Raw genomic sequence first — 47,648 nt, 5'->3', positions numbered from 1 at the left:
GTGGCGTACAGTTGCTGGTTGGCACGCGGACTATATCAAAGCCGAAGAAGACATTCATGCTTTGATCCCAAAGCATCATCGCAAGGGCAACCGCCAAGCTCGCACCGAGACAGATAAACTCTTCGAACTTGCCCTCATGCGTTATTTAATAAGAGAAATACCGTCTGTTGCGTCAGCATATTCCGAATTATTTAATTCAAGTTTTAGAAAGTTATCAATATGTATAATTTATTTATATGAATAGGTATTGGTTCAGTAGATAGCGTTACAATAGGGTGCTTATTGCCTTTGCTATTCCATACTTGAATGCACTTATAATCGAAGTCAATATCTTTCACTCTTAATTGTACCGCTTCCATTACTCTTAAACCACCTCCGTACATCAGGTCTGCAATGAGGTAAAAATGCTTGTTTAAATGAGTCATAATCAGCTTTACTCATTCTGGTGTCATAACGACAGATAGTTTTTCTTGTTTTTTACTGTGGGCGGAATTTAAGTTCAACGACAGTTCTTGTTTATTATGTGTTTTTATAAAAATAATAATGAAATGAGTGCCGTGGCTTGTGTTCATGGTGCAACTCTTGTTAAATGCTCTAGGTAGTACTCGACCTCGTTGTCCCCCATTGAAGCGGGGTGACGCTTGTTATGAAAATGGATATAAGATGTAATCCATTTTAGGTACGTTTCTACGGCGCGTAATGAATGCTGACGTACCAACATATTATCAGCGATATAATTTAAAAGTGGGGAGCGTGTTTTCATGTCATCATCAATAAGGGTGACTATGTAAATATACAGTTCTGACTATTCTGCTCCCGTATTCAAGAAAATGAGCACCGAGCGCATTTTCTTTTTTCTGAATATCTTTATCACCAGTAAAATATTTATAGTTGGTAATGCATTACGTTATTTTAAAAAGTAGATTTATTAAATATATGAGCGTGACATCGGCAGAAAGATGCGCGACGCGTGAACTATAAAATTGTTATGCACTAAGAGATTATGGAATACAAAGAGGTTAAGGAAATTATTCAATATCATGCTCTCGAGGGGGTTGGTTACACTTCGAGATTTGGTAAATATCCAAATTAATTTCAGCGTTAGAGGCTGTATCAGCACATTTATCAGGATCAGATATCATTGAAAAAGAGCTTGCAGGGTGGATTTTTGCAACATCTGATCAAGCCTAGGGCAACTACAATGGCGCTGCTATCAAGAGAATTGAGCTGAAGACAGGTTTCACCGAGTCAGATCTGTTTCAAATTAACGAGTTGGTATATGCAATACTTGAGCAATAACAGCATAACAAGGCGCAGCAACGGACTGTCAAACCTGTCATTTTTTGTGCAGCTACGTAGCACAAAAACCGCCAGATTTTCCAGCCGCTGTGCGTGGCGTTAAACATCACGGCGCGTAATTCCTAGCCTTGGTATAAAAATAATTACAAAAAAATTGTGTTTACATGATCATGGAGTTTTAGACATGTTTTTACCCATTAACCTAAAGTATTTAACGATTATACTTTTTTCAGTATTGTTGTTTGGCTGCTCATTAGGCCAGATTGAAACCAACCAAAATGTTTATTCTGTACAAGATACCGCTTATGTAAATGGACACTTTTTTGATCCAAAGAATGGTTTTGAAAACAAGGTTATTGTTGTTAGAGATGGGACTGTTTTCACCAAAACAGAGACTTTACCTGACGACTTTCCAGGGGAAAAAATCGATCTGCAGGGAAAATGGGGGATCCCGGGCCTTATTGACATGCACACCCATTCGTTTGGAAACTTTATACCTTATTCTAAGAACGATGCACCGGGCACACAGGCTGTTTCAGAAAGAGTATTGAAAGCAGGAGTCACTGGCTTTGTTGACTTATTCGGTGATGAACAAAGTCTTATTAATGTTAGAACTAAGCAACGAAATGGAGAATTTCTGGGGGCAGATATATATGCTAGCCTGACTTGTTTTACAGCACCTAAAGGCCATTGTTCCGAATATGGTATTGCTACAAGAACGGTGACATCTGTTGCGGATGCAGTAAGAGAGATGACCGAGTTAGCGACCCAGGACCCTGATGTGATAAAAATTGTTTATCAACCTTCTGACGATCAACCTTCGATTTCAAAAGAAGTATTTGCGCAATTAGTTAAAACATCTAAGCAGTTTGGTATCAAATCTATTGTTCACATTAAAACCTGGCAAGATATTAGAGATGCGATAGAAGTTGGTGCTTCAGCTGTCACCCATGTACCACGCGGTGAAATTCCAAAGGACATACCAGCCCTTATGGCGAAAGCCGGAATTGTGATGATACCCACATTAACCATTCATACAGATTTCGTTAATTATTTATTTGACCCAACGGTGTTAGATGCCCCTTTAATCAAGGAACTTGTTCCAGATGCTTTAATATCAGCCTATCGCCACGCAGATCTAATTGCTAAATATAAGAGTAAGCAGGCTAAATTTAGAGAGCGAAATTCTGTCACTTTTTCTTCAGTCAACGCAATGATTAATGCTGGTGTTAGGGTTCTTGTAGGCACGGACTCGGGGAATTGGAACACTATTCAAGGTTATTCTGTTCATAGAGAGATGAAACTTCTAGTTGATGCGGGTATGACATCTCACCAAGCGATTGCTTCAGCAACATCTTACTCTGCCAACTTTATGGGTATTAAAAGTGGTATCAATGAAGGCGATAAGGCCAATTTTGTTATCTTAAATGCCTCACCGAGCGAGGATATTATGAATACACAGAGTATTTCTCTTGTGGTCAAAAATGGAAACATCGTGGTACAAAATAGTTTTAACGATGACAAGTCGTAGTTTTTGCAGAGACCACTGGTAAGTTAATATTCTCGTGTGCATAGAAATGTGCCGTTTAACAAAGTAATTAAGCCGGATTCGTAACAATTGGCTCGGTTCCGCTTCGTTCCACATTTAGCCAACTGTTACTCACCGCTTATTGCAGCTACATGGACTCCCCCGTTTGTCAACGAATTCATCTTTGATAAATTAGATATGAGACTGCACCTCTACATTCGGCCTATTGATTGAGTGTTAAACTCGGACCTAGATGAGTATTCGCTAGGAAGTGTGCCTTATTCGTTAGACGAGCTTTTTAAGCTCACCCGCAATAACCAGGCTATGGCTTCCTCGGTCTGACCTAATTGTCATCGACGCCTTCGCAGGACTCGGGTAAAACAGATAAATCTTTCACACTAAATAAATGTGTTATTTCATAATGGTTGCTTAGTAAAATGGCGTATAGTCATTTAACTAAGCAATGACCTTGTAATCTTCTTGTTTAACCATCAGCGTCCAAATAAGTCTGGCGTTTCGCGCTGCTAACGCGACAGCGGCTTTTAGATATCCACGGCGAGCGATGAGCTCACGTATCCAACAACTGACTTTGTCTTCTTTTTCTCTTAAGTTTGCCATAACAGCTCTTGCCCCATGAACGAGACACATTCGAAGGTATTTATCACCACGCTTAGTAATTCTCCCGAGTCGAATTTTACCACCTGTGGTGAATTGGCGAGGTACCAGCCCTAACCACGCGCAGAACTGGCGGCTATTTCTGAACAATCGAGGGTCAGGCACATTGGCTGTAACAGCAGTCGCAACTTGCTCACCAACACCAGGAATGGTCATTAAGCGCTTGGCGACAGAATCTTCTCTGACTTGTTTTGATAAAGCTCGGTCATAACCGAGTATTTGTTCATTTGCTTGTTTAATACGCTGCCATAGATTACTCGTCATTTCTCGAGCAAGGTGGGGTAGTTTATTATTAGCGTCTTCTAAAATATCACCAATGACGTCATGTAAACTGTAGCGACCTTTGGGGATGATGATACCAAACTCGCTCAGCAAGCCTCGAAGTTGATTTATCATCGAGGTTCGTTCTTTAACTAAGCCCTGTCGAACTCTATGGAGCGTCATAACAGCTTGTTGTTCTGCGGTTTTTACAGGAACATGCCAGATATTAGATCGCATAGCGGCTTCACAAATGGCTTCGGCATCGTTATTATCATTTTTGCCGCCAGTACGAAATGGTTCAATAAACTTAGCGGCGATGATTGCCACTTGGTGACCGAGGGATTTAAACTCCCGTGCCCAGAAATGTGCACCGGAGCAAGCTTCCATAGCAATTAGGCAGGGATTGATTTGTGCCACACAGTTCATAAGTTTTTTACGTGACAGTGTCTTTCTGAAAACAACCTTCCCATGATCATTCATTCCAACAAGAGAGAATGAATTTTTTGCTAAATCGATACCAAGTGTTTTAATGTTATTCATGATGGACTGCTCCTGATTTTAGTTTCGCACCTTAAATCTGGCACATTTGCCAATAAAGGGGGAGTCCATCTCATTCGTTAAGTTTCTCAGGAGATAAACCATGGAGTATATTTTATTTATTCATAATAACGCGGATACTCCCACAGTCCCGAGCAATGGGAGTATTTCATTACTATCGCACCCAAAGTGGTATGTTCAATGGTGGAAGCGAAATTAGCACTAGACTCCAAATTGGAAGTAAGGATGTCATTGATACTACCTCATCTGTAGGTGGCTACATGAAATTTGAATCAGATGACATTAATAAGGTTTATAAATTATTAGAGCTGCATCATAAGCAAATGCCGCGCTTACTTCAAACCGTGCTCGTAAGTGCTCGACCCAAGCTCTGCGTCTAATTGTTTTTACGCCTTTTTTGAGGTGGTTTCCTCAAGCATCGAGTGTTTTAAACGGAGGGTCGCAAACATATCTTTTAGCTTGCGGTTTTCAAATTCAAGCTCTTTTAAATCTTTACATCAGAGGACCATATTTAGAACGCCACTTATAAAATGTACTTTGACCACCCCATGTTTACGACATATTTCCAGTACATGCACTTTGATTGCATTAACATCAATTTCCAACTTTCACCAAGTCTTAAACTAATAAATCAGAGTTAATGCTAGCATTAGCTTATAAACAACACGGCCCCCAGATGCGTTTATGCTTCAAGTCTATAAACGCAATATTGGTTAGCTAAAATATGCGAGCTATTTTAGCAGAGAATTAATGTAACCTAATTTGGTTGCTGAGAATAGTTTTAATAAAACAACAATAAGTGTATACTTCCATTGTTTTTTATTTTTTGAATTAAGTTCCTTTTAATGGTTATGTGTAGTTTGAAATTACAACTCTGCTTAAAGGACTGGTTTTAGCTGATTTTAAATACTTAAAACAGCCTTAAATTTTATTTTAATCTGGATTTCAAAAGCCTTTATCGGTAATTGTTAGCATGAATATAAGAATTTTATTAATTTTATCTACCGTAATTTTCGTAATTACAGGTTGTTCTAGCTCAAGAGCTACAGCACCCCTTAGCCCGGAAATTCCTGAGGCGTCATATACAGGAAAGGGAACAAATGCCGGGCCTATGTTGGTTGGCTCTCTTGGTGCTATGGGAATTGGTGTAGGTATAGCAATAGATATAGGTATAGCTAAAGACTTTCATCAACAAATTGAAATACATAAAGCCAAATATATTAAAAATATTTCTTTTCTACTAAACGGATATTTTCCAAACGCTGAAAGTTTTAGCTTGTCACAGCTTGATTTCACGGCTGCACAAAGAGATGAAAATTTGGTAAACACAAGCTTGGTTATTAAAGTGGAAGATAATAGTGACATTGACTTTGTTTCTATTGAACTAGAAACAATCAAGTTCGATGATTTAAAAACGTCAGATGCTTTCTGGCAAAGCCTCGAAAAAAAACTTAAAACAGGACTGTAATATGAAAACAATTCTCTTTATTGGGTTACTCATTGGAGCTATTTCTTTTGGTACTAAAGCGAGTACATGGGCCAATGCATCTGGAAAAATCAGTAATATTCAAGTATGGCCAATGGCAGTGACCCGTATGGAGTCTGGGTTACTTTAGGGAGTGGCTCCGCAACGCCAAGCGGTTGTGGTCTGACTTATTATTTACAACATAACGCTTCAAACAAAGATATCGTTTATAGCGGCTTACTTACATCAAAGGTGTCTGGCGGTACAGTTACTATACAAACAGATAAAAGTAAGAATGCTACGGGTTTGTGTCGAATTCATAAAGTTCTTTTTTAGAGTAATATATAGGTGGATACGATATAGAAAGTAATTTGTCACTATTTAGGACTGGCACAAACTTATTGCTTAAATCGTGCTATTTTACTTCTGTTTAAATATCCAGCTTGAGATTGAGTTGAATAGAAATGATAAAAGCACGGTGTGTACGCCGTGCTTTTTTATATGGAGAGGATAAGTACACAGGTAAAAACTTTGACCACAGACGGACATGGCTAGTAGAGCGAATGAAGCTGTTAAGCGGTGTATTTGCGATTGAAATAGCCGCATATGCCATTATGAGTAACCGCTATAACTTGGTTGTTAAAGTGAATAGGTTGAAAGCACTGGATTGGCGAGATAACGAGGTGATACAAGGGTAGGTCAATCATTGATAGACACCTAAACGGTGATGCTCTTAGTAAAAAGAAAAGTGCCTGTCCTATTTGTTATCTTGTGGTGTAGATAATGAAAAGCTTTCTTCTGAGCGTAAAGCCGCAGGTGTATTGAATATGATGGGAAGTAAAAGTAAGTTTGAGTGTGTTAAGTGCCAATATACGGAATTTGAGGTGGGTGAGTTTCGAGGTAAAAGAGGGTTGTTTTCTTCAATTTTCCAATTCAATAATAAACGCTTTTATCATATTAGTTGCAGGTCTTGTGGCTACAGCGAGTTCTACAAACGTGACTTAAGCAGCAGAGAAAAGGCCATAGACCTATTCACAGGATATCACGCCAAAACTAAGCAAATTAAAAAGTGCGGACAAAAATCAGTTGGCTTTGTTCGCTCCTCACTAGTTTAGTCAACTAATTTTAGCCGTTTATTTGCGGCGTTGGGATTTCAGGAAAAATGGCTAAATCCATAAAATTTTTCACAAAAAACGACAAGTATTATCAGCTCTCAAATTTTGCAGGATTCGGTTTTGATCTAGACGGTCATTACTGGAAAACGATGGAGCATTACTTTCAAGCAATGAAGTTTGTCGGCACTGAGCAGTTTAACAAAATACGAGATTGCGGTTCACCTAAACAAGCAAAAGATTTAGGGCAAACGAGAGCGATACCAATTCGCTCGGACTGGGACACAGTTAAAGAAGAAGTTATGCTGGTAGGCTTACGAAAAAAGTTTCAGAATAAAGAGTTAAGAGATTTATTAATTGGCACTGGAAAGAAAGAGCTAATAGAAGATTCGCCTTATGATAAATACTGGGGCATTGGTGGTAATGGTAAAGGAAAAAATAGGTTAGGGTTTCTCTTGATGAAACTTAGGGATGAATTGAACACCTAACAAATGGCCTGGATGCAAAACGTATGGCTTGCGCTGCTTCGTCGCTAATTTTAGCATGCTATATTGCGCCAATTAAGTGAAGCGATATGCTTTAAGATGAATAGAGTAATCAAGACTGTTACACCTCTGCCTTTTATCGGCTTTGTTATTGATTTTCTAATAGGTGAAGGGCGAAGTGACTTACAATATCCATGTTTAATGTAGGGTTTATAATCGCATATATTTATATGGGGTGTTACATAGTTCGCAGGTCATTGCCGATAAATTATGACTTACCAAAGAAGCAAGTTAAAACTGCGCTAGCTGGAGTAATAGTTTGTCTATCATTAGGTCCAATATCTTACTTTTTCTACCTGAAAGAACCATTTGAAATAGTGGATACTGGTAGGTACGTATATCACGCATGGACTTTCGGGCTGTTTTTATTACTTCATGCAATATTTATGAGCTTTTTAGTTTTGTATGTGGTGTACAAGACAGTAGTTAGAAAATGAAAGACAAATACCTAAAAATGAAACGCTAGAATCATAAATATCTTGGTTTAGGGTTTTCTTCGGGAGTGTATCTGGTGAATTTACCTTAGGAGCTTTAAAAGAAAACGAGGTTTGGGAAAAAGGTACTTCAATGTTAAGCGCATAACTTTGGGAAAAATCAGAGGGCTATTATAGTGTTCGTAACTTTATTATACTGCGCAAAGCATAACAAAAAGCTGTGCGCTTACACATATTGATACGCTTGTTTTTGTGTATGTCGCTGCGCTCCAACTATATACAAAAATGCTCTCCGCAGTATCAATAGGTGAGCTAGGTGTTTAATGTAGGTGCTATGAATACGATAATTCAACATATTGAAACATATTGGACAAAAAAATCCCGTGGACACCCTAGAGCAACGCTAAGAAACGCAGTGCCAGAAGTCTTTCCAATAGAAAATGTACCAGAAACTCAAGGTGTATTATTAATCAAGGTTAAGCACTCTGAATATAGTAACTTTAATAACCCCTCTGTCTCAGGTTTTCGAACCATAAATGAAAATCAGCAACGACAATTGGGATTTGAGTTTGAAGAGTTAGGTGGTGAATTGTTAGTGTCAATGTGGAGTCGTAGTGGACATTTGAAAAGAGTTGGTATCTTAAAGGCAAATTCATGGCTTAAGATAATTGCAAATGAACGGACTCCAATAGAATATACGTGGGCTTACTATAAGCATGTGTATAACATTTATTTTGGTAATGCATGCAATATCGGTAATGTACTTACCTCTCAGCAACCGATTACAGTATTAAACTTGGAAAATAACCTATGGTAGTCAGGTTCACATTCAACAAGCAAAATCACTTGGAGCAATCTTCCGTTGCTTAGCAACTTCAAATCGCTCGCGGCTTAGAGCGTTAGCTGTATTTGTCAGGACGATTTATGACATTTAATAATTCAGGATTTTGGGATGGGTTTTTAAGGTCGACCCTATATTTTTCGCTCATTTTTCTATCTCAATATTTGTTCACTATCGGTGATCAGGCAATGGACGGATGTGGTTATATGGGCTTCCCTAGGACATTTTTTTGGAACTGTTATTGGAGTGGTAGCTCTTTAAGCTATGGTAGTTTAATTTTCGATATTATTGTGTGGCTAGTAGTATCTTGTTTCGTTGGCATAATGTGGAAGAGACAACGAAAAAAGGTAAGTAAGAATAACAGCTAACACAGATGAACCGTCTCTCGTCAAGAACATCTATGGGGTCGCGTCTTGCAATGTGTATAATGTGAGTTTAAGTAGGTGGAGTATGGCAATGTGCAGGCTTTGCACAATTCAAAGCATGCCCCCACGAATTTAAAAGGACAAAAAACAGTAGGCTTTTGCTCCTTCGTCGCTAGTTTTAGCCAACTATATTATTGCCTCTTAACGAGGCGTTACAAGGAGAAAGCTTGCGCACATTCTATATCGCATTAATGTTTTTTAGTTATTTCAGTGAGGCGCAAGAACCAGCTCCACTTGCTTCATGCCTGTCTTATGAAGTAAGTAGAATTGATAAAGACATGGGTAAGTTCATATTACAGAACGTGTTTGCTCCGCAACTATTTGAGAACTTGGATAAGCGTTTTCCTGATCAAGATATTGATTGGTCCGCTTGGACTTTGAGTGTAGACGAATATAAAAGTGAAGATGACAAAGAAAAAACGAAACTTAAAGGTTGCTTTGATATCACCAAAATTCAAGATAACAACGAGTTGATTTCTTCAATCATGAGAGTTTCCATGACTCGATTTCAAGCAGCTATGAAGTTTTATTCAAAGCCAAGCGCTGAGCGAATTCCGAAAAATAAAATAGAATCAATGCTTGATGGTTATGAAGACTTGCTTAAGAACCCAAAAGTTAAACAAGCAATGAAAGGCGCGTTGGAACATAACAATCAAGTTCAAGCGACGCCAAGCAAAGGCCCGGCTGGTTAGGGGGCTCTGTGCTATCGAGATTATTGTTGAATCAGCTTATTAAGATAACCGTGGCTATCCCTTTTATTGTTATTGCTTTTTATCATCTGTATTTCTTTATTAAACCAAGTGTTACTGTCATAAATGAATCAGAGAACGTTATAACAGAGGCCATTGTTCGTTTGCCTGAGAGTCGTTTGAATTTTGGCTCTATTGGACACAAACAAGAAAACACCATTTACCATTCACTCTCTCAAAATGATGGTAGTTATAATTATTCATTTAAAATTGACGGTAATACAATAACTGGAACTTGTGGTTATTTAACAAACAGTGAATTCAATAAACGGTTTGTGATCATCGTTAGTAAAAGCAATTTGGTAGGCTGTAGCCAATAAATACATCACAAATTAATTAAAAAATGGACGTAAAACTGCAGGCTTGCGCTTATTCTAGCCGACTATGTTTTAGCCGTTTATTTTCAGCATTAATCAGATAATTTGACTCAGCCTTTAAACCTTTTAGCCAATTTTTTCGTCTAAAGAATGATTTTAGTGATTTTAGTGATTTTAGTGATTTTAGTGATTTTAGTGATTTTAAAAGGAAAGTAATGAGCCGATTAATAACTCAAACTATATCATCGTTATTGGCTATTTCATTAATGACAGTTTTGACCTCATGCAAAAGTCATGATGCAATTGATTTTGAATCCAATACGAAAGATGAAATCATTGAATTTATTGATGGAAATGCTGGGCAGGTTGTTTCAATTTCGGTTGTAGACTCAGAAAATACTTATCAATATCATGTTGGGACGTTAAGCAATGGAGACACGCCTAACAACCAAACAATATATGAAATTGGCTCGTTAACCAAAACTTATACAGGTTTAGCTGTTGCTAAGGCTATTCACGACGGGAAAGTTGAGCTTGATAAAGATATCCGCCATTACCTTAAAAATAACGAATATAAAAACTTAGAACTGTCCAACCAGTATATAACTTTACGACACCTTTTGACGCATACCAGTGGGCTGCCTAGCAATTTTGCTGCCAGTCGCGAAGATATTGAGCAAGGCAGATATTTTGAAAAAATATCAAAATATTCTAGAGGTGACTACTTTGATGACCTTAAAAAAGTAAAACTGAACTCTACACCAGGCGAGGACTATCTATATTCAAGCGTCGGTACTAATTTAGCTGGATATATTCTGGAATCTGTTTACCAAAAGCCTTTTGAATTACTGGTTTCTGAAATAATCACGAGTAAGTCTGGAGAGCGAGGCACAAAATTCAGACGCACAGACTCCGAGGTAAGCGAAGTTACAGTCGGATCAGATGGAAATGGCAATCAAATGCCCTTGGCTAGTCCATATTGGCTTGCTGGTGGGGGATTAACTTCAAACCTTGAGTCTGTCACGCGGTATATGCAACATCAATTTTCTTCAGAGCCTGAGGTGGCAATTTCTCATCAACTATTAGATGAGAGCTGGACGGGTCATGGCAAGGCATTTTATTGGTATACAGCTAAAGATGATTCAAATGAACTAATGCTCTATCAAAGTGGCGGCTCAATGGGCACATCTAGTTGGCTAGCCATTTACCCAAAGAAAAAAATTGGTATTTTCGTTGTGACAAATGTGGCAGGGAAAAATACTCAACCAAAGTTAGAATCGATTTCAAATAAGGTTTTTGATTATTTAATTGAATATAAAAAAGCTTTAAAGTCGGATCCGTAACGGTTGGCTCGATCCTGCTCTACTACGTGGGTTAGCTAACAATTAGTCACCCCTTCAAGTAACCACAAAAAGCATATTTGGCGGTTACTTGAAAGCACTTTTAGCTTTAAATTATCTGAATTGGTTTACGCTTCTAGCTTTTCGGTTCTAGGTGAAAACTCAAAAACGTCTGAATAGCAATTTAGCTCTTGTAAGCCTATAGAGTTTAGCTGGTCAATCGTGCCATAAACCATTTGTGTTGAGCCACACAAATAAGCATGTGTATCCTTAAGATCAGAATAATCTTGTTGTATCACTTCGTAGAGAAAGCCTGTTCTTCCTGTCCAACCCGACTGAGCCGACTCTAAAATCGTATTGAAATTTAGGTTTTTATGCGCAGTCGCCCAATCATGAAATTGCTCCAAAAGAAAAAAGTCATCGCTATGACGATTGGACCAGTAAATATTGATATTGGCTTCAGGGTTTCGATGCAAAAGCTCTTCAGTAATACATTTTATCTTGGATATACCAGAGCCTGCAGCGACAAATAAATGAGGCTGGTCAATATTGGTCTGTAAAAACGCATTTCCCATTGCGAGCATGATAGCAACTGGCTGATTATTTGCTTTGGCAGCAAACAAGCAGTCAACAACTTTACCTGAAAAATCACTGGTAACTTGGATGATTAGACACACTTTATTCGCTTTATCAGCATCTAAACGGCTGGAAATTGTGTATGAAAGCCACAATGGTTTGCCATCATGATTCACATCAAGTTTGAGCTTCAAATATTGCCCTGACTTATAGTCCAATACGCTTCCTTCAGGTGCTAAGAGCTCAATTTGAAAGGTATGTTTATTCAGTGACTCTATCTTGGTTACAAAAACGTCATGATGTGCAACAGGGGGCGTTTTAGCTTCATTTTTCATTTTCTAAACCTACATTTAATCGTATGGATTATTTAATTGGCGCTAGTTTAGATGAGTTTATAGATGAGAGATAATGATATATTATAAACAATCTATTAATTTTGCTCATAATTAAAAATGTTAGAACGTATCCACCTTCGTATCATTCATGCTGTCCATCAGCAAGGATCTCTTACTGCCGCAGCAAAAGAGCTCTGTGTAACACAATCGGCTTTAAGTCATACCATGCGTAAACTGGAAGACAATCTAGGGACTGCAGTCTGGGTACGTGACGGAAGAAGTTTAAGGCTAACACAAGCAGGCCATTATCTGCTTAATATCGCAAACCGTGCGCTTCCACTATTGAGCGGTGCTGAAGAAAGATTAAAACAAATCGCCATGGGCGAGCGCGGCACATTGCGGATCGGTATGGAATGTCACCCTTGCTATCAATGGCTATTAAAGGTGGTGTCGCCTTTTTTAGAAACCTGGCCGGGTGTTGACGTAGATGTTAAACAAAAATTTCAATTCGGTGGAGTAGGTGCTCTGTTAGATTACGAAATAGATCTGCTGGTAACACCTGATCCCTATTTTAAAAGTGGTCTGGTCTTTGAGCCAGTATTTGATTATGAGCAAGTGCTCGTTGTTCCAAAAGATCATGAATTAACAGCGCAAAAATTTGCTAAGGCTGAAGATCTTAGAAACCAAGTATTATTTACCTACCCAGTATCAAAAGATCGCCTTGATATTTACACGCAGTTCCTCAATCCAGATCAAGTGATCCCTAAACAACATAAAACCGTTGAAACCACCGACATCATGTTGCAAATGGTTGCATGTGGTCGAGGTGTTGCGGCATTACCACGCTGGCTGGCAGAGGAGTACAGCGTAAAATTACCATTATCAGCTGTGCGTTTAGGTAAAAATGGCATCGCGAAACAAATTTATTTAGGTACGCGCGAAGGGGATAGTAATATTGATTACCTCGGAGCTTTTATCAAAATGGCGCACAGTTACAAGCATCCGGTGGCTATAGACTCGGAGTAAATCAACAGCCATTAGCTCTTCCTAATGGCTATAACTACCTGTTATTACATTCTTGTTGCGAGCCATGTCGCGGTGAAATGACAAGTGTGATGTTGGCCTCAAAAATTGATTTCTCTATTCTTTTATCGAACTCTGATATCCATTTGCACAAACAATTAAAAGTCACGAAAAGATAAAAGCCCCCGGTTTGCCTGCATTAGAGAAATGAAAAATGGCCTAAACGCGGCGCTCGTTGTACTGCATATTCTACTGTGGGCGCAAAGCGCAGTCCTTCACGTATTTAAACAATTTTTCAGTGATAACACGCTGTTTCGAACTATTGCAAGCATACTTAAAAAGCCAACGGCTTTGCTCATAAAACAGCATCACTAAACATGGAATTAATTACCACCCCAGCTTATCACTCACTGTGATTAACAATTCCAGTACGTTTGTGTATTCTCTCCGTTAACATAATACTATGAGCAAAACTCATAGGTTCATAAAATTAAATCAATATTAATCATGGATTATTCATCATAGAATCGCTTCATTACTTTTGAGGCCAGATTTAATTTTTTAGCTAGGGACACCACAATATTATGAGCAGCGATTTCACCTATTCCATTAAGACCATTCGATTTGATGAGCACTATTCACCTTCGAACGATACGCGCCTTACTACAAACTTTGCTAATTTGGCTCGCGGTGAAGTACGTCAAGAAAACCTGCGTAAAGCAATTAACATGATCAATAACTGTTTTAATAGTCTGGCAAATTGGGATAACCCAAACAAAGACCGTTATTCAGTTGAAATTGATATTGTGCATGTGGACATTGATGTTGAGGGCAATGGCGAAACGTTTCCTACTATCGAAGTATTAAAAACATACATAGTTGACCACCATACGAACAGACGTATTGAAGGTATTGTGGGTAACAATTTCTCATCGTATGTACGCGACTACGATTTTAGCGTGCTACTACGTAAACACAATGAAGGGAAAGATCAGTTTTCTGTGCCAGATAACTATGGTGAATTGCACGGTAAAATGTTTCAAGATTTCATTAATTCAAGTGCTTACAAAGAAAACTTTAGTAAGCCGCCTGTCATTTGCTTAAGTGTATCTGACAATAAAACCTATCATCGTACAAGTAATACACATCCGATTTTGGGTGTTGAATATACGCCGAATGAATCATCACTGACTGAGCAGTATTTCAAAACAATGGGTATGGAAGTTCGTTACTTTATGCCTGAAAACAGTGTTGCTCCGTATGCATTCTTTTTCTTCGGTGATCTGTTAAACGATTACAGCACATTGGAGCTGATCAGTACGCTGAGCACCATGGAAACTTTCCAGAAGATTTATCGCCCAGAGATTTATAACGCTAACTCTACCGCTGGTGAAACTTATAAGCCAAGCCTGAAGAACTTAGACTGCTCTTTAACGCAAGTGGTTTATGACCGAGAAGAGCGCGCTCGCCTTGCGATTGAACAAGGCAAGTGGTGCGAAGATAATTTTATTCAGCGACACCAGTCAACACTGGAAAAGTGGGCCGCTAACTTTGTTCAGCCGTCATTCTGATTTTAAGGTATAGATGCATTAATTATGAAAAAACTATTCCCAACCTCTACCGCCGGAAGTTTGCCAAAACCGTCTTGGCTAGCACAACCTGAACAGCTTTGGTCACCTTGGAAATTAGAAGGCGAAGAACTGATAGCCGGTAAAAAAGACGCACTGAGAGTCACGTTACAAGAACAAGACAGTGCAGGTATTGAAATTGTGAGTGACGGCGAGCAAACCCGCCAGCATTTTGTCACTACGTTTATCGAAAACTTAAGCGGTGTTGATTTTGAAAATAAGAAAACGGTTAGAATTCGCGACCGCTATGACGCCAGTGTACCGGGGGTTATTGGCCCAGTAAGCCGCCAAAAACCGGTGTTTGTTGACGATGCAAAATTTTTACGCTCGCAAACACAGCAGCCAATCAAATGGGCGCTGCCTGGGCCGATGACTATGGTAGATACGCTATATGATGATTACTATCAAGATCGTAAAACCCTTGCTTTCGAATTTGCTAAAGCATTGAATGAAGAAGCAAAAGAGCTAGAAGCAGCTGGCGTTAATATCATTCAATTTGATGAACCTGCGTTCAATGTGTTCCTTGATGAAGTGAACGAGTGGGGTATAGAAGCTCTTGAAATCGCAACCCAAGGGCTTAAGTGCGAAACCGCTGTACACATTTGCTATGGCTACGGCATTAAAGCAAATACCGACTGGAAGAAAACATTGGGCAATGAGTGGCGTCACTATGAAAAAACCTTTCCAGCAATCCAGCGCTCTAACATCGACATTATTTCTTTAGAATGTCATAACGGTCGAGTGCCTCTAGAAGTACTGGAATTACTTAAAGGCAAGAAGGTGATGGTCGGTGCTATTGATGTAGCTACCAATGACATTGAAACGCCAGAGGAAGTCGCCGACACTATTCGCGAAGCACTTAAATATGTCGATGCCGACAAGCTCTACCCAAGTACAAACTGCGGTATGGCACCGTTATCACGAGAAGTAGCGAGAGGCAAATTGCAGGCTTTAGCAGCTGGGGCTGAAATAGTAAGAAAAGAGCTCTCTGCATAATTTCTTCGTTTGTTTTTCACATAACCAACAAATGGGTTTTCCGTTTGTTGGTTTTATTTATTTCATTTAAACGTTGTTGATTCACACTATGATAGAGTTTTTAAGCAATAATACTTCAACACTTGTCGCACTGATTGCAACTGGCGCATTTGCGGGCATTTTGGCTGGTTTGTTGGGGGTAGGCGGCGGTATTGTGATAGTGCCGGTGCTATTTTTTGTTTTTCAGAGCTTTGGCGTATCGCCTGAGTCGGCCATGGTCATCGCAACAGCGACCTCGTTAGCGACAATTATTCCAACCTCCATCAGCTCAATTCGCTCGCACAATCAAAAAGGTAATGTAGATTTTGACCTTTTAAAGCGCTGGGCTGTGTTTATATTTATTGGCGTTTTGGCAGGAAGTTGGCTGGTAACTCGCATCAACGGCACTTGGTTGACTGGGCTATTTGGTGTGATCGCTACTTTATCAGCCCTGAATATGATGTTTCGAACAGGCAAGTCAGCTTTATTTCAATCACTACCCGGTAAAGCCGGACAAGCAACAATGAGTACCTCAATCGGGTTTTTCAGCTCAATGGTGGGCATTGGAGGCGGTACTATTTCTGTTCCATTACTCACGCTTTATAACTACCCGGCTCACAAAGCTGTGGGTACAGCCGCTGCCATTGGGTTAATTATCTCTTTGCCAGGAGCCGCGACTATGCTCATTTTAGGTCAGTCACCTGCTGATGCTCCTGTCGGCACGTTCGGACTTGTGAACCTAGTTGCGTTCCTATGTATTGTGCCTTTAACCGTGTTATTTGCGCCAGTTGGCGCATCACTCGCAGCTAAATTAGACGCAACAAAGCTCAAGAAAGTATTTTCTATCGTATTGCTTATTACAGGCATGCGTATGCTAATACAATTATTTTTGTAGGGCGAATATACACAAACATTTTTGCGAGAGGTCAGCGGCTGTAAAGTCGCTGACCTATTTTTTAAGCCCCAAAATAGTCACCCAGCTTTTAAACAACAAAACCTTCAGTAATCACTGGAGCTGCTTAATTCCTCGTCAGTGAGACACCTGACTTAAAGCGGCCGGTAAGATCGTGATCTTTTATAGTAATCTCCTGATCCATAAGCACTGCTTTCAGTTTAGGCATCATTTGTGCAACTTCTTTTCAAATGAAGACATCGATTCAGTTCTAACTGAACACTTATATTAAATGTAACCTTATGAATTTAATTGGTAAATGTTCTTTCGATTGTGCTGTAAATACCACCAAACCTTGGAGTGCTACTTTATGAAATTATCTCTTTTTGCAATGTCCACGCTTTTTGCTTCGCAAATTGCAACAGCGGACAATTTAGTTACAAACGGCTCTTTCGAACAGGATGTCGTCAAATCAAAATGGAAATTGCTGAGTACAGTAACCGGGTGGCAACGTGAAGGGGCAAGGTTTGAAATTCAAACGTCACGCCTTGGTATCATTACCGCTCAAGATGGCAATCAATATATTGAGCTCGATTCGACTGCCAATCACAGTGTATTTCAAACTCTCGCTACAGAGGCTGGAAAAACATATGAAGTCTCATTCTCCTACTCACCGCGAGTTTCTGGGAACAATCAGACAAACAAAGTTGATGTTAAGTGGAATGGCACGACGGTTTTAAATTTAAACGCAGCGCAAAGAGGTTGGCAGTCTTTTACCTTGTCTTTAGAGGCGAATTCAAGTACTTCAGAGCTCCGTTTCACAGGAGCGGGCACTAACGATAGTTTAGGGGGCTTTATTGACGACGTTGTCGTAACAGAAAAACAGGCGTGCCACACGGGTATTTTTGGGATCAATAACTATGGCTCATTTGAGACGGGTTATGTCTATAAGTTCAATTTAGAGACAAAGACTTTTAGTGTCGTGGCAGGGGCTCAAAATACCGCGTCAAACATTGCTAGTCACAATGATAAGCTTTATTTTATGGAGCAGCTTGATTCTGGCAGCAAGGCTTCAAAACTTTGGTCAATAGATTTAGAAACCGGTGCTCAAGTTGCTGAGGCAGATGCGAAATCTTGGCCAATTTATCGTTCTGCGGTAACCGCGAGCGGGCAATCTTTACGCGCCACCAGTAAAACGTATATGTATGATTACAATCTACAAACTGGTGAAAAAACAGTGTTAGGCAAGATGCGTTATTCAGGTGATTCTTTCTCACACGGTGACATTGCTTATTCTGCTGATAACAACACACTTTATGTGCTAACTGGTAAATCCTTATATACAATCGATGAGAGTTCAATGGCGTTAACCTTGATTGGTCACCATGGTATTAACTGGGCGTCTGGTTTAGCAATTTCCGATGATGGTACATTGTATGTCTCAGGAAGAGTCTCAGGTGAAAACGCGAAAATTTATACCGTCGACCCGCAAACCGCAGTGTCTACCTATGTTATGGATGCACCAGAGCATATTAATGATTTAACTTTCGTAGATAACTACTGTAAGTAGACGATTTAGGATTTGTTTGGCCACGTCTATTAAATTGGGTTTGATTTTGTTTTCAAACCCATATAATTTTTTTCACACAAAGCTACTCTAGCGATTTTTAGCTGCTCTTCAGCAGCTAATTTTGATTCTTGTTAGTAGCAATCGCTTTTTAATACAGGTGCTTTAATTCAGTTGGCACTTTAGCTGTGATATTTGCAATACGCTCTGCTTTTGCGTCTATACCAACAAATGTGGTTGTGTCATTTCCTGGCACACATAAGGTGGTAGTAATAGGCCCAGTAGTTTGGTTTGCTTCGGTAAAGTTAACACGAGCAATGCTGGGTAACGTTGTGTTAAGCACGGCTAAATTGATACATCCCGCCATCATAGGGAATTTTACGCCATCTTGACTTGTACTAGCAGGGACTCGCGCAATCTCAAACCCTGCATTGTTAGCATTTTTAGTTGTTTGTAAGCTAGCTCTACCATAATTACTAATTTGAAGTGAAGAGCGGCCATATACGTTAAGCGTAGAGGTTGGCTTGTCATTATTTATATAGTAGAAGTGAACATTACTAGATGGAATTAAAACAGTAGAGCTGGTTTCTTTTGGATTGACATACATCCAATTAGAGATCTGCTGAATGGAGCCGTTAATCGAGGCTCTGCCCCAGTGAATATTCGATAGAGTCACAGCTCCATTCATATTTTCAATGGTACAAGAGTCTTGATGATATACAATAATGCATCGGCCACCATTAGTCTGGTATTGGTAGTCCAATAGAATGTCAAAAGAAAATGGATTCTGTCCCGCAATAGGCATAGGTACTGAATGCGTAGTGCCATCAGTCGTTGCTGCTAATTTAAACGTTATATCTTGCTTTGCATTTGCATTAATACTAAATACAGCGCTTGCTAAAGTTAAACTAATTAGGGCCTTTCTTATTTTCATCTTTTTATCCTTAAAGTATTTGAAACTTTAATAATTGAGCTAGAGAGGGAACAAAAAACAGTTGTGCACGGTTGCTCTCTCAAGTGTGTGGAAGAGCAAGAAACACATCCAGGTTCTCTTTTTTGGAAACAAGATATTATGTTTTACACATGTTTATTTCAAGTTAAAGTTTTGTGTTGTGGCTGAGTTGAAATAGTGGATAGACCTGTTGAATCATTGACTATCTAGTTGGCCTAGTCATTTTCTTATTCAATTTACTATTTCTGGAAATTCTCTAGCATAACTCTGCAAACGCGGAATTAGATTCAAAGGCGCCTACTTTCCTTAGCATCAGACGTGTTTAAGTAGAACTGTGTTAGAAATACAGCTGGATGTCATGTGTTAGTACCAAAGAGCAGGTTAGCAATTATTGGCACAGAAGGGCCTCTGAACTTTGTCAAGGTCAATACGAAGTGCTTGAAGAGAAACAGGGCTGCCTGGCAAAAATATTGGACTGTATTGTTGTGCGTCTGTTGGTGTCGAAATATCAAAACAGAAAATGCACCTATTAAAGGTGCTTGTCTTGACGGAGCTGACCAACCTTTTCAAGCGATGATACTGAGTTGAGCTTTTTCACAAGGCTTCAAGGTATTACAGTAAGATTGTGACCAATAGCTGTTCTGATTTAGTTACAGGGTGCAGGTAATAAATAATTAAACTTTTCTGGCAGCATATTTTAGCATAAAAAGCCAGCATTGCTGGCTTATAATGACTTCAAAGATAAATGGGAGTAGCTAAATACTTCCCCCTATCAAAGTATGGAACTCAATTGAAACCCACATAAACTCAATATAACTAATAACTAAGCCACTTATAAAAGTCAGCAACATTAATACAATTGATTTGCTTACTTTTTTATAGACATAGAAACTCATAACAATTGGTAGGGTGAATGTTAATAGTACTAAACTATTGTACCAACCTTGTTTCTGCTCTAATGCTAATACAAAGATAAGATCTAGAGTACATAAAAACAACAGATAAATTGATGCAATAATTACAAGTTTAATCAAATGTTTCAATAACTCACCATGCATTTTAATTGTTACCTTTATCTAGTATTTTTTGCAATAGTTCAAGCTGGTCATACCTTTTTATCACATCCGTAACAAAGTCTTGGCAATTATTTGTAAGAAAATTGTAACCATCATCAGCGTAATTTACCCTTACATCATTCACTGCGGCCCGAATTAAGTTTTCGTCGTAACTCTTGGATCCGCACTGATATTTACTTTTGTTTTTAGCGTCATCGAAGAAGCCACCTTTGGTATATCCCCAGTTTTCTCCACTTCCATCTTCAGAGAAGATATGCTCGTGAAATATACCTAAATCTAGGCCTGTTGCTCCACTGGTTTGAAAGTTTCCTGCAAATGAAAGAGGCCTTTTACATATTTGAGCAAGGCCAAATAGGTCTATTCTTGAGATTGGATTCCCTCCAACATAAGCATAAGTATTTATACCACCAGCTAAACCAATAGGATCAGATTGTGTATAGCGGCCAGTCTCTGGGTTGTAATAACGATTTATGTTGTAATACAAGCCACTCTCAGAGTCATAATATTGCCCAGGAAAGCCAAGGTGATAGCCGCCAATTTTGTCTTTCAATACAGTACGGCTAAATGCATAATTTTCTGCTCGCCATACGACATTTTTACTTTGGTCCGTGATTACTTCAGCACGACCTATGTGATCGTTGTAAACACTAAATAACTTGTTGTTATAAATATAACCTGCTACTCGACCGCTTACATAAATGTATTGCTTTTCGTTGCCTTCGGAGAGAAGTTTGGCAGATTCATTATAGATAAAGTGAGTACTTCTTCCCATTGCCTTTTTAGATACTCGTAAACCTAGTCCATTATACTTGTATTGTATATTGTCGTTAATTTTAACCAAACGGTTAAAAGAGTCATAAGTAAAGTTTCGATGACCATCGTTCTTAATGTTGCCATTAGCATCGTAGGTAATGCTATGGCTTCCTTCAGTACCTGATAGGCTTGTTAAACGGTTACTGTTTTTATCGTAACCTAGAGTTATATTTTTATGTCCATCTTGTGTAACAAATGGAAGAGTCACGCTTACTTCGCCATGGAGAACAAAAAAACCAGAGCGCTTCAGCCCTTTGGAGATCTCTGTTTTTCGGTTACCAACCAAATCGTAAGTATAGCTACTGCCACTTTGTGTAACTGGGTGACGAGAGGAAGTTAATCTGCCAGCTTTATCATAAGTATACTGGCGGGAGGCGTCTGAGTTAACGGTATTGATTGCTTCCTTAATATTGAATGCTCTATCGTACTTATAATCAAGATTTTGAATTCCGCCAGCGCGAATAGTTGAGATGTTCCCGGACTTACTTCTAGCAAAGTACTGCGGTATTCCATTAGAAAAATGTAATGCAGAAATAGCACCAGTAGAGTGGTGATCAACCTTATTGATCAAACTCTTAGTCACACCATTTATTTTAACATTCACTTTTTCTATGGTTTTGTCAGAGGCGTAAGTATAGCTTACCTGGTTTCCACCCGGGTAAGTTATAGTAGATAGTTGGCCTGAACTATTATACGTAGAAGAGGTAGTATAATTGACACCATCAATTAAATTAGTTTGGGTTGTTACATTACCAGCTCCATTTCGTAGCAATGTTATATTCCCTGATGGGCTTGATATTTTTTTTAATGTACCATTGTGGTATTCGAAGCTATGTTTCACGCCACCTGAAGTTATGTTACTTAAATCACCATGGGAGTTGTAGCCATATTCGATATATGTACCATCAGCACGTGTTAAATTATATACTCGTCCGCTGGTACTAACTGACATAGGGGTTTGCCCTGTGTCTGGGCTAATTAGCTTTTCAAGAGTATTGTTGTTGCTATACTGAAATGTTGTTCTATTGTTTTTGGGATCTTTTATTTCGGTTAGTTTACTTTTTGTGTATTCAATATCAATGATGCCGCCGTCAGAGATATTCTCTCGCCTTACTCTATCTAACTCATCGTATTGATATGAATTCGTGTAGCCTTCGCCATCAGTAGTGCTAAGCACGTTACCTAAGTTATCGTAGGTGTATTGCGCAACCAGTTGCCCACCAGCTGACTCTGTTAGCTTCCTGCCTAACTCATCGTAGGTTGCGCCACTCTCAGTTTGAATTTGAGTCGGTTTGTTCAGAGGGTATGAGCTTAACTTGATCAAATTTCCCATTTTGTCATAGTCATACTGTGAACTCGTTTGGCTTGTGAGGTTGTCGACTCGTACAAGCCTGAATGCTCTGTCATATACGTAATCTAATACTAGGCCGCTAGAATGGGTTTCTTTTTCGAGCTTTTGCTTGATGTTGTATTCATATGTAATTGTACTGCTTTTACCTCCATCATTGGTAGTCAGAGACTTAACCTCACCACGAGGATGATAGGTAAAAGATTTAATTAAACCAGAAGGGTAGGTAATTTTACCCACACGACCTAATGCGTCATATTTTTCGAATTTTGTTGTGAGGCCTTTCTCAACTAGCTTAGTAAGGTTTCCTTGGCTGTTAAAGTGTTGAGAATTAGGAGAGTGCGGTAAATCACTGCTTTTCATAACGATTGAAGCAGGCTCTTTGTTATTGTGATATGTATAAGTTGTCGTAATCGATCTGAGGATATCACCATTTAGGTTGAGATGAGCTCTGTAAACTATATCGCCAAGGTCATTATAATTTAATTCAAGTTTAAAGTCTGGACCTGTTTCGGTTAATACCTGGTTTTTGTCGTTCCATGTATACCTAAATACTGACTCTTCAGCCGACCCTTTTGCAACGGTTTTGGTTATTACGTTGCCATCTTCGTCATAGTCAAAATCTGTAATGTGGCCCTCTTCATTAGTAATGGTGTCAATATATCCCTCACTCGTATATGTTTTATGTAGAGACATGCCATTACAGTTTTCTGACGGTAAGCTACGCTTCTCGATTTCAAGGCCTGTTTCATATAAATAATCGACTTGATGGCCTAATGGGTTAGTTACTTTGATGCCTTCCATATGGTAGTCAAAAGTATATTTATCTATATCACCATAGTGTCGGCTTGAAGTTGCTTTCCCATCCTTATATTCAAACCAAGAATACTGTTCGCCGTTGTAATGTACACCGTTTAGTTGATCGAAAGAGTACTGTTTATATGACTTGCTAGATTTATCGTATGTATACTCAGTAATATTGTTATCTGGATAAATTACTTTTTTTAGTGAGAAGGAGCCAACATCTGTATTGTCGAATAAATACTGATACTTATACTCTTGGCCAAGCTCATCAACAAACTTAGTAACTCGACCATTCGCTTTATATACCGTAATTGATGAACCGTTGGAATGAGTGATTTTCAATTGACCGGGTAACCAACTTTGGCTGTTAGGTGTCCAAGTGTATGAATGAGTAATACCACCTTTAAATGTTATTTTAACCAATTGGCCCAGGGAGTTATATTGTTCTGTTTCGCCAGAAGGGGAAGTATATACAATACGCCCATCCAAAAATTTCTGTAGCTTAGAACCGGCCAATCTAACTTGATTAGTTTTGGTGAAATTATACCCATCAGAGCTTTCGAACATGACTGTCGTTCCATCGTCAGCTTGACGCTCAATGATATGTTTCTTTATATGTTTGTTGTAGTAAATTTCTAAGCTTTTGTTTAGGTTCGAGCTCCAGTTTCTTCCAAAAGGTTTTTGATACCGTACATGCGAAAGTTTATCACTCTGATAGGTACGAATAATAGAGAGAGGGTGTTTTCCGCGACCAACAAAATCTGTAAACTTTTCGACTTTTTCACCATCTTGGTAACGTATTGGATTACCGATTTCTCCTTTACAAGTAACTTTTTCGAAAACGGCTCGACCGTGCGTTCCCTCAGAATCACCTGAGTCTGGGTCATAAAAAAACTGATTTCTTTGTAATCGGGCTATTTGCTCAAGCATTGCTTCCTGATTCCGTTTGTACCTTTTGTAGTTGTCGTCCAAACGATAATCAGGTATGGGATCGGCATTAATCTCTAAACAAGTTGATCTCAGGGGATCACAATGAGGTGTTTCTGGCCTTTGGTCTTGTTCCGGTATTGGATCTGGATCTGGGTCTGGTACGGGCTCACAGCCTGGCTGATCTGGGCCCGTGCATTCATCATTAGCAGCTGCCGCATTTAAACCCCAACCCCATTCAGTGGAGTGCAGCTCCACTCCAGCTTCATCATCAATAAAACTGTCTGTGGTGATATTTACATTTGAGATATAGAGCGTAACCATCAAGGCCACTTTGGTCTTCTTATACTTCATGACTTTTCCTTTAAGTCTTATCTTTGTAAAAACTGATTATCTATTTGAGCCCAAGCTGACATTATCTTTGGGCATTCTAGAACAACAGCGCCTTTGGGATTGCGCATTGCTCGTGGGACAAGAATTTTTCTTTTTACTAATTCATCAATAGCTTTATCTAGATCAATTTCAGATAGCTTTAAATGTGAGGCGAGCTTGGGTGGATAAACAATAGGGTGCAACCAAAGGTGCTCAATCAGCAGAACGCAGTTCTTGGCATCTGGAGACAGTGTAAATTGAGTGGTTAAGGACTTGTGTGTCTCCAAAATAACCTGAGTGCTTAATTGTGCAACTTGTTTGCCAAAATACTGAGCTTGGTCCCAATATGTGCTGTCGATATACTCTTTGCTTGTCAGTGTATACGCGTCCAATGCCGCAATATAATCTTCTTTATTCGCGTTCAATCGATACAAAAAGCTTATATATGCAGAAGGATCATTTATTAACATTGCACAAACCATAGCTCTGGCTGTGCGGCCATTTGCGTCTGAAAATGGGTGAATTTTGATCAGTTGTGTGTAAAAACAAATAGCTTGTTGAATACTAATCACGGGGAATTCTGCAATATCAATTTGCATTTGGGTTAGCAGGGATTGTAACTTGTCAGCTGAAGGGGGCTTAAATTCAAGCTCTTGGCTTGGGGTGGCTATTTTTACGCCTGAAGTTCTTATAGATGTTTTGCGGTTTAAAAAAATTGAGTTTACTTGAGATAAAGTACTAATATTTATCCCGGAGCTGTTAAATATTTCAACAGCTTTCATAAACCTCAAATTTAATTCCGTTTGTACTTGGCTTCCTGGGTGAATAAAGCCTACACCGCAGTTAGTCAACGCTAATTGTTTTCGAGTAATATTACGTGTTTCTCTCAGACTAGAGCCACCTGCAAGATAGCGGGAAATTAAATTAATGATTATTGAATTTACTATTTTATTATTCATACAATTTCATTTTTGTTGCATATTCTAACATAAATGACGTTTTATATAAGTCTGTTTTAAAGATTGTTTTTTCATCACCCACAAGGGGAGTACTTTTAATTTATTCGGGTTGTATTATTTTTTTGTGTTTAAAAACAAGTGTTTAGTGTATTTTTGTGCATTTGGTAAAACTTAAATTCGATGAGTAATATCGTATTCTAAATCACCTAATTTATTAATTTATTCATTTGTCTGCAATAGTTTGAGTGTTATTGTTCGGCTGTTTGGTGAGATGGACGTCGCTAAGTGTATTAATTTGTCTACAGGTTCTGTTTGCGGCTATGAAGTTGAAGAAACCGTGAATATATTCGTATGCTTTACTAAGTTTGTGGCGCATGAGAAGCGTAGTTAATTTGCTTGTTTATGTTTAGAATGAATATTCGCCGTTGGAGTTTAACTAGAGGTAGAAATTTGTATTGGTGCTACTTTATAAATGAATGAAAGCCCAACTAGTTGGGCTTTAAGTGCTCTTAAATATTATTGGCAAGCACTAATAAACTGCCATACTTGCCAGCGGCCTGAGTACTGAGCAGGATGTTGGTTGTTTGAATACCACTTGGCTTCATATAAGCGATTGTCTATGTGTACTTGATCGCCTTTGCGATAGACATCTTCGGCGCGCCAATTTGCAATGCCTCTGCATACGCCGTCGCCGGGGTTAGAGTTACCTAACCATTGATTGCCAATACCATAGTTCATAGCGCTGAGAATATCGCCATTGTCCTGAGCGTACTCCCACGCAAATATGCCGCCTAGATTGCTGTTTAACACATACTGAGCTTTTTTAATCACGCTGCTTGGGTGGTCAAACCCGACAAATGCGGCGTCATTTTCTCTCCAAGCGTAGTGGCAGTCGCAGTCTGCATCGTAACGGATAGTAAATCCATTGATCCCTTGACCATTTGGGCCGATAACTTCATCAACAATACGTCGATATGTGCCAACACCTTCTTCATCCCACGGTTGCACAGCTTTCGGAAATAGCCCTGCCGCTTGCCCACCAATAGGCGTACCAGAAGCACTTAGGCTAACACCATCAAAACCTCGGGCATATTTAGCGACACCCACAACCAGTTTGCTGGCGGGGACGCTCTTGTTAAGTAGGTTTTGCACACCTTGCATAACGCCATGGGATGCTGCCATGTTTGCGCTGTGTGCATCTAATGAAGTGTGGTGTCCAATATTGTTTCTTGACCAGCCACCAAAAAAGTCGTATGTCATCAAAAAGATATAATCAAGATAAGGTGCTGCGCGTTCATAATCAATATTTCTAACGTTATTAGCGTGTGTCCCAATCGCACTTGTAATTGAGTACTTTCTGCCAAGCTCTGCTTCTAGTACATCAAATGCAGCTCTTAAATCGTGCATCAGATCGGCATAGTGACCGCCTTCTTCTGGTGTGTTTGGCCACTCCCAATCAATATCAATGCCGTCAAAAGCGCGGTGCGTACGTAAGTAATTAACAACTGATTGAACAAATACTTGTCTTGCTTGTGGATCTTTAGCCATGGGGGGAAATGTGTCCGAGCCGCCCCAGCCACCGACCGAAGGAAGGATTTTTAGGTGTGGGTATTTTTGCTTTAGTTGCAAAAATTTAGGCGCAAACTGCTTGTCTATTGTGGTGTCGTCCTCGGCGAGGACATAATCGGGTTTATTGGCGCACACTGTGGCGTCATTGGGGAGCTCTCCTGGTCCACACGCCCGCAAAAAGGCGTATAAAATATGGGTTAAATTATCGCCTGGCACATCATCGATTGAATTGGGGTCGGACCAATTGGCAATGTAAGTGCCAACTACCTTATTGCTGGTTTGTTTAAACTGTTGGTGGGTGCCAGTAAACTCTTGATACTGTTCTTGCGCCCAAGAGGAATGGGTTGCAGACATCAACATAAGGCCAAACAAGCCCATGCTATTCAATTTATATACTTTCATAAGTATCCCTTTACATGTTTTGTCTTGGCAGGTGGCACTACCATAAACGCCATCTACCGAATAGTTACGGATCAATAACGCTGACATTAACTGCTCCTAGATCAGCTTTTTGAGGATATTTTATACAATTCGGTTTGCCAAGTTGGACTATGGTCGAATAATTTATTCAAAAAGGGGACGTAGGGGAGTTGGCTGCGATTAAAATTTTATTTTGAGGTAGCAAACTCGCCTCGCGTTTTTTGTATGGATAATTTCGATTTGATTGTAAGCATGTCATACCTTTAATGGGCAAACATGCCCACTTTAGAGCGTGTTCGCTAACAACTAGGCATCGAATGTCGACATAAAATTCGTTTACACCTCAAATGTTTAAGGGTATTAAATGGCTGAGGACATTTCCTAGACATAGCCCAGTGTAACCTTGCTGTATCTCATTATAGAAGGGGTTAACAATGCAGCTTGTTTCAGACAACATGTCCCATAAAAAAGACATTTTATTGAGTGTAATAGTACCTGTTTATAACGAAGAAGAGGTGCTGCCAATTTTTCATCATCGTCTGAACCAGGTATTGAGTGCGATACCTAACGAACGGTTTGAAATTATCTATGTCAATGACGGAAGTTCTGATGATAGTTGGAGTGTCATGCTGTCTCTCACGTCATTTTGCGCAGATGTCGAATGTCTTAATTTAAGCCGCAATTTTGGCAAAGAGGCGGCCATGACGGCTGGTATCGATCATTGCAAAGGCCAAACAGTTACCTTGCTTGATGCTGATCTTCAAGATCCACCGGAGCTCATTCCAAAGATGCTTGCTAAATGGCAACAAGGCTTTGACGTGGTAAATATGAAACGGACTGAGAGAGAAGGAGAAAGCAGGTTTAAAAAATACTCCGCTGATATTTATTATAAGTTGCTTGACCATTTAGCGGATGTACCAGTGCAAAGAAATGTGGGAGATTTTCGTTTAATTAGTCGCCGAGTGATAGAGAAAATTAAACAGCTCTCTGAAAAGAACAGATACATGAAGGGGATATTGTCGTGGCCAGGTTATAAACAAACTACGATTGAATTCTCGCGGCCTCGCAGAGAAGCAGGTACAACCAAGTGGTCATTTACTCAGCTTGTGGGGCTTGCGCTATCTGGGATCACTGCATTTAGTGTAAAGCCTTTGCGGCTATCAGTCTGGGCTGGCGTTTTAATTTCTGCGTCTGCATTTGTCTATGCGTTTTGGGTTTTCATTAAAACCGTATGGTTGGGAGAGGCCGTGCAAGGCTACCCATCATTGATGCTTGTTCAATTATTTTTAGGTGGTGTACAGCTCATCGCTATTGGCGTATGCGGTGAATATATCGGGCGTATTTTCACCGAAGTCAAAGGGCGGCCCAGTTATATTGTGATGGATGTTGAGAGCAAAGTTCAAGTCGTAAAGGGGCAGCAAAAGCATGCTTAAACCAAGTACCAAACACCTTGTCCATTCGGCAACAATCGTCAAAGTCATAAGTCTAGTATTGCTCTCACTATTTTTATTGCGGTTAGCTTCGCTAGGTATGTACCCTCTGTTTGATACCACAGAGGCGAGGTATGGTGAAATTGCGCGGATCATGTTGGAGACACGAAACTGGGTTACGCCGCAATTCGATTACAATGTGCCCTTTTGGGGTAAACCCCCGTTTCATACTTGGCTTAGCGCTGCTAGTTTTTCACTGTTTGGCGTTAGTGAGTTTTTTGCTCGGTTACCGCATTTGCTGGTGGGCATGTTAACAGCACTTGTGGTTTTTCGTTTTGTGGCTCTATTGGTTGATACACAAAAAGCGGTTGTATCGGTCTTTGTTTTGGCATCTACATTAGGCTTTATTTTGGCTATTGGCATGGTGATGACCGACAGCTCTTTGCTACTGGCCTACACATTGGCCATGACAAGTTTTTGGTTGAATTACCAAGGTTATCGTTCAAAACTACATGGTCACCTGTTTTTTACTGCATTGGCCTTAGGTATGTTAGTGAAAGGGCCGGTTGCTGTTGCGCTTGTGGTTATCGCTTTAATAATGTGGAGTGTGTGGGAAAAGCAATTTGTGAAAGCATTTTGTTCACTACCTTGGAAAACGGGTTTTCCCTTATTTTGGTTGCTCGTCGTTCCTTGGTATGCATGGGCGGAAATAAGAACCCCAGGGTTTCTTGAGTACTTTATTATAGGTGAGCATATTCAGCGTTTTTTAGTATCTGGATGGGCGGGAGACTTGTATGGTAGCGCGCACGATAGACCACGAGGCAGCATATGGATTTACTGGATACTGTGTGCATTTCCTTGGTCGTTTTTTGTCATAAAATCACTTTTGTCTAAAATGACAAAAAGCAGCTTCTCATCTGAACATGAGTCGCAGATTAAGCCTTATTTAGTCGCATGGATATTTGCGCCACTGGTGCTGTTTACTTTTGCAGGAAATATTCTTCCAATCTATGTTATGCCGGGGTTTGGAGCCATGGCTGTATTTGTGACCATCACAAATCAACTCTCCAAACGCTTGGTCTTAGCAGGGTGTTTAACACTCTGTATATTGAGTATAACAACTGTATTGTTGATATCTGGAAAAGTAACTTTGCCAACACAGCAAAAGTTGCTAGTTGCAAACGCCACATCAATTCAAGAGGGAGAGTTATATTATTGGTACAAGCGGCCGTTTAGCGCACAATTTTACTCTCAAGGAAAAGCTAAGTTACTAAAAAATATTGAACTACTAGAGTCGAAGCTGGATGAACAAGCACCTTTCTTTTTGGTAATAAATACAGCCCAGCTTAACGGCGTAGCCAATATATTGAAAAATAACTGTAAGGTTGTTGAAGTCGTTAACAAACATATACTGTATCAATGTAATTAGGAGCCCGATGTGCAAGTACTCTTGGTAGAAGATTCCAAAAATATTGCAGAAGTGATTTTTGACTACTTTGAAGGCTCTGAGGTTGCATTAGATCATGCCGCAACAGGTATCTTGGGCTTGGAGTTAGCAAAGTCCAATCATTATGACTGCATTGTAATAGATTTAATGTTACCAGGTATGAATGGTTTAGATATTTGCAAATCACTCAGAGAATTAGGTATTAACACACCGGTTATCATGTTGACTGCAAGAGATACTGATGAGGATATGTTACAAGGGTTTCACCATGGTGCTGATGACTACCTCGTGAAACCTTTCAATATAGAATTGCTCGAAGCGAGAATTCTTAGCCTAACGCGCAGATATTCAGGAACAGGCTTTAAAACAGAGTTAGTACAAGGCTCGTTAAAACTGAATATTTCAACCCATCAAGTATGGCGAGACGGAGATGAAATTAAACTTTCTCCTATCAGCTTTAAAATCTTAAAACTATTAGTTGAACGCAGCCCTAATGTTGTCACCAGAGAAGAAATGGAGTTTCAGCTTTGGGGGGAGGACTTGCCAGAACAAGATGTGTTGCGAAAGCATATATACCAACTTCGTAAAAAAATAGACAATCCCTATAACAAAGATCTGATCGAAACTATCCCTAAAATAGGCTACAAGCTCAACAAATGAAACTCGATAATTCAACTTCTGGCATTTTGATCCGTACTTACTTGTTTGGCGCAATCCTACTTGTCATTTTTTATGCGGTGATCTTTTATTTTGGTACGTCTTTGACAGAAGATAATAATAGTATGAAGCGGCTCGCTATCGTTGGCGAACACTACATTATTAAGTACAAAGATGCGGAGCCTAAGTCAATTAAAATAAATCCTCTGTTAACTGTATATACGGATTATTCAGTTTTACCTGAGTCACTTCAAAAAAACATAACCAAGGATTGGTTTGGTAGTTCGACGTTTCATATTGAGCACTTGGATGTAGAGTTCAATGTGCTGGGCAAATTAATTCGCCATGGTGAAGGTCAGCGTGTTATGTATGCGGTTGAGGATATTGACGCAATAGAGTTAGAAGACGAAGAAGTCATTATTCTGACCGCAACTGTATTTGGCGGCGGTGTGGTATTGCTAATTTTGGCTTCGGCCTATGTTATTAACAGTGCGCGGCGAATTAGCAAACCTGTCACCGAACTTGCCAAAAAACTTAAAGATGATGAAGATTTTGAACCGATCAAAGTAGATGGCAAGCTGTCAGATGAAATGCTACAAATGGAGGAGGCGATGAATACATATCGCGCTAAGGTTGCACACGCATTTGATAGAGAAAAGTCATTCACCCGTTATGCCAGCCATGAACTTCGTACGCCAATGATGGTAATAAAAGGCAGTGCTAGCATACTGAATAAATCAACCGATGAAAAAGTACTTAAACAGGTTGGCTTGCTTCGTGAATCGATAGAAGAAATGGAGTCTTTAGTCCAAACCTTTCTGTTTCTAGCTCGTGATCAAGTAGAGTCTGATATGGTTTTGATAGACAACAAATTACTAGAAGGGATGAGTGATAAGTTCAATTCGCTGAAAGACAGCAATAATGTTGATCTTAATATTACGCTACTGGAACCATTTGAGCTAAATGCATGTCATCAATTGTTTTCTGCTGCACTTGGAAACTTAATTAAAAATGCGCTCAATTGTACCGTAGGTGGAACAGTGAATATCTTTGTTTCGAAAAGAGAAATTAAAGTGATTGATAATGGGGTTGGGTTGAGCTCAAAGCCTAGAAATGACGAGGGCTTTGGTGTTGGCTTAAAAATAGTGAATGACATCTGTAATAAATATCAATGGCAATTCTCCTTGACCAATAATGTCAACAAAGGGTGTACTGCGAGCGTTAAGTTTCGAGAAGCAAACAGCTGCTAAAAAGTTTAGGACATTTTATAGACGTCACCAATGATACTGTAACTTTCAGCAAATAGAGGTCAAATATTCTAGTAGGTTAGAAAGTGCAGTTTATTCGTTTTTGTTTAGTAGGTGGGGTCGTTTTTATCATAGACTTCGCTTTATTTAATTGGCTAGTTCAATATATTCAGAACCCTTATTTCGCTAGGTGGGTAAGCTTTTGTGTTGCAATTTATTGCAATTGGATAGGCAACACTTACTTTACGTTCATTGCTAAAAATCAAGCCGCCACGGATAGGCTTCATAAATTTTGCCAGTTTTTAATAATGAGCCATAGTACAGGTCTATTTAACCTAGCAGTATACTCTGCCGCTGTTTATTTTGGGTTATCGCTTAAACTTAGCTTTACTTTTGGTGTGACGGCATCACTACTTTTAAACTTTGTCTTTTCTAAGAGAATCATAGCGGGCCGGAAATTATAAAGTTAAAGTTGCAATGACATGTTAAAATCCAATTTATTTTAAGTAGGTTTAGCTGTTACATAATCTGGCAATTAAGGTCAGTAGGGTGTTTTTATCTACTTTGATATGTGGTGATATTGTGCTGAAAAAGGAAATAGTACAATGGCGGAATTTAAGTAATTTAAAAGCTGAGTCTTTTTAACAAGGCTCAGCTACAGAGGTAATAGACCTCTAGTTATTTGTGCAGACTAGATCGCTTAAATAATTGTAACAGCTCTTAATACACAGTATTGATTGTCTAGTTTAGGCACAGTCGCATCGGCATATACACGAATTTGGCGGTTATTAATAAATGCTAATTCAGCTAAACGAATTAAGTTTTGGTCGCTATCTCTTACCGCTACATGCTTGTTGTGGCAACCACCTGAAGTCCATACAAGTTCACCAGAAAAAGTTAATTGCGTCATTGATCTCCATGCTGGGAAAATACTTTCTTCCTTTGAATAACTACTGATTGACTCAATTAGTGAACCTTTTGCAGTGTATGTGTTATTGGCTGTCGCATTAGCAAATGTAGATGCGGTAGCAAGCAAAGCAACAAGTGAAAGAGCGCTTAGTTTTTTCATTGGGGTTATCCTTTATAAAAATGAATATGTTTATTATATTTAATATAATAAATGTGCCTTGATGTTTGGTTAGGTGGATTGTAGTTTAATATTTTGTTTGGTGTAACCACCTTTAATTATTGTTTTTATTTGTTGGATTTATTTTGTGTTTAATGAATTTGTTATTTAAATTCCACTTTCTTGTGTTTTTCAAATGTATGGTTATTTTAAATCTGGTCTTTACGTAAGTTGAAGGGATAATTACTTTAGCAAAGGGTATGCCCGATCTAATTGAGCCACAGCGGTTTGAAGCAAGCCTATGTAAATTTTAAAACACCGTTATATCCGGTTAAAAAGAAAGTGCTATTGAAAGGTTTAAGCATAGTTTCACTAATGGCTCCTGTACCATTTAACCATAAAAAGAAGGATGAACTTTACGCTTGGGTGTGATCAAAAAAGGAGCAGTTCAATTCGCTTTTTAAAAAATAAGAATTGGATAGCCCCTTTTCTGTGGCTGCTATTACTGGTGTAGCAATATTGCTGCAGGCACGCTTGTGGTTGGGTAAGTTGTTTTACGATTCAGAGTATCTGAGTCTTTGCCAAACCAGTGCGTGTTTAAGTCGACGATGCCGCTTGCCCCGGCTCGCGCAACAGCATTGAGTTCTACACCGACCTTGAAAATCCCAATTGGAATTCCCAATTTGAAAGTGGCACTGTCGTCAAGTGCGTCAGCTATCCGATAGCGGATCCGAATGGTTTGCAGGCACTTTTTCTCGCTAGCATCGAGATCTTTATCGGCGGCTATCGCAGCGCTCGAACGGTCAACAAGTTGGCTGCGCGCATATTTGCAAAGTTTCGGCTCGATATTGCTATCCCAGGTAATTGGCGCGCTTGAGCCTTCACCGACTGCAAAAGTGCTTTCTAACAAGAGTACAGGAGCCGGTAACTTGCTTTGTGTGATCCATTGCCCCGCTGTAATTGCGGTCATTAAATCGGTTGTCGATACATGTAGCAGATCAGCAAGTGTATTAAGCAGCTTGTCGCTACCGGGCTCATTGGCGATGATTTTTTCTAGGTTTGCTACTGTAATGGAATAGCCATAAGTCAACCCAGTGCCTTTTTCCAATGTGACTTCTTCAGCTTTTAACACTGGCTGCCAAGTAAATTGTGCCGATTGATAACCTAAAGTATTAACCAAGACCTTATCTTTGGTTGTTTCAGCCTTTTTACCGGAGACTTTTTTCACCGGATCTAAACCTGCTAGAGAGATTTTTAGCGCTGCCTCGCCTGTGATGGCAGCTTGAGAATAGGTGATACTGCTATCTTGAGTAAAAATGCGCTCACAGATCTGCTCTTCGTTATCTGTTGGTGCGATTTCAAATTGTTGTAAGCGGTAGCTGGTCCATTTTTTCTCGCCATTGACACTAACCCCCGCAGTAGTGGCAAGTGACAGCGCTGGCGTGGCTTTGCCGGCGAGTGCCATTTTGGCACCAGCACCAGCACTAGCAGCATGGCCCCACAGGTTGACGAAACTTAGGCGATTGCGTCTGAGCGCGTAGTCAGGTGCTGGTGGAGGAGACTTATCGGATTTGTTCTGGAAATAAGCGACGACTTTTTGGTGGTGAATAACCTCTGTGAGCAACTCATTGAGCTTTGATGGGTCCAAAGAAAGGGCTTGTTTTACCCAAGTAATGGCATTTTCCCAATCGTTCAAGCTGGCAAAGCCACTAAGCCCTTTGCTGGGCAACAATAAGTTGAAGCCTTGCTGTTCGAAATATTGCAACGCAGTCATTTTCATTTCGCGCTTTTCAGTTTTATTAAATCGGCGCACAATCCAATTCTTTTCCTGCTGGGTTGCGATTTGCTGAGCCAAGTCATCTAATGTGGTGATTATCTCTTGTTTGTCGCCACGGTCATTAATGGCTTGAATGTGCAGGAGCCATGCACTGGCATCGGACAAACTCAGTAGCAGTTGTTCAAACGGAATATTGCCGCCAGTTATGGCCTTTTGAATGGTTTGCCAGAAGCTCAAATCTTTAAACAATGGACCTATGGTTTTGCTCTCACGGTCAAAGAATTGTTTGATCCTAGATTTACTGCCTGTTTTGCTGCCATAGTCGACCAAATCAAAGAAAATCTCCTCAAGAGACGGATCTCTCACGCTGTTATACCAAGAGGGGTAGGGGTCTCTTAGCATCATTAATTCGCCGTGATACTTGGCATTTGCTTCAGCCCCAATATTGGCTGATGCTTCAAGGCCTATCTGTTCTAAGGCCATGGTGCCATAAGTACCAAATTGCTGTTGTGCCTGTTGCTTTTGAGTCTCTTTTTCTTCTTTACTGGTCATCATGTTACTCGATTGACCCGAAGTGTCGATTGAAGTGGACGCTTTGAGACCAATAGAAGCACCGATACCTAACTCCATTTCCCATAGCTCGCCTTTTGCGGTCATCAAACAGATGGGGTGGACATCGCGCACGCAGGGTTGGCGAGTGAGAGCGACCAGCACCTCGCTGGCACCCGATGCTTTTACACTAACTTTGGCATCCGCTGTGGCAAATCCGGGTAGCACTGCTTTTCCAATATCTACCCCGAAATCAATACCCACACCGACACCTTTGGCGCCGTAGCCATGAGAAGCCTGACCTACAAAGTCCAGTCCGGTAACGACGAAGGTGTCCAGCATTTGTTGCTGGGTTATCTGAGTCGGCTTTTCGATATTGTTTGCTTTGCCGTATCGGATCAAAAGTTGTTCGCCTAGCAACTGCCCCGACGAGGCGCCTTTGGCGATTTGCCTAACGGCAGAGATGGGACTTGCGGATGAGTTGTCACTCGGACTTGCCCTGCCTTGAAGAGGGTTGTTCGACATCGGTTCGCTCCTTTATTGGTTGGCTCTATAGTCACAGAGCATGAGCTTACACACTTGCCTAACTGCATACACAGGGAGAACTCTGAGGATTGAAGGGAAAAAACGCAAGCTAGTGTGAGTCGAATATTGCAGGGGAGGTTCATGCCCGCTTTACGCGCAATTCAAATCCACAGCAAGTTATAGGGATACTAAGAAAAGGCAATTAAATTGCTTCGGTAACAGTTTAAACCACCAGTCGTGATGAGTTGTCAGTGGTTGCACTACTATCGAATTGTACATAGTACATATATTAGAAACACCTACTTAACTTAAACGTAATTTACTTACCTTTCTGATACCTTTTATGCCGTGTTTAAGAATAATTAAATCCATAACAAAAACCATAGAAGGAAACGTAAAATGCACAAGGCAATTAATAAGGCGGCTGATCATAATGTAAGTGATGAGCATGAAACGATTTATGCCCTTATCAAGCGGCAATCACAACAGGCCCCAAACAGTATCGCAATCATCGATGGGACTGAAGAAATTTCCTATGTACAGCTTATGTCTGCGGCTTGGACAATCGCAGCTGCCATTGAAGCCCAGAGCATTCCGCAGGCCTCTCTCATTGCCGTGTGTATGTCGAGAAAGTGGCAATTAATTGCTGCGATGATTGGCATACACAAGGCGGGTTGTGCATACATCCCGCTTGATCCAAGTTATCCAAAAAGCCGTGTAGAGTATATGTTGTCTCACTCCAAAGCACAGGCTGCCATTGTCGATAACAGTGACACCGCTGCACTTTGTACACACGTGAAAACCTGCATTAGTCTGGATTCGCTCGATCTATCCCAGCAAAGTGTTGAACCTAATTATTGTCCAAAATACGATGATTTGGCCTACGTTATTTACACCTCGGGTTCTACAGGAAACCCAAAGGGAGTTGCGATTGAACATCAAAACCTTGTGGCTATGAGCCACGCGTTAAGTAACTTGTTTGGGCCGCAGGAATTAGCAGGAGTATTGGCTGCGGCATCAGTGTGTTTTGATACATCTGTGATGGAGACTCTGGGTACTTTGTCTTTGGGTGGCACCGTTATTCTTGCACAAAATGCACTCGCACTGACATCACTCCCTCGTGCAAATAAAGTCAAAGCCTGCGTTATGGTCCCCTCATCCATGCAGGCAATACTCAATAGTGGGCCGCTACCAGAAAATATCGAATGTGTGGTATTTGGAGGAGAAGCGCTCAAATCCGCGCTGGTTGACAAAGTGCACAGTCTCAGTCCAAGGCCACGGGTTGTCAATGCGTACGGTCCCACTGAAGACACCATATTTTCAACGTTAAAAGACATAGCCGTGGGCGCAAAAACAATCCCAATTGGTCGACCCGTTGGAAGCTCTGTTGCTTACATCTTAGATGATACGCTTCAGCCCGTCAGTAAGGGGATGGCAGGGGAGTTGTGTCTTGGTGGTAATAAGTTGGCACGAGGGTATTTGAATGATGATGAGCAAACACGAACTCGCTTTGTTGAAGTACAAGTCGACGAACACCTGCCTAAACAAAGACTCTACAAAACAGGTGATTTATGCCGCTGGAACGATGACGGTGACATTGAGTTTTTAGGGAGAATAGATCAACAGGTAAAGATCCGTGGGTTCAGAATTGAGCTTGGTGAAATAGAATCCAAGATTGAGTCACTCCCATTTATTCGCGCTGCGGCTGTGAGTGCTGTAGAGAGTGATTCAGGGCAAAAATCACTTGTCGCATATTTAGTAGAGCAACAAGATGCGCCTAGCCACGAGAATTTAAAGTCGTTGCTTTTAGAGCAATTACCAAGTTACATGGTGCCACAACTTTATATGTCTTTGGACGCACTGCCACTGTTACCCAATGACAAATTAGATCGCAGTAAGCTGCCCGATTTGGCTCAAGTGAGGCATGCTAGTCAAACTCACCAGTTAGCTCAAAGTTCACCTGCAAATCATGGGCAATTTTCCAAGACGGTTTCACTTATTCAACAGGCGGTTGCGGCATTACTGGGTGTGGCTGATCTAACCTTGATCAATCAGGATCACAGCTTTGATAGTTTAGGGGTTGATTCGTTAAGTTTGATGGAGCTTGCAAGCAGAATAAACAGCGCGCTTGGTTCATCTTTAACCCCTGCCATCATTTTAACTTTTCCAACACCCGCATTACTTGCAAATCATTTGTTGGCAGGTTGTTCACAAGCGCAGTTGACTGTAAATGAGGCTACACCCGATGTTGAAACATTGAGCCAGTTTCAAACCTTATTGCAATCCAGCCATCCGACATTTGGCTGTGCGAGTGTACAGGCCTGGAGTATTGACGATAAAAGCGTGTTAGTTGAGGCAATATTGAGCATGGTCAACCGTTTACGCCGTAACCCTTATGGTAAAGTGTTGCACACAGGCAGCGCGTCTAGAGGTCTTATTGGTGACAGTTACAATGACGAGCAGCGAGAGTCCATAATTTGGTCGACTAACTTGTATTTTGGGTTTAATCGCGACCCGCAGGTTATCGCACAAGCTTCTGATGCACTGCAAACTTATGGCACCGGGATGGGGATATCGGCAGCTGCCACAGGCATGACAGGTCAGCATGTCGAGTTCGAAAAAGAGTTTGCCAAACTCGTAGGCAAAGACAGTGCCTGCCTTTTTCCAACAGGGTATACAGCGAATCTGGGGGCAATTTCAGGGATCCTCGGAGCAAATGACGTAGTTGTGATAGATCAACTTTGTCATGCCTCTATTGTTGACGGTGCTAGGTTGAGTGGCGCAACTATCCGCACGTTTAAGCACAATGACAAAGACGACCTTGCAAGCGTTTTAGAACAGGAACAATCTCCATATCGCACCACCTTAGTCGTATTAGAAAGTGTATACAGTATGGGAGAGGGCATTGCACCTGTTGCAGAAATAGTAAAAACGGCAAAGCAACATGGTGCACTTGTTCTGGTCGATGAAGCTCACTCATTTGGTTTCTACGGCGAACGAGGTGCTGGCGTTTGTGCACAGCAGGGGGTTAGCGATCAGGTCGATTTTATTATGACCACTTTAAGCAAGGCGATGGGGAGTATTGGGGGAGTTATCGCAGCCAGTGAAAAGCACGTAAACCTGCTTAAGTCAGCGTCGAGAGCTTATATCTTTCAAGCATCAATTAGTCCCGCGGATATTGCCGCTGCGCTTGCGTCTCTGCGTATTTTACAAAGTGACGATGCGATGAGAGCGCAGCTTTGGGATCGTACTCGTTATATGCGTAATAAATTCAAGCAAGCAGGCTTTGATCTTGGCACTGGTGATGGGCCAATAGTGACGCCTCACTTTGGAGACAAAGACAAGTTATATGCCATTGTTCAAAGTTTGTATCAACGAGGTGTGCAAACCTTGGCGGTTACCTATCCCATTGTTGAAAAAGGGCGTGGGCGTTTGCGGTTTATTTGTTCGGCATCTCATACCTATGAAGATATTGATTATACAGTTAACGCACTCATCGAAGCAGAACAGGAAGTCAATGCGCATTTTTCTGCGCTTGCAAAAAGTAGCAGCAATACAGCACTAGAGGAGCTTGTAACAGCAGCACCTAATTTAAAACGCTGGCTAGATGGATTTGTTTATTATCTTAAGGCTTACCTAAGAAGCACTGAAAACCAGCTGCCTGAGTTGACTGTTACTATATGCCTTAACTCAAATGACCCCACTGCTACCTTGGTGATAAAAAATAAGGAAGTGCATATTTTGTACAATCAAAAGAGCGATTTAGCATATTGTGAGTTGCATATCACAAGCCTAGAGGCACTACAGGCGCTAGTCACTGGTGATGTACAGGGGTTGCTTGAAGCTGTGTGCCAAAGTGGCTGCACTTTGAAAGGGCAGACCGAAGCGTTTGTATGGTTTATGGCAAGGTTTATTGAGCAAAGTAGCCATCGCGTAACTACACATCAAAATAGCGAAGTAGCAGAGCTTGTTTAGTTAATTACCGATGTGATAAATGGGTCAAGTGGTGCTCGATAATACTACCGTCAATTTAAAAGGACTATTGCGCAACTATCTTGGCCCATGTTTACACGCTGTAGGTCGTATCAGCCCAGTCAACGACATAGACTAATTAATGTTGTTGATTAGATTTATCGCGTGCCGTTAAGGCGGTATCTCAACATAAACTATGTTAATTAAAGATAGTCGCTCCCATTCAAAAAATAGTTTAAAAGTTGGGCAAAGTAATGCATTAAAAATTATTTATTATTGCGGTGGTAAATTGGCATTTTGCGCTTTTTCGTGGCAAATTGTTAGCCAACATTTATTGCGTTGATTACATCGGCGCGGGTTATAAAAGAAGAGGTCGTAGTGAAAGTTAGTTTGATATTGTCGTTAATTTTGATTTTATGCTCATGCGCTAGTTCAAGCGATAAGCAACAGCAAGCGATTGGAGATGGCTATGTTATTTTGTCTTTTGATATTAATGAGCAGGGCCAAACTGAAAATATTGAGGTCGTAGAATCTAGCCACGAGGGATTTTTTGACAATGAAGCAATAAACTCCCTAAAAAAGTGGAAGTACAGGCCTAAATTGGTAAATGGCGTACCAACTAAAAAAGAAAATCAAAAAGTTCAGCTCGAATTTAAAATAAAAAAAGATTAAAAGTTTAGATTCAGAAGTTTATTCAGGCCGGAGGGAAGCCAGAGTATCGCACCTACCGGCTTTGGCTTGTCTAATTTAACCTATGAAACACAAGGGCCGCACCATAAATATGAAGGCAGTTTTTGCTGGTTTTAAGTGAACATCAAAAAATAGGAGGTGATAATTAACCTCTATTAAATAGCTCTGGTTTAGTCACCGTAACTAAATAGCACGTCAAAAATCGGGGTTAAAGTTATTGCTTCACAACACATTTAACAATGAGTAAGTATTGTGAAGCAAGTCATCTGCTCTTAAGCTATTTGCTTGATTAATTTATTATTCACTTTCTTTGCTTTTTGTGTCACTGGAATCAGTCAATTTTTCGTGGTTTCTGTCTTTTTTGACATTTTTTGACACCAGTGAAGAGTTGTATTTGTTTTGTATTGTGCTTTTATTTTTCATGGGCGCAGGATCATTTGATTGCTCAGTTGAATACCAATGCTCAAGAACACTGTACGCGTCCCAAGAATCAAGATCTTCTTTCATTTGAAAATCAAACTGATTACTACCTATTAACGCACCGTCAGTTGGTAAGGTGTTTGAAAGCCGATTAAAGTGAACATTGGTAAAGTACTCCCAAATATGATCAGGGATGTCTTTTTGTGTAAACCTAATTTCTGGCTTAGGTACCGTTTTCTTCTTAGAGAGGATTAGTTTAACTAAATCACTGTCCAGTTTGTATGAGTAGTTGTAGTGTATATCTTCTCTATTGGTCTCATCATGGGTTGGTTTTGAAACGAGTACACCAGATTCATCAAAGTCTATTGTGAAAGCTGCTTTTTCAGACTTAAGTTCATTATTAACAGTATTGAGCCAATCAATTTGAGAATCTTTAAGGTTATTTTGTAATTCGGTATTGCTGTTTTTGAGTTGCTCGACTTCCGCCATTAATTTCGAGAGCTGGTCATTTTCTTTTTTTCTCTCTTGTTTGAGGTTTTCGTGTAATTTTACCTCTTCATCCCAGCCTGACTTATTGGCCTTTGCATCATCGGCTGCTTGTGAGTATTCATTTTTCAAATCATTATACGCATTGATACTGGGCCTCTCTTTAAGCTCCACTTGTATATTGTTAAAGGCCTCTTGAGTCGGTCGAGAATCTCGCTCTGCAGTTAACTTATCGAACGCTTCTTGTGTTGGCCGGGACTCTAACTCTTTTACCTCATCTTTCAATTGCTTAATTGTTTTTTCGTGCGCTTCAATATCTGCATCATAAGCTTTTTTATCTGCTTTATGGCTGGCTCTAAGGGTATCAAGCTCATCTTTCGATATTGGTTGTTCACCTTCGAGTTTGATCTGCAGTTCTTTAAATTTAAAGTTAAGCTCTTTGGTAAATTTAAAGATATACATGTCCAAATAAGGCCAAATAAAGACATAAAATCCGGTTATCAATAACGGAAGTACCAGTCGATACCATTCAAATTTAGTATAGTAACTGGTTATATTTGCTTGTTGTACATCCCAAGGAACATTGGAAAATACCAGCAATACCATATCTATATTCACGACAGCCCATGTAAATATGAAAGTACCTAAAAAAGGGCTAGATAACCGCTTGGCAAGCGTTATGGTTAGGAAGTCTCGAAACTCTTGAAACATTTAAATATTTCCTTTTACAAACTCATTGGTGCGACCTTGAATTGCTTCAATGCGATCTTGTCTTTCTATTTCTGCCGGAGTTGGTGGATATTCAGTATGCCACTTTACGAGCAATGGCAACATGTCCTTATGTGGTAAGTCATAGTAGTGGATCATGTATAGCAAACTGCGTGCAACTTGACCTTTAATTTCGTCTCTTGGCTCAACAATTGCCTTCTTACCCAATGTGCGCTCAAAGTCGCAGCTATCGTTTTTAAAATAAGGATTATTTTCTGGGATCGTACCAAAGGGGAGGCTTTGTCGGCTTGTTTTATAGCGTTTATCTGCGGGCCATAGATTATGTAAGTCTGATGTCGCTTCACGGTATTTATCGTGTTTACAACTTTTGCGTGATGTGCACTTTAACGACTCGGCAATCCAAGCTGCAGGATATATGTGCTCAAGTGTTACCTTTTCACCTGCTTTTTTGGGTTTACCACAATAGAAAGTTTCATAATCCTGATTGTACAATTTTATCCAGAAAACTTTGTCGCGCACTTTTTTATACTCAGATTCATCAGCAAAAGTCGGGGAGATCATTACCAGCCCTGCTAATAAAAAAAAGATATGTTTCATCAATTAATCCTTATATTCTGAACCTGTTACGCAGTGCAAGACCTATTAAAAACACCAGCGCAACAGATGCAAGAGATTGTACCCCAGCTACAACAAACACCATGTGAGGGACGTCCACAACTAGTTTACCGTCAATCAAGGTGCCGTAAAGTGCTTGAGATGACTCTGTACGTGCATCTTTTGAACTCGGTATTATGGAGAACATTTGAGAAAAAGAAAATATGAGTGCATCAAAGGAAATTTCTTTGTTATTGGATGCTGTTGCATATATTGGGGCGCATACTAACCAGAGTAAAATGAGTGAGACTATGGGTCGCAAAACACTACGCCCATAATCGCCAAGCTTTTGAAACAGAAACTCAGTGAAAAGTTGGTGCCAAGGCGTTTCAATCCAGCGGCTACATTTCATTTCCTCAATATGTAGGTCTAAAGCAAGCTTATGATGTTTGTTACTTTCAGCCAATTCCTTAAGTCGTCTTAGTCGATCTATATCTTGCCTATCAGCCGCAGTAGTTTGGGCTAACCAAGGGAATTTTTTCGCCATTATTCTTGAGAGTTTTATCGCTTTTTTAGTGCTTGAGAACCTAAGTTGGGAACCAAGCCAAATCCGCCGTAACCCGATGAGAGTTTTTACAAATAACTTTCCTTTATTGCGCATTTTGGGTTTAACAGAGAAGTGGCTCAAGCTTAGCTGGTGGGAAAGTTTTGTATTGGTAAAGTCAGGAATGCAGTGGAACTCATTGCCATCCATGTCAACAGGGCCTTCAAAAGTCGTAAATTTGAAAGATAAGCCACTAATTTTATTTACTTTTACAAGGTTAGAAAATTCTAGCCGTCCTAGAATTTTGGCTGATGCCAGGCTTACATCGCCCTTCCCAAATTGTACATTGGAAAAGCCAATAGTACCCTCCCCAAATTGTGTACCGTAAAAGCTGACATCGCCTTGTTCAAACTGTACGCCATCAAAGTAAACATCACCCGTACCAAATTGTGTTCCGTAAAAATTAACAAACCCTTGGCCAAATTGTGCACCTTCAAAGCTAACATTGCCCTCACCAAATTGCGCACAGTAAAAGTAAACATTGCCCCTACCAAACAGGGTGTTGTAAAAGTAAGCATCACCCTCACCAAATTGTGTAGAGTAAAAGTTAACGTCGCCCTCACCAAATTGTGCAAACTCAAAGCTAACAATACCTTTACTAAATTGTGCTCGAGAAAAGTCTATTTCGCCTTGACCAAATTGAGCATTGTAAAAATAAGCACTACCAATGCCGAATAGCGCACCTTCAAAGCTAATATCACCCTCACCGAATTGTGCACTGGAAAAGTCAACGTCACCCTCTCCAAATCGCGCTCGATCAAAGTAAACATCACCTTTGCCAAACTGTGCACGGGAAAAGTTAACATGACCTTTTGGGAACATGTAACGCTCAAACGAAACCTTGTCATACTGCCTAAAATCAGCATCTACAAAGCTGATATCAGCAACAGGATTGTCTGCTACCCACTGATTCCAGATATCGACACCTTCTAGCCAAAGGTTTATCGCTGCTTGACCCTCGAGTATTGTCTTTTTGTTGTCATCTCTTGCCATGGGGTTTATTGCTCCTTGGTGCTTGTGGGGGTTAAATTTACGTTTCTTTTTCAATCATATCAATGGGGTCAGAGTCGTTGATTTGTTGACATAGCTCATTTACTGGCATGAGATTTAGAGCCTTGCAAAGCAGAATAAAGCTGGCATAAGTGAGAGCGGTATTTTGCAGATGAGAATCGCGTTGAACGAGTATGCCTATATTGGTAACTTACTAAAATTAATGAGAAAAGTGCACTTGATCATTAATGCCTTTTAAATATCATAAATTAGGGATTTATAAAATTACATAGATACACCAAATAGTTTTAAGGAGAAATAGATGAATCCTGCAATTAAAGGGTTAGGGGAAACGGTACTCAGAGTACGTGATCTAGATAAGATGAAAGGCTTTTATTCTAACATTATTGGCCTTGAGCTAATCAAAGAATTACCAAAAGTCGCTTTGTTTAAAATCGCAGAAGGGTACGGGGGACATACGCAAGTATTAGGCTTATTTGCGCAAGAGCTGCCCACCGCATTCGCTAAGGATAACATCAGTTCAATTGAGCCTGCATGCTCAAGCTTACATCACTTCGCATTGGAAATATCATCAGATGACTATTTGGCAGAGAAATCTCGGTTAGAAAAGGCGGGATGTGAAGTGATCACCGCACAGCATAACTGGTGTCATTGGAAGTCTCTTTATGTAAAAGATCCAGAGCAAAATGTCTTAGAGTTAGTGTGTTACGATAGCGCGGCTTTGTAAAAGCGCCGTTTTGCGAATGACGACTTACCCTAAACTAAGCGTTACTCTTTGGGTGTATAAAACCCGGTTAATATATGGCAGTGAACTCGACACAAAAGGGTGGAGCAATTATTAAGTTGAAGAGTCAACAGCCCTTTAAAATTGCTCACTTGAGCATTTGAGGGCAGTTAAATATAGCTGGCAAATGAGCACCAGCCATATTTTTAAGTCAGATTGCCGATTAGTAACACTCTATTAAAACTGAGTTCCAAGGGTTTGGGCTTCCATCAACATATTTATTGCATATACCTTTTGCGAATAGGCTCTCTAGGTGATAGCCAAAACTGGTAAATTCAACAAGGTTGCCGAAGAAAGGAAATTTACCGTAAAAATGCAACTCTCGGAGCATATTATCCAAATTGTAATTGGTTTGTTCTGCTATAAAATTTTGATCTATTTCTTTTAAATTGATTACCCGAGAATCTGGGAAGCCAGGGATCACAACATGCAGGTATTCTTCGTCGTATGCGCCATCAAAAAACTTCACATATTGCATCATTTCTGTTGGAGACAGTTGGTTCATCGCGAGTTTAAAGTCAGTTACTTCAAGCTGCTGCTGAGAGAAATTACGATTGACATAAATTTTGCCAGGTAAAATATCATGCAGTGCGCGCATTACGCCTTGCTCATCGTCGGTAACACTTTGCGCAAGGGCATAGTTAGGAAACCTAGCGTTGGTAAAACGTTCGTAAGACTCAATGACCATACCCATAAAAAACGCTACAGTTTGCTGTCGAGCGATGATATGTGCCTGTTCTTCAGTCATTTGTCTAGACATAAGCAGCGTAGCTTTTTTACCCGCATAAAAACTCACTAGGTTTTGTGTAATTGAATAGACTGCGGCATTTGAAGAGTTTTTGGGGTTGCCACCTTGGTAAATTTTTGTGCCATTGGCATAGTCAAAAATGGTGCTTAAATCAAAACGTCCATTTTCTTCATTTTCTCGTGTTTGTGCATTCCATTGAAATAAGTCATGGGAAGCTAAGCCCATCACGCCTATATCCACCACGCGTACTGGTTTTTTTGCTAGTGCAGGTATAGAAAACAGCAACAACAAGAGTACAGAGAGTAATTTCATTTGGTTATTATCCTTTTAATAAAAATGAGAATTATTATATTTAACTTCTTTTTGTGAATCAATAGAGGGTTTTTGGTGAAATAAATGTGAATCAAAGGCTTTTGATACATAAAATACGTAGGTGAAATAAATAAAATTAGCGCCTGAGCTGTACGCTCAGATCAGCGCATTAGAATGGATTGGCAAGGAAAGCGCGGCAACTTGCTTGCAAAATGGCTACTTCCCATCGGGTTGATAGGAAGCTGGTTTATGAATGTTGTTGTTTATGAAGTGGGGTTAACTTTTGCCATATTTTTAATCCAATCGCTGATCACTTCAATTGAGGTTTGTTGGCCATTTAATAGCCTAAGTAATAAGCCGCCCATCACTAATGCATAGGCCTGTTCTGATTGCTCACTGCCAACTATGGTCGCAAGTTCATCCATAAAACGTGAGTCTGCTTTTTGCAGTAATTTATCGTCGGCGATATCCTGCGGATCGCGGTTTTTTATATATTCTAATAGCAGTACCATTTCGCCTTGAAATCGGCTGTCTAAGGTAGAGATGATTGCGTGTAATGCATCTGCTTTGGATGTGGGTATGCTTTGCTCATCTGCTGTGCCATATAAGCTGTGCTTTTGTGTGACTATTTCCGTACTTGCTTCAAACAAGTCTTTTTTACTCGGAAAGTAGTGATACAAAGCACTTTTAGAAACACCTAATGCCTCTGCAATGCCACGCATCCCTAAGCCGTTGTATCCGTGCTCTGTAAAGATATCTATGGCTTTTGTGGCCAG

The 47,648-nt window shown here is 40.1% G+C and carries 36 protein-coding genes and 1 pseudogene (1 of these 37 only partly in view); 22 read left to right on the top strand and 15 right to left on the bottom strand.

The annotated features are described in order from the left end of the window. Window positions 1–244, top strand: a 244-nt coding sequence (locus tag MHN81_RS21230) for a hypothetical protein (RefSeq protein WP_239426650.1), incomplete at its 5' end; no start/stop codon positions are given. Here MHN81_RS21230 and MHN81_RS21225 read toward each other — a convergent pair. Beyond that, window positions 204–383: a tyrosine-type recombinase/integrase gene (locus MHN81_RS21225; RefSeq protein WP_239426649.1), complete on the bottom strand. Its 180-nt coding sequence runs from the start codon at window positions 381–383 to the stop codon at window positions 204–206. The genes MHN81_RS21230 and MHN81_RS21225 overlap by 41 nt on opposite strands. 185 nt (window positions 384–568) lie before the next feature. Beyond that, entirely contained in the window at window positions 569–721 is a 153-nt protein-coding gene (locus MHN81_RS21220) for a phage integrase N-terminal SAM-like domain-containing protein (RefSeq protein WP_239426648.1), read from the bottom strand. 762 nt (window positions 722–1,483) lie between these two features. On the opposite strand from MHN81_RS21220, the gene MHN81_RS21215 reads away from it, so the two are divergent. Further along, entirely contained in the window at window positions 1,484–2,830 is a 1,347-nt protein-coding gene (locus tag MHN81_RS21215) for an amidohydrolase family protein (RefSeq protein ID WP_239426647.1), read from the top strand. A gap of 453 nt (window positions 2,831–3,283) precedes the next feature. Here MHN81_RS21215 and MHN81_RS21210 read toward each other — a convergent pair whose 3' ends face one another. After that, the gene (locus tag MHN81_RS21210) at window positions 3,284–4,303 is read right to left on the bottom strand and encodes an IS110 family transposase (protein WP_239426646.1); all 1,020 of its coding nucleotides are present in this window, start codon (window positions 4,301–4,303) and stop codon (window positions 3,284–3,286) included. A 991-nt stretch (window positions 4,304–5,294) separates the two neighbouring features. Here MHN81_RS21210 and MHN81_RS21205 point away from each other — a divergent pair. The 8 genes and pseudogenes from MHN81_RS21205 (at window position 5,295) to MHN81_RS21170 (ending at window position 11,552) form a co-directional block, all read left to right on the top strand. After that, the gene (locus MHN81_RS21205) at window positions 5,295–5,789 is read left to right on the top strand and encodes a hypothetical protein (protein ID WP_239426645.1); all 495 of its coding nucleotides are present in this window, start codon (window positions 5,295–5,297) and stop codon (window positions 5,787–5,789) included. Between the two features lies 1 nt (window position 5,790). After that, window positions 5,791–5,937 carry a hypothetical protein gene (locus MHN81_RS21200; protein WP_239426644.1) on the top strand — a complete coding sequence of 49 codons (147 nt, stop codon included), beginning with the start codon at window positions 5,791–5,793 and terminating at the stop codon, window positions 5,935–5,937. A gap of 313 nt (window positions 5,938–6,250) precedes the next feature. Next, window positions 6,251–6,527, top strand: a pseudogene (locus tag MHN81_RS21195) (hypothetical protein); the annotation flags it as partial. Between the two features lie 421 nt (window positions 6,528–6,948). Continuing rightward, the gene (locus MHN81_RS21190) at window positions 6,949–7,386 is read left to right on the top strand and encodes an NADAR family protein (RefSeq protein WP_239426643.1); all 438 of its coding nucleotides are present in this window, start codon (window positions 6,949–6,951) and stop codon (window positions 7,384–7,386) included. 807 nt (window positions 7,387–8,193) lie between these two features. Beyond that, window positions 8,194–8,694 (top strand): hypothetical protein, encoded by a 501-nt coding sequence (locus MHN81_RS21185; protein ID WP_239426642.1) that lies wholly within the window; start codon window positions 8,194–8,196, stop codon window positions 8,692–8,694. Window positions 8,695–9,310: 616 nt separating this feature from the next. Continuing rightward, window positions 9,311–9,835 carry a hypothetical protein gene (locus MHN81_RS21180; RefSeq protein WP_239426641.1) on the top strand — a complete coding sequence of 175 codons (525 nt, stop codon included), beginning with the start codon at window positions 9,311–9,313 and terminating at the stop codon, window positions 9,833–9,835. Between the two features lie 50 nt (window positions 9,836–9,885). Beyond that, window positions 9,886–10,212 carry a hypothetical protein gene (locus MHN81_RS21175; protein WP_239426640.1) on the top strand — a complete coding sequence of 109 codons (327 nt, stop codon included), beginning with the start codon at window positions 9,886–9,888 and terminating at the stop codon, window positions 10,210–10,212. 212 nt (window positions 10,213–10,424) lie between these two features. Next, window positions 10,425–11,552, top strand: a complete 1,128-nt coding sequence (locus MHN81_RS21170; protein ID WP_239426639.1) for a serine hydrolase domain-containing protein — start codon at window positions 10,425–10,427, stop codon at window positions 11,550–11,552. Window positions 11,553–11,677: 125 nt separating this feature from the next. Here MHN81_RS21170 and MHN81_RS21165 read toward each other — a convergent pair whose 3' ends face one another. Beyond that, complete coding sequence (locus MHN81_RS21165) at window positions 11,678–12,460, bottom strand: FAD-binding oxidoreductase (protein WP_239426638.1); 783 nt, start codon at window positions 12,458–12,460, stop codon at window positions 11,678–11,680. 117 nt (window positions 12,461–12,577) lie between these two features. Here MHN81_RS21165 and MHN81_RS21160 point away from each other — a divergent pair, with 117 nt between their 5' ends. The 5 genes from MHN81_RS21160 to MHN81_RS21140 all read left to right on the top strand — a co-directional run bounded on the left by MHN81_RS21160 (window position 12,578) and on the right by MHN81_RS21140 (window position 18,587). Beyond that, a complete protein-coding gene (locus MHN81_RS21160) occupies window positions 12,578–13,486 on the top strand; it encodes a LysR family transcriptional regulator (protein ID WP_023401899.1) in 909 nt (302 codons plus the stop codon). Between the two features lie 581 nt (window positions 13,487–14,067). Beyond that, window positions 14,068–15,054, top strand: a complete 987-nt coding sequence (locus tag MHN81_RS21155; RefSeq protein ID WP_023401900.1) for a DUF1852 domain-containing protein — start codon at window positions 14,068–14,070, stop codon at window positions 15,052–15,054. Between the two features lie 24 nt (window positions 15,055–15,078). Continuing rightward, window positions 15,079–16,107, top strand: a complete 1,029-nt coding sequence (locus tag MHN81_RS21150; RefSeq protein ID WP_023401901.1) for a methionine synthase — start codon at window positions 15,079–15,081, stop codon at window positions 16,105–16,107. Window positions 16,108–16,198: 91 nt separating this feature from the next. Beyond that, window positions 16,199–17,020 (top strand): sulfite exporter TauE/SafE family protein, encoded by an 822-nt coding sequence (locus MHN81_RS21145; RefSeq protein ID WP_196764401.1) that lies wholly within the window; start codon window positions 16,199–16,201, stop codon window positions 17,018–17,020. Window positions 17,021–17,387: 367 nt separating this feature from the next. Continuing rightward, window positions 17,388–18,587: a DUF642 domain-containing protein gene (locus MHN81_RS21140; protein ID WP_239426637.1), complete on the top strand. Its 1,200-nt coding sequence runs from the start codon at window positions 17,388–17,390 to the stop codon at window positions 18,585–18,587. A 148-nt stretch (window positions 18,588–18,735) separates the two neighbouring features. Here the strand turns inward: MHN81_RS21140 and MHN81_RS21135 are convergent, their stop codons facing one another. From MHN81_RS21135 to MHN81_RS21120, 4 genes are all read right to left on the bottom strand, one after another. After that, window positions 18,736–19,518: a hypothetical protein gene (locus MHN81_RS21135; RefSeq protein ID WP_023401904.1), complete on the bottom strand. Its 783-nt coding sequence runs from the start codon at window positions 19,516–19,518 to the stop codon at window positions 18,736–18,738. A 1,077-nt stretch (window positions 19,519–20,595) separates the two neighbouring features. Beyond that, window positions 20,596–24,858 (bottom strand): RHS repeat-associated core domain-containing protein, encoded by a 4,263-nt coding sequence (locus tag MHN81_RS21130; RefSeq protein ID WP_239426636.1) that lies wholly within the window; start codon window positions 24,856–24,858, stop codon window positions 20,596–20,598. Window positions 24,859–24,875: 17 nt separating this feature from the next. Next, complete coding sequence (locus MHN81_RS21125) at window positions 24,876–25,835, bottom strand: Fic family protein (protein WP_023401907.1); 960 nt, start codon at window positions 25,833–25,835, stop codon at window positions 24,876–24,878. Between the two features lie 516 nt (window positions 25,836–26,351). After that, window positions 26,352–27,893 (bottom strand): glycosyl hydrolase family 18 protein, encoded by a 1,542-nt coding sequence (locus MHN81_RS21120; RefSeq protein ID WP_239426635.1) that lies wholly within the window; start codon window positions 27,891–27,893, stop codon window positions 26,352–26,354. 365 nt (window positions 27,894–28,258) lie between these two features. Between MHN81_RS21120 and MHN81_RS21115 the strand changes: the two genes are divergently transcribed. From MHN81_RS21115 to MHN81_RS21100, 4 genes are read left to right on the top strand one after another with little or no spacing between them, the layout of a single operon-like run. After that, the gene (locus MHN81_RS21115) at window positions 28,259–29,257 is read left to right on the top strand and encodes a glycosyltransferase family 2 protein (RefSeq protein WP_239426634.1); all 999 of its coding nucleotides are present in this window, start codon (window positions 28,259–28,261) and stop codon (window positions 29,255–29,257) included. After that, the gene (locus MHN81_RS21110) at window positions 29,250–30,683 is read left to right on the top strand and encodes a glycosyltransferase family 39 protein (protein ID WP_239426633.1); all 1,434 of its coding nucleotides are present in this window, start codon (window positions 29,250–29,252) and stop codon (window positions 30,681–30,683) included. Before MHN81_RS21115 ends, MHN81_RS21110 begins: the two co-directional genes overlap by 8 nt. A 9-nt stretch (window positions 30,684–30,692) precedes the next feature. Next, window positions 30,693–31,361 (top strand): response regulator transcription factor, encoded by a 669-nt coding sequence (locus MHN81_RS21105; protein WP_239426632.1) that lies wholly within the window; start codon window positions 30,693–30,695, stop codon window positions 31,359–31,361. Then, the gene (locus MHN81_RS21100) at window positions 31,358–32,608 is read left to right on the top strand and encodes a HAMP domain-containing sensor histidine kinase (protein WP_239426631.1); all 1,251 of its coding nucleotides are present in this window, start codon (window positions 31,358–31,360) and stop codon (window positions 32,606–32,608) included. The genes MHN81_RS21105 and MHN81_RS21100 overlap by 4 nt, the downstream gene beginning before the upstream one ends. 697 nt (window positions 32,609–33,305) lie before the next feature. Here MHN81_RS21100 and MHN81_RS21095 read toward each other — a convergent pair. Both MHN81_RS21095 and MHN81_RS21090 read right to left on the bottom strand, forming a co-directional pair. Beyond that, window positions 33,306–33,674: a hypothetical protein gene (locus MHN81_RS21095; protein WP_239426630.1), complete on the bottom strand. Its 369-nt coding sequence runs from the start codon at window positions 33,672–33,674 to the stop codon at window positions 33,306–33,308. 499 nt (window positions 33,675–34,173) lie between these two features. After that, the gene (locus tag MHN81_RS21090; protein WP_239426629.1) at window positions 34,174–36,522 is read right to left on the bottom strand and encodes a hypothetical protein; all 2,349 of its coding nucleotides are present in this window, start codon (window positions 36,520–36,522) and stop codon (window positions 34,174–34,176) included. 399 nt (window positions 36,523–36,921) lie between these two features. Between MHN81_RS21090 and MHN81_RS21085 the strand changes: the two genes are divergently transcribed. Both MHN81_RS21085 and MHN81_RS21080 read left to right on the top strand, forming a co-directional pair. After that, window positions 36,922–40,497: an amino acid adenylation domain-containing protein gene (locus MHN81_RS21085; protein ID WP_239426628.1), complete on the top strand. Its 3,576-nt coding sequence runs from the start codon at window positions 36,922–36,924 to the stop codon at window positions 40,495–40,497. Between the two features lie 375 nt (window positions 40,498–40,872). After that, complete coding sequence (locus MHN81_RS21080; protein ID WP_023401917.1) at window positions 40,873–41,166, top strand: energy transducer TonB; 294 nt, start codon at window positions 40,873–40,875, stop codon at window positions 41,164–41,166. A gap of 315 nt (window positions 41,167–41,481) precedes the next feature. Here the strand turns inward: MHN81_RS21080 and MHN81_RS21075 are convergent, their stop codons facing one another. From MHN81_RS21075 to MHN81_RS21065, 3 genes are read right to left on the bottom strand one after another with little or no spacing between them, the layout of a single operon-like run. Next, complete coding sequence (locus tag MHN81_RS21075) at window positions 41,482–42,801, bottom strand: hypothetical protein (protein ID WP_239426627.1); 1,320 nt, start codon at window positions 42,799–42,801, stop codon at window positions 41,482–41,484. Next, window positions 42,802–43,416 carry an endonuclease gene (locus MHN81_RS21070; protein ID WP_023401919.1) on the bottom strand — a complete coding sequence of 205 codons (615 nt, stop codon included), beginning with the start codon at window positions 43,414–43,416 and terminating at the stop codon, window positions 42,802–42,804. It abuts the gene before it with no gap. 10 nt (window positions 43,417–43,426) lie between these two features. Then, on the bottom strand, window positions 43,427–45,010 hold the full coding sequence (locus MHN81_RS21065; RefSeq protein WP_023401920.1) for a pentapeptide repeat-containing protein: 1,584 nt from the start codon (window positions 45,008–45,010) through the stop codon (window positions 43,427–43,429). 319 nt (window positions 45,011–45,329) lie between these two features. On the opposite strand from MHN81_RS21065, the gene MHN81_RS21060 reads away from it, so the two are divergent. Beyond that, window positions 45,330–45,755, top strand: a complete 426-nt coding sequence (locus tag MHN81_RS21060; RefSeq protein ID WP_239426626.1) for a VOC family protein — start codon at window positions 45,330–45,332, stop codon at window positions 45,753–45,755. 220 nt (window positions 45,756–45,975) lie between these two features. On the opposite strand, the gene MHN81_RS21055 is transcribed toward MHN81_RS21060, so the two are convergent. After that, window positions 45,976–46,872, bottom strand: a complete 897-nt coding sequence (locus tag MHN81_RS21055; protein WP_239426625.1) for a hypothetical protein — start codon at window positions 46,870–46,872, stop codon at window positions 45,976–45,978. A gap of 263 nt (window positions 46,873–47,135) precedes the next feature. Further along, window positions 47,136–47,648, bottom strand: partial view of a TetR/AcrR family transcriptional regulator gene (locus MHN81_RS21050; RefSeq protein ID WP_023401923.1) — the 3' portion only. Its footprint extends 39 nt past the window's final position; 513 of the gene's 552 nt are visible here — the last part of the coding sequence; its start codon lies beyond the right edge, outside the window; it ends in the stop codon at window positions 47,136–47,138.

The organism is Pseudoalteromonas sp. Of7M-16, from assembly GCF_022347805.1.
In the GTDB taxonomy this organism is placed as follows: Bacteria; Pseudomonadota; Gammaproteobacteria; order Enterobacterales; family Alteromonadaceae; genus Pseudoalteromonas; species Pseudoalteromonas luteoviolacea_F.
The sequence above is the reverse complement of the archived record's forward strand: the minus strand, read 5'-3'. Positions and strand labels throughout refer to the sequence as shown.

Excerpts from the sequence above, each read along its gene's own strand:
- MHN81_RS21115 (WP_239426634.1), top strand. The coding sequence starts at position 28,259 with ATGCAGCTTGTTTCAGACAACATGTCCCATAAAAAAGACATTTTATTG.
- MHN81_RS21130 (WP_239426636.1), bottom strand. The coding sequence starts at position 24,858 with ATGAAGTATAAGAAGACCAAAGTGGCCTTGATGGTTACGCTCTATATC.
- MHN81_RS21205 (WP_239426645.1), top strand. The coding sequence starts at position 5,295 with ATGAATATAAGAATTTTATTAATTTTATCTACCGTAATTTTCGTAATT.
- MHN81_RS21060 (WP_239426626.1), top strand. The coding sequence starts at position 45,330 with ATGAATCCTGCAATTAAAGGGTTAGGGGAAACGGTACTCAGAGTACGT.
- MHN81_RS21190 (WP_239426643.1), top strand. The coding sequence starts at position 6,949 with ATGGCTAAATCCATAAAATTTTTCACAAAAAACGACAAGTATTATCAG.
- MHN81_RS21160 (WP_023401899.1), top strand. The coding sequence starts at position 12,578 with ATGTTAGAACGTATCCACCTTCGTATCATTCATGCTGTCCATCAGCAA.
- MHN81_RS21220 (WP_239426648.1), bottom strand. The coding sequence starts at position 721 with ATGTTGGTACGTCAGCATTCATTACGCGCCGTAGAAACGTACCTAAAA.
- MHN81_RS21155 (WP_023401900.1), top strand. The coding sequence starts at position 14,068 with ATGAGCAGCGATTTCACCTATTCCATTAAGACCATTCGATTTGATGAG.
- MHN81_RS21110 (WP_239426633.1), top strand. The coding sequence starts at position 29,250 with ATGCTTAAACCAAGTACCAAACACCTTGTCCATTCGGCAACAATCGTC.
- MHN81_RS21225 (WP_239426649.1), bottom strand. The coding sequence starts at position 383 with ATGTACGGAGGTGGTTTAAGAGTAATGGAAGCGGTACAATTAAGAGTG.
- MHN81_RS21210 (WP_239426646.1), bottom strand. The coding sequence starts at position 4,303 with ATGAATAACATTAAAACACTTGGTATCGATTTAGCAAAAAATTCATTC.
- MHN81_RS21135 (WP_023401904.1), bottom strand. The coding sequence starts at position 19,518 with ATGAAAATAAGAAAGGCCCTAATTAGTTTAACTTTAGCAAGCGCTGTA.
- MHN81_RS21075 (WP_239426627.1), bottom strand. The coding sequence starts at position 42,801 with ATGTTTCAAGAGTTTCGAGACTTCCTAACCATAACGCTTGCCAAGCGG.
- MHN81_RS21215 (WP_239426647.1), top strand. The coding sequence starts at position 1,484 with ATGTTTTTACCCATTAACCTAAAGTATTTAACGATTATACTTTTTTCA.
- MHN81_RS21055 (WP_239426625.1), bottom strand. The coding sequence starts at position 46,872 with ATGAAATTACTCTCTGTACTCTTGTTGTTGCTGTTTTCTATACCTGCA.
- MHN81_RS21140 (WP_239426637.1), top strand. The coding sequence starts at position 17,388 with ATGAAATTATCTCTTTTTGCAATGTCCACGCTTTTTGCTTCGCAAATT.
- MHN81_RS21070 (WP_023401919.1), bottom strand. The coding sequence starts at position 43,416 with ATGAAACATATCTTTTTTTTATTAGCAGGGCTGGTAATGATCTCCCCG.
- MHN81_RS21165 (WP_239426638.1), bottom strand. The coding sequence starts at position 12,460 with ATGAAAAATGAAGCTAAAACGCCCCCTGTTGCACATCATGACGTTTTT.
- MHN81_RS21095 (WP_239426630.1), bottom strand. The coding sequence starts at position 33,674 with ATGAAAAAACTAAGCGCTCTTTCACTTGTTGCTTTGCTTGCTACCGCA.
- MHN81_RS21150 (WP_023401901.1), top strand. The coding sequence starts at position 15,079 with ATGAAAAAACTATTCCCAACCTCTACCGCCGGAAGTTTGCCAAAACCG.
- MHN81_RS21125 (WP_023401907.1), bottom strand. The coding sequence starts at position 25,835 with ATGAATAATAAAATAGTAAATTCAATAATCATTAATTTAATTTCCCGC.
- MHN81_RS21200 (WP_239426644.1), top strand. The coding sequence starts at position 5,791 with ATGAAAACAATTCTCTTTATTGGGTTACTCATTGGAGCTATTTCTTTT.
- MHN81_RS21120 (WP_239426635.1), bottom strand. The coding sequence starts at position 27,893 with ATGTCAGCGTTATTGATCCGTAACTATTCGGTAGATGGCGTTTATGGT.
- MHN81_RS21170 (WP_239426639.1), top strand. The coding sequence starts at position 10,425 with ATGAGCCGATTAATAACTCAAACTATATCATCGTTATTGGCTATTTCA.
- MHN81_RS21085 (WP_239426628.1), top strand. The coding sequence starts at position 36,922 with ATGCACAAGGCAATTAATAAGGCGGCTGATCATAATGTAAGTGATGAG.
- MHN81_RS21065 (WP_023401920.1), bottom strand. The coding sequence starts at position 45,010 with ATGGCAAGAGATGACAACAAAAAGACAATACTCGAGGGTCAAGCAGCG.
- MHN81_RS21090 (WP_239426629.1), bottom strand. The coding sequence starts at position 36,522 with ATGTCGAACAACCCTCTTCAAGGCAGGGCAAGTCCGAGTGACAACTCA.
- MHN81_RS21100 (WP_239426631.1), top strand. The coding sequence starts at position 31,358 with ATGAAACTCGATAATTCAACTTCTGGCATTTTGATCCGTACTTACTTG.